At 60.3% G+C, this 57,671-nt stretch carries 57 protein-coding genes (2 of these 57 running past the window's edge); 48 read left to right on the top strand and 9 right to left on the bottom strand.

Translation table 11 applies throughout. The features are described 5' to 3' along the window. The 3 genes from VLL26_RS04060 to ypfJ all read right to left on the bottom strand — a co-directional run. Positions 1-374, bottom strand: the 5' portion of a protein-coding gene (locus VLL26_RS04060; protein WP_342319838.1) for a CE1759 family FMN reductase. 268 nt of this gene lie to the left of the window's left edge; the window shows 374 of its 642 coding nt (coding positions 1-374); the start codon lies at positions 372-374; the stop codon falls past the left edge of the window. A gap of 2 nt (positions 375-376) precedes the next feature. Next, positions 377-1,501: a CE1758 family FMN-dependent luciferase-like monooxygenase gene (locus VLL26_RS04055; RefSeq protein WP_342319837.1), complete on the bottom strand. Its 1,125-nt coding sequence runs from the start codon at positions 1,499-1,501 to the stop codon at positions 377-379. A gap of 155 nt (positions 1,502-1,656) precedes the next feature. Then, a complete protein-coding gene (gene ypfJ, locus VLL26_RS04050) occupies positions 1,657-2,556 on the bottom strand; it encodes a KPN_02809 family neutral zinc metallopeptidase (RefSeq protein ID WP_342319836.1) in 900 nt (299 codons plus the stop codon). A 184-nt stretch (positions 2,557-2,740) separates the two neighbouring features. Between ypfJ and aspS the strand changes: the two genes are divergently transcribed. The 19 genes from aspS (at position 2,741) to VLL26_RS03955 (ending at position 22,608) form a co-directional block, all read left to right on the top strand. Beyond that, complete coding sequence (gene aspS, locus VLL26_RS04045) at positions 2,741-4,534, top strand: aspartate--tRNA ligase (protein ID WP_342319835.1); 1,794 nt, start codon at positions 2,741-2,743, stop codon at positions 4,532-4,534. 72 nt (positions 4,535-4,606) lie between these two features. Beyond that, positions 4,607-5,869, top strand: a complete 1,263-nt coding sequence (locus tag VLL26_RS04040) for a phosphotransferase (RefSeq protein ID WP_342319834.1) — start codon at positions 4,607-4,609, stop codon at positions 5,867-5,869. A 15-nt stretch (positions 5,870-5,884) separates the two neighbouring features. Beyond that, positions 5,885-7,231 (top strand): replication-associated recombination protein A, encoded by a 1,347-nt coding sequence (locus tag VLL26_RS04035; protein WP_342319833.1) that lies wholly within the window; start codon positions 5,885-5,887, stop codon positions 7,229-7,231. Between the two features lie 82 nt (positions 7,232-7,313). Beyond that, the gene (alaS, locus tag VLL26_RS04030) at positions 7,314-9,983 is read left to right on the top strand and encodes an alanine--tRNA ligase (protein ID WP_342319832.1); all 2,670 of its coding nucleotides are present in this window, start codon (positions 7,314-7,316) and stop codon (positions 9,981-9,983) included. 156 nt (positions 9,984-10,139) lie between these two features. Then, a complete protein-coding gene (gene ruvX / locus VLL26_RS04025) occupies positions 10,140-10,637 on the top strand; it encodes a Holliday junction resolvase RuvX (RefSeq protein ID WP_342319831.1) in 498 nt (165 codons plus the stop codon). Then, a complete protein-coding gene (mltG, locus tag VLL26_RS04020) occupies positions 10,634-11,803 on the top strand; it encodes an endolytic transglycosylase MltG (protein ID WP_342319830.1) in 1,170 nt (389 codons plus the stop codon). Before ruvX ends, mltG begins: the two co-directional genes overlap by 4 nt. Further along, on the top strand, positions 11,793-12,614 hold the full coding sequence (locus VLL26_RS04015) for a shikimate dehydrogenase (protein ID WP_342319829.1): 822 nt from the start codon (positions 11,793-11,795) through the stop codon (positions 12,612-12,614). The genes mltG and VLL26_RS04015 overlap by 11 nt, the downstream gene beginning before the upstream one ends. Positions 12,615-12,642: 28 nt before the next feature. Next, complete coding sequence (locus VLL26_RS04010) at positions 12,643-13,068, top strand: prepilin peptidase (RefSeq protein WP_342319828.1); 426 nt, start codon at positions 12,643-12,645, stop codon at positions 13,066-13,068. A gap of 30 nt (positions 13,069-13,098) precedes the next feature. After that, a complete protein-coding gene (aroC, locus tag VLL26_RS04005; protein ID WP_342319827.1) occupies positions 13,099-14,325 on the top strand; it encodes a chorismate synthase in 1,227 nt (408 codons plus the stop codon). Next, the gene (locus VLL26_RS04000) at positions 14,318-14,914 is read left to right on the top strand and encodes a shikimate kinase (protein WP_342319826.1); all 597 of its coding nucleotides are present in this window, start codon (positions 14,318-14,320) and stop codon (positions 14,912-14,914) included. The genes aroC and VLL26_RS04000 overlap by 8 nt, the downstream gene beginning before the upstream one ends. A 27-nt stretch (positions 14,915-14,941) precedes the next feature. After that, on the top strand, positions 14,942-16,000 hold the full coding sequence (aroB, locus tag VLL26_RS03995; RefSeq protein WP_342319825.1) for a 3-dehydroquinate synthase: 1,059 nt from the start codon (positions 14,942-14,944) through the stop codon (positions 15,998-16,000). Beyond that, positions 16,000-16,446, top strand: a complete 447-nt coding sequence (gene aroQ, locus VLL26_RS03990; RefSeq protein ID WP_342319824.1) for a type II 3-dehydroquinate dehydratase — start codon at positions 16,000-16,002, stop codon at positions 16,444-16,446. The genes aroB and aroQ overlap by 1 nt, the downstream gene beginning before the upstream one ends. After that, positions 16,433-17,524, top strand: a complete 1,092-nt coding sequence (locus tag VLL26_RS03985) for an aminopeptidase P family protein (protein WP_342319823.1) — start codon at positions 16,433-16,435, stop codon at positions 17,522-17,524. The genes aroQ and VLL26_RS03985 overlap by 14 nt, the downstream gene beginning before the upstream one ends. A gap of 52 nt (positions 17,525-17,576) precedes the next feature. Next, positions 17,577-18,140 (top strand): elongation factor P, encoded by a 564-nt coding sequence (gene efp, locus VLL26_RS03980; protein WP_342319822.1) that lies wholly within the window; start codon positions 17,577-17,579, stop codon positions 18,138-18,140. Continuing rightward, a complete protein-coding gene (nusB, locus tag VLL26_RS03975; RefSeq protein ID WP_342319821.1) occupies positions 18,140-18,715 on the top strand; it encodes a transcription antitermination factor NusB in 576 nt (191 codons plus the stop codon). The genes efp and nusB overlap by 1 nt, the downstream gene beginning before the upstream one ends. Positions 18,716-18,817: 102 nt before the next feature. After that, the gene (locus VLL26_RS03970; protein WP_342319820.1) at positions 18,818-19,678 is read left to right on the top strand and encodes a PPK2 family polyphosphate kinase; all 861 of its coding nucleotides are present in this window, start codon (positions 18,818-18,820) and stop codon (positions 19,676-19,678) included. 99 nt (positions 19,679-19,777) lie between these two features. Next, a complete protein-coding gene (locus tag VLL26_RS03965; protein ID WP_425292288.1) occupies positions 19,778-20,791 on the top strand; it encodes a substrate-binding domain-containing protein in 1,014 nt (337 codons plus the stop codon). Beyond that, positions 20,788-21,837, top strand: a complete 1,050-nt coding sequence (locus VLL26_RS03960; protein WP_342319818.1) for an ABC transporter permease — start codon at positions 20,788-20,790, stop codon at positions 21,835-21,837. Before VLL26_RS03965 ends, VLL26_RS03960 begins: the two co-directional genes overlap by 4 nt. A gap of 6 nt (positions 21,838-21,843) precedes the next feature. Beyond that, entirely contained in the window at positions 21,844-22,608 is a 765-nt protein-coding gene (locus VLL26_RS03955) for an ATP-binding cassette domain-containing protein (RefSeq protein ID WP_342319817.1), read from the top strand. A gap of 12 nt (positions 22,609-22,620) precedes the next feature. Here the strand turns inward: VLL26_RS03955 and VLL26_RS03950 are convergent, their stop codons facing one another. The 3 genes from VLL26_RS03950 to VLL26_RS03940 are packed head-to-tail and all read right to left on the bottom strand — an operon-like array spanning position 22,621 to position 24,740. Continuing rightward, on the bottom strand, positions 22,621-23,070 hold the full coding sequence (locus VLL26_RS03950; protein ID WP_342319816.1) for a YbjN domain-containing protein: 450 nt from the start codon (positions 23,068-23,070) through the stop codon (positions 22,621-22,623). Continuing rightward, complete coding sequence (locus VLL26_RS03945) at positions 23,060-23,530, bottom strand: YbjN domain-containing protein (RefSeq protein ID WP_342319815.1); 471 nt, start codon at positions 23,528-23,530, stop codon at positions 23,060-23,062. Before VLL26_RS03945 ends, VLL26_RS03950 begins: the two co-directional genes overlap by 11 nt. A gap of 10 nt (positions 23,531-23,540) precedes the next feature. After that, positions 23,541-24,740 (bottom strand): TIGR01777 family oxidoreductase, encoded by a 1,200-nt coding sequence (locus VLL26_RS03940; protein WP_342319814.1) that lies wholly within the window; start codon positions 24,738-24,740, stop codon positions 23,541-23,543. Positions 24,741-24,942: 202 nt separating this feature from the next. On the opposite strand from VLL26_RS03940, the gene pyrR reads away from it, so the two are divergent. From pyrR to secG, 29 genes are all read left to right on the top strand, one after another. Next, positions 24,943-25,506, top strand: coding sequence for a bifunctional pyr operon transcriptional regulator/uracil phosphoribosyltransferase PyrR (gene pyrR, locus VLL26_RS03935; protein ID WP_342319813.1), 564 nt, complete (start codon positions 24,943-24,945; stop codon positions 25,504-25,506). Next, positions 25,507-26,427 carry an aspartate carbamoyltransferase catalytic subunit gene (locus VLL26_RS03930; RefSeq protein ID WP_342319812.1) on the top strand — a complete coding sequence of 307 codons (921 nt, stop codon included), beginning with the start codon at positions 25,507-25,509 and terminating at the stop codon, positions 26,425-26,427. Beyond that, complete coding sequence (locus tag VLL26_RS03925; RefSeq protein ID WP_342319811.1) at positions 26,428-27,720, top strand: dihydroorotase; 1,293 nt, start codon at positions 26,428-26,430, stop codon at positions 27,718-27,720. 15 nt (positions 27,721-27,735) lie between these two features. After that, positions 27,736-28,881 (top strand): glutamine-hydrolyzing carbamoyl-phosphate synthase small subunit, encoded by a 1,146-nt coding sequence (carA, locus tag VLL26_RS03920; protein WP_342319810.1) that lies wholly within the window; start codon positions 27,736-27,738, stop codon positions 28,879-28,881. 21 nt (positions 28,882-28,902) lie between these two features. After that, positions 28,903-32,241, top strand: coding sequence for a carbamoyl-phosphate synthase large subunit (carB, locus tag VLL26_RS03915; RefSeq protein WP_342319809.1), 3,339 nt, complete (start codon positions 28,903-28,905; stop codon positions 32,239-32,241). Next, positions 32,242-33,048 (top strand): orotidine-5'-phosphate decarboxylase, encoded by an 807-nt coding sequence (gene pyrF, locus VLL26_RS03910; RefSeq protein WP_342319808.1) that lies wholly within the window; start codon positions 32,242-32,244, stop codon positions 33,046-33,048. A 232-nt stretch (positions 33,049-33,280) separates the two neighbouring features. After that, entirely contained in the window at positions 33,281-33,604 is a 324-nt protein-coding gene (mihF, locus tag VLL26_RS03905; RefSeq protein ID WP_342319807.1) for an integration host factor, actinobacterial type, read from the top strand. Between the two features lie 4 nt (positions 33,605-33,608). Further along, a complete protein-coding gene (gene gmk / locus VLL26_RS03900) occupies positions 33,609-34,193 on the top strand; it encodes a guanylate kinase (protein ID WP_342319806.1) in 585 nt (194 codons plus the stop codon). An 84-nt stretch (positions 34,194-34,277) separates the two neighbouring features. Continuing rightward, entirely contained in the window at positions 34,278-34,529 is a 252-nt protein-coding gene (rpoZ, locus tag VLL26_RS03895; RefSeq protein ID WP_425292299.1) for a DNA-directed RNA polymerase subunit omega, read from the top strand. Between the two features lie 90 nt (positions 34,530-34,619). Beyond that, the gene (coaBC, locus tag VLL26_RS03890; protein ID WP_342319804.1) at positions 34,620-35,849 is read left to right on the top strand and encodes a bifunctional phosphopantothenoylcysteine decarboxylase/phosphopantothenate--cysteine ligase CoaBC; all 1,230 of its coding nucleotides are present in this window, start codon (positions 34,620-34,622) and stop codon (positions 35,847-35,849) included. Positions 35,850-35,903: 54 nt separating this feature from the next. Then, positions 35,904-37,124, top strand: coding sequence for a methionine adenosyltransferase (gene metK / locus VLL26_RS03885; protein ID WP_342319803.1), 1,221 nt, complete (start codon positions 35,904-35,906; stop codon positions 37,122-37,124). A 55-nt stretch (positions 37,125-37,179) separates the two neighbouring features. Then, positions 37,180-39,204, top strand: a complete 2,025-nt coding sequence (locus VLL26_RS03880) for a primosomal protein N' (protein ID WP_342319802.1) — start codon at positions 37,180-37,182, stop codon at positions 39,202-39,204. 41 nt (positions 39,205-39,245) lie between these two features. Next, a complete protein-coding gene (gene def, locus VLL26_RS03875; RefSeq protein WP_342319801.1) occupies positions 39,246-39,746 on the top strand; it encodes a peptide deformylase in 501 nt (166 codons plus the stop codon). 3 nt (positions 39,747-39,749) lie between these two features. Further along, positions 39,750-40,682: a methionyl-tRNA formyltransferase gene (gene fmt, locus VLL26_RS03870; RefSeq protein WP_342319800.1), complete on the top strand. Its 933-nt coding sequence runs from the start codon at positions 39,750-39,752 to the stop codon at positions 40,680-40,682. Beyond that, a complete protein-coding gene (locus VLL26_RS03865; protein ID WP_342319799.1) occupies positions 40,679-42,112 on the top strand; it encodes an RsmB/NOP family class I SAM-dependent RNA methyltransferase in 1,434 nt (477 codons plus the stop codon). The genes fmt and VLL26_RS03865 overlap by 4 nt, the downstream gene beginning before the upstream one ends. A 5-nt stretch (positions 42,113-42,117) precedes the next feature. Beyond that, positions 42,118-42,786 (top strand): ribulose-phosphate 3-epimerase, encoded by a 669-nt coding sequence (rpe, locus tag VLL26_RS03860; RefSeq protein WP_342319798.1) that lies wholly within the window; start codon positions 42,118-42,120, stop codon positions 42,784-42,786. Continuing rightward, positions 42,786-43,754: a bifunctional diaminohydroxyphosphoribosylaminopyrimidine deaminase/5-amino-6-(5-phosphoribosylamino)uracil reductase RibD gene (gene ribD, locus VLL26_RS03855; protein WP_342320144.1), complete on the top strand. Its 969-nt coding sequence runs from the start codon at positions 42,786-42,788 to the stop codon at positions 43,752-43,754. Before rpe ends, ribD begins: the two co-directional genes overlap by 1 nt. Then, complete coding sequence (locus VLL26_RS03850; protein WP_342319797.1) at positions 43,755-44,342, top strand: riboflavin synthase; 588 nt, start codon at positions 43,755-43,757, stop codon at positions 44,340-44,342. Between the two features lie 11 nt (positions 44,343-44,353). Continuing rightward, complete coding sequence (locus VLL26_RS03845; RefSeq protein WP_342319796.1) at positions 44,354-45,598, top strand: bifunctional 3,4-dihydroxy-2-butanone-4-phosphate synthase/GTP cyclohydrolase II; 1,245 nt, start codon at positions 44,354-44,356, stop codon at positions 45,596-45,598. Between the two features lie 21 nt (positions 45,599-45,619). Continuing rightward, on the top strand, positions 45,620-46,105 hold the full coding sequence (gene ribH / locus VLL26_RS03840) for a 6,7-dimethyl-8-ribityllumazine synthase (protein WP_342319795.1): 486 nt from the start codon (positions 45,620-45,622) through the stop codon (positions 46,103-46,105). 58 nt (positions 46,106-46,163) lie between these two features. Continuing rightward, complete coding sequence (locus VLL26_RS03835; protein WP_342319794.1) at positions 46,164-46,721, top strand: PH domain-containing protein; 558 nt, start codon at positions 46,164-46,166, stop codon at positions 46,719-46,721. 7 nt (positions 46,722-46,728) lie between these two features. After that, positions 46,729-48,783, top strand: a complete 2,055-nt coding sequence (gene uvrC / locus VLL26_RS03830) for an excinuclease ABC subunit UvrC (RefSeq protein ID WP_342319793.1) — start codon at positions 46,729-46,731, stop codon at positions 48,781-48,783. Between the two features lie 10 nt (positions 48,784-48,793). Further along, positions 48,794-49,669 carry an RNase adapter RapZ gene (rapZ, locus tag VLL26_RS03825; RefSeq protein ID WP_425292287.1) on the top strand — a complete coding sequence of 292 codons (876 nt, stop codon included), beginning with the start codon at positions 48,794-48,796 and terminating at the stop codon, positions 49,667-49,669. A 17-nt stretch (positions 49,670-49,686) separates the two neighbouring features. Next, on the top strand, positions 49,687-50,649 hold the full coding sequence (locus VLL26_RS03820) for a gluconeogenesis factor YvcK family protein (RefSeq protein WP_342319792.1): 963 nt from the start codon (positions 49,687-49,689) through the stop codon (positions 50,647-50,649). Between the two features lie 47 nt (positions 50,650-50,696). Beyond that, positions 50,697-51,686 carry a DNA-binding protein WhiA gene (gene whiA / locus VLL26_RS03815; protein WP_342319791.1) on the top strand — a complete coding sequence of 330 codons (990 nt, stop codon included), beginning with the start codon at positions 50,697-50,699 and terminating at the stop codon, positions 51,684-51,686. A gap of 105 nt (positions 51,687-51,791) precedes the next feature. Next, positions 51,792-52,805, top strand: coding sequence for a type I glyceraldehyde-3-phosphate dehydrogenase (gene gap / locus VLL26_RS03810; protein ID WP_342319790.1), 1,014 nt, complete (start codon positions 51,792-51,794; stop codon positions 52,803-52,805). A 56-nt stretch (positions 52,806-52,861) separates the two neighbouring features. Continuing rightward, positions 52,862-54,079, top strand: a complete 1,218-nt coding sequence (locus VLL26_RS03805) for a phosphoglycerate kinase (RefSeq protein WP_342319789.1) — start codon at positions 52,862-52,864, stop codon at positions 54,077-54,079. Between the two features lie 19 nt (positions 54,080-54,098). Beyond that, positions 54,099-54,884 carry a triose-phosphate isomerase gene (gene tpiA, locus VLL26_RS03800; RefSeq protein WP_342319788.1) on the top strand — a complete coding sequence of 262 codons (786 nt, stop codon included), beginning with the start codon at positions 54,099-54,101 and terminating at the stop codon, positions 54,882-54,884. Positions 54,885-54,933: 49 nt separating this feature from the next. Further along, on the top strand, positions 54,934-55,170 hold the full coding sequence (gene secG / locus VLL26_RS03795; protein WP_342319787.1) for a preprotein translocase subunit SecG: 237 nt from the start codon (positions 54,934-54,936) through the stop codon (positions 55,168-55,170). A gap of 7 nt (positions 55,171-55,177) precedes the next feature. Here secG and pgl read toward each other — a convergent pair whose 3' ends face one another. The 3 genes in view from pgl to zwf are tightly spaced (at most 20 nt apart) and all read right to left on the bottom strand, a layout consistent with a single transcriptional unit that may run on beyond the window. After that, a complete protein-coding gene (pgl, locus tag VLL26_RS03790) occupies positions 55,178-55,903 on the bottom strand; it encodes a 6-phosphogluconolactonase (protein WP_342319786.1) in 726 nt (241 codons plus the stop codon). Positions 55,904-55,919: 16 nt separating this feature from the next. Further along, positions 55,920-56,855, bottom strand: a complete 936-nt coding sequence (locus tag VLL26_RS03785) for a glucose-6-phosphate dehydrogenase assembly protein OpcA (protein WP_342319785.1) — start codon at positions 56,853-56,855, stop codon at positions 55,920-55,922. A gap of 20 nt (positions 56,856-56,875) precedes the next feature. Next, a protein-coding gene (zwf, locus tag VLL26_RS03780) for a glucose-6-phosphate dehydrogenase (RefSeq protein WP_342319784.1) crosses the window boundary here: on the bottom strand, positions 56,876-57,671 show its 3' portion. It continues 746 nt past the right edge of the window; the window shows 796 of its 1,542 coding nt (coding positions 747-1,542); its start codon lies beyond the right edge, outside the window — the gene reads right to left on this strand; its stop codon occupies positions 56,876-56,878.

Below are 57,671 nucleotides of genomic sequence, written 5' to 3'. Positions count from 1 at the left end.
GTAATCAGGGAGTGACGTGCAGTGCCGGCAGTAGCCACCAACACGGTGGGCATACCGTTGAGCGCTTCGGTGTCGAGCAGGTCGAAAAAGAGCTTAAACAGTCCCGTGTAGCTCGCCTTAAAAACAGGGGTGGCGGCGATCAGGCCGTCGGCTAAAGATAGCTCCCGGAAGACATCGGCAAGGCGCTGCGGCACGACGCCGGTGGTGGAAGCCTGAATCAGCTCAGGGGAGTAGTCGCGGATTTCTACTGTGGTCACCTTGACCTGTTCGCGGTCGGCGGCGAGAGACTGCGCGGCCGTGGCGATGGAATCTGCTACCTGGCGGGTGGCGGAAGGCGTTGACAACCCGGCGCTGAGAACAACAAGTTGAGCCATTTTTACTGCTCCTTTCCAGGCTCGACGCTAAAGTGCGGGTGGTCCTCGCCGGCCTGCTTCGCGGCGAGCAGGGTATCGAAAGTCGGCGGGTTGGAGGGGACGTGATCGGGGCGGCGCTTTTCCATGCGCTCGCGCAGTTCCGGAACCACCTGGGTGCCGAGGATTTCGATCTGGTTGAGGACAACTTCCAAAGGCAAACCGGCGTGGTCGATGAGAAAGAGCTGGCGCTGGTAGTCGCCCACCCAGTCGGCGAACTGGAGGGTGCGCTCAATGACCATCTCCGGGGTACCGACAGTCAGTGGCGTTGTTGTGGTGAACTCCTCCAAGCTGGGGCCGTGTCCATAGACGGGGGCGTTGTCGAAGTAGGGGCGGAACTGCTTGACGGCAGCCTCCTCCGACTCGGCCATAAAGACCTGGCCGCCGAGGCCAACGATTGCTTGATCCGCGCGGCCGTGGCCGTAGGCTTCGAAGCGGCGGCGATACAGGTTGACCATCGCCGCGGTGTGTTCCTTGTTCCAAAAGATATTGTTGTGGAAGAAGCCATCCCCGTAGAAGGCGGCCTGCTCGGCGATCTGCGGTGAGCGGATGGAGCCGTGCCACACAAACGGCGGAACCTTCTCCAGCGGTGTAGGTGTGGCTGTAAACCCGTTGAGCGGGGTACGGAACTTGCCTTCCCAGTTAACTACCGGCTCACGCCACAGGCGGCGAAGAAGGTGGTAGTTCTCGACTGCAAGGGGGATGCCATCCATGATGTTTTTGCCAAACCAGGGGTAGACCGGCCCGGTGTTGCCGCGTCCGAGCATGAGGTCCATGCGACCGTCGACGAGGTTTTGTAGGAAGGAGTAATCCTCGGCAATACGCACTGGGTCGGTGGTGGTGATCAGTGTGGTCGACGTCGACAGTTGGAGGTTTTTCGTTTGCGCACCGATGTAGGCCAGGTGGGTGGTTGGGGAGGAGGGCACGAAGGGCGGGTTGTGGTGCTGGCCCGTGGCGAAGACGTCAAGGCCGACTTCCTCCGCCTTCAAGGCGATGGCGGTCATGGCGTCGATGCGCTCTTTTTCGGTCGGGGTGGTGCCGTTGGTCGGGTCCGTGGTGACGTCGCCGATGGTGAAGATGCCGAATTGCATGATCTGGTCCTTCCGGGAAGCTTTTGCTGTTTCTTTCACTCTTAACAACATTGATGATATGTCATCTATTCCAGTTGAGTCCACCCCGCCGCGCCAAAAAACACCCCCGCGCTACTCCAAAAGAGCAACACCGGGGGTGAAAGCGAGCAACCCAATCAGGAGGAATAGACACCACGGTTAAGGAAGTCGCAGGATGCCATCTTGCCCGAGGTATAACCCGCCATAAACGCCTCTTCACGCTGCTGCGAGGAGCCGTGTGTCCACGCGTCCGGGTCGACCTCTTGGCCGGACCGCTTCTGGATATTATCGTCGCCAATGGCGCGGGCTGTTTGGACAGCCTGGCTAAGCTGCTCGCGGGTGATCGGTTCGAGAGCGGCGTCTGGACCTTCGGAAGCATGCTTCGCCCAGATTCCCGCGTAGCAGTCGGCCTGCAACTCAATGGCCACCGCAGCCGAATCCTCGCCGGGGTCGTTGTAGTTGCTCAACCCAAGAGTTCCCTCCAGGTGCTGGATGTGGTGGCCCATTTCATGGGCGACCACATACTCCTGAGACAAGGGGCCATCTTCGCCACCCAACGCAGCGAGCTGGTCAAAGAAATCCACGTCCATGTACGCCGTGGTGTCCCTGGGGCAATAAAATGGGCCCGTTCGTGAGGTCGCGTTTCCGCACCCAGTGGATACGGAGCCCTTAAACAGGGTCATCCCGGGTTGCTCGTAGGCCACACCGGCCTGCTCCGCCAAAATCCGATCCCACACCTGATCAACCGAATACATGGTGTATTCCACCCGGCAGTCGCTGTACTGGTTCGCGGCTTCGGGGCCGGTGCAGTGGTCGAGGTTGTACCCGCTAGCTTGCGAGGATTGGTTCGAAGGCTGAGGTTGGCTGCCATCACCGAGGCCGCCACCGAGGAAATAGATCAAGGCGACGAGGATGATTGTGCCGATACCGCCGCCGCCCACAGCAATCGGCATACCGCCGAGGCCGCCCTTACCACCTGAGCTGGTGGAGACGCGGCCGCCGCCTCCTCCGGGCTTGAAGTCGCTTTTGAAAGTCATGATGAAAGTGTGCCAAATAAATGCTTTGGGCGAGGCAATTCGTGCCCCCAAAGAAAACTCCGCGCGCAGTCGCCACCCCAGCCCACGCGGCGCAAGCGACGGCTTTTGCGCTTGCTTGTCCGGGGGACAGGTAGACTTCCTCACGTTATCCAACAGCCCTCACGTGGAAGGACAAGGAAGTATCGTGCTGCGCACTCACCTTGCGGGAGACCTCCGCAAAGAACTCGATGGCCAGAGCGTCACCCTAACCGGTTGGGTGTCCCGCCGGCGAGATCATGGTGGCGTGATCTTCATCGATTTGCGTGACCGCTCCGGTCTCGCGCAGGTCGTGTTCCGCGAGTCCGCCGTCGCGAAGGCCGCCCACGATCTACGCAGCGAGTTTTGCATTCAAGTTACCGGCGTGGTCGAACCGCGCCCGGAAGGCTCCGCCAACCCGAACCTCGCCTCCGGCGAAATCGAAGTAAACGCCACCGAGCTGAAGGTGCTCAACAAGTCTGCGGCTTTGCCGTTCCAGGTGGAGGACTTCTCCTCCAACGAAGTCGGTGAGGAAACTCGCCTGAAATACCGCTACCTCGACCTGCGCCGTGAGCGCCAAGCGGAGGCCTTGCGTTTGCGTTCCAGGGCTAACCGCGCTGCCCGCCAGGTGCTCGACCGCCACGACTTCGTGGAGATTGAGACACCGACGCTGACTCGCTCCACTCCGGAAGGCGCCCGCGACTTCCTCGTTCCCGCGCGCCTGCGTCCGGGTTCGTGGTACGCCCTGCCGCAGTCCCCGCAACTTTTCAAGCAGTTGCTGCAGGTTGCAGGTATGGAGCGTTACTACCAAATCGCGCGGTGCTACCGCGACGAAGATTTCCGTGCGGACCGCCAACCAGAGTTTACCCAACTCGATGTCGAAGCTAGCTTCGTTGACCAAGAAGACATCATCTCACTGGCCGAGGAAATTCTCGTCGAGTTGTGGAAGCTAATCGGCTACGAAATCTCCACCCCAATTCCGCGCATCACCTACCAGGAGGCGATGGAGAAATACGGCTCTGACAAGCCAGATTTACGCTTCGGCATCGAGCTGGTGGACTGCACCGCATTTTTCAAAGACACCACGTTCCGCGTCTTCCAGAACGATTACGTCGGTGCTGTCGTCATGGAAGGGGGTGCCTCCCAGCCGCGCCGTCAGCTTGATGCGTGGCAGGACTGGGCGAAGCAGCGCGGTGCGAAGGGATTGGCCTACATTTTGGTGCAGGAAGATGGTGAACTAGCCGGCCCAGTGGCCAAAAACATCACCGACGAAGAAAAGGCGGGAATTGCCGCGCACGTCGGCGCCAAACCAGGCGACTGTATTTTCTTTGCTGCCGGGGACGCGAAAAGCTCCCGTGCATTGCTCGGCGCGGCCCGCGGGGAGATCGCGCGCAAACTCGACCTCATTAAAGAAGGTGACTGGGCGTTTACCTGGGTCGTTGACGCGCCGCTGTTCGAGCCAGCCGCCGACGCTGCCGCTTCCGGCGACGTGGCCCTGGGCAACTCCAAGTGGACCGCTGTCCACCATGCCTTTACTTCTCCCAAGCCGGAGTATCTGGACAGCTTCGATCAGGAGCCGGGTGAGGCGTTGGCCTACGCTTACGACATCGTGTGCAACGGCAACGAAATCGGTGGCGGCTCGATTCGTATTCACCAACGCGACGTGCAAGAGCGAGTTTTCGAGGTCATGGGCATTAGCGAGGATGAGGCCCAAGAAAAGTTCGGTTTTCTGCTTGAGGCGTTTTCCTTCGGTGCCCCGCCGCACGGCGGCATCGCCTTTGGTTGGGACCGCATTGTCTCCCTGCTCGGAGGTTTTGATTCGATCCGCGATGTCATTGCCTTCCCGAAGTCGGGTGGCGGTGTTGACCCGTTGACCGATGCGCCCGCGCCGATCACCAAAGCACAGCGTAAAGAAACCGGAGTCGACGCACAGCCCAAGGCTCCCGAGGCCGCCAAGGTCTAGTAGTTTCGGCCGGGCAGCCTTTCACGTCGCATCCGTGGATCCAGGGCCCACGCCCACAAGGAGTGTTTCCCAATGGAGTTCGACAACGTCCCCGAACAAGAAGTGGGGGACAGGGTCATCGCTGCGGCAGAGGAAATCCTCACCCGTCGCTACGGGGGTACGCAAAAGCTTGAGGATGCTACCCGCCTGCCCGGTTCCGGTCTCGCAAGGGTTTATCGAGCTCGTGTGGCGGCCAACCCACTACTGCAGCACCGCTCGATCGTGGTCAAGCAATCTCCACTAACAGGCGATGTCCTAGAAGACGCGGCCTTTTTGCGGGAGGTGGTGGCCTACCAGTTCACTACTTCGCTCAGCGAAGATGTTCGTCCCGGGCCGATTCTGCTGGGCTATGACACGGCACAGCGGTTGATTATTATTTCCGACTCCGGCGATGGTGACACTCTTGCAAGCCTGTTGGAGGTTTCCACAGAAGACGAGCGCGTGCAGGTCTTGCGTAGCCTTGGCACGTCCCTGGGACGTATGCATGCCGGCACCGCCGGGAAGGAAAACGACTTCAACGTCCTTTTTGCCCGCATGTTGCGCAGCCGCAAGGGGCAAAGTGAGCTGCAGGATTTGAGGGATCGGCTTTTGATGCACCGCATCCGCCTCGGCGCGACGATGTTGCAGGAATCTCACATTGAGATCCCGCAGGTCGTGGAGGAAGCCGCGGAGCGCATCCACAACCGGCTGCTGCAAGGCGGCAACCGTGCGTTTACTCCCTTCGACCTGGCCCCGGATAACATCATTTACTCGGATCAAACGCACTTCCTCGACTACGAGTGGGCGGGTTTTCGCGATGTCACCTTCGACGTCGGCTTCGTCGTCGGCGGTTTCCCGAATTACTTGTCAGCCCGCGTGATCTCGGACGATGAAGCCGAGGCCTTCATCGAAGCATGGGTGCGTGAGGTGGAATCCACCTGGCCCGCCGTCCAGCACGAAGATACGCTACATTCCATGGTCACAGAGGCATTGCTTGGCTGGGCGCTATCGTCGGTGTCCATGCTCAACACTGTTGCACTCGAGGACATCGGGGTAGAAGATGCCAAGTTGACCCAGGAGTTCAACTCTGCCGGGGCAGACCTCGAGGCCGCGGTCGCTCCCAGCGCCACGCTCGACATCACTGGGGATGTCTTTCGCACACGCGGCAGCACGCCTTTTACTGAGGACGAACTTTTGGTGCGCCGCGATCTTTTCGAAACTTTTGATGCCTTGGGGCGCTACGCCTCCTACGGACGCGGCACCGATTCGCTGGTCATCGCGGACTGGGCACGAAGTGTGGCGCATATTCTGCGCTGAGTTAAGGGGTCAACTGTGCAAGAAGGGCTTTTCGGCGCTGCCAAAGGAGGCGAGACCTTCAACCGGGGCACCGCCTTTTTCGCGGCGGATGCCTCGGCACCACTTGCGGCGCGGATGCGGCCCCGCTCACTGGAGGAGATCGCCGGCCAGCGTCATCTTCTCGATGAAGGCAAGCCGCTGCGCCGGCTTATCGAAGGCTCGGGAGCGGCTTCTGTAATTCTCTACGGGCCGCCCGGCACGGGTAAAACCACCATCGCGTCGTTGATCGCTCGGACGATGGGACAAAGCTTCATCGCTTTGTCTGCGCTGTCCTCCGGTGTCAAGGAAGTGCGCGAGGTAATCAACCAGGCTCGCCAGGACTTGGCGCGTGGCAGGCACACGGTGCTGTTTATTGACGAGGTGCATCGTTTTTCCAAAACACAGCAAGATGCGTTGCTTGCCGCCGTGGAAAACCGCACCGTGTTGCTGGTTGCAGCCACGACAGAAAACCCTTCCTTCAGTGTCGTCTCTGCGCTTTTGTCGCGCTCGCTTGTGCTTAAGCTGGAATCTTTATCCGATGAAGACATCGGTGCGGTTCTTGATCGGGCCGTTACTGATAGCCGTGGGCTCGGCGGAAAACTACGGCTCGCCCCCGATGCCCGCGAGCAGCTCATCCGGCTCGCCGGAGGTGATGCTCGACGCTGCTTGACATACCTGGAGGCCGCCGCCGAGGCTGTCGACGGCGGCGGTGTCATTACTGTGGAGGTGGTCCGCGAAAACGTCAACCGTGCGGTGGTGCGCTACGACCGCGATGGCGACCAGCATTACGACGTGATTTCCGCTTTTATCAAGTTGATCCGTGGTTCGGATGTGGATGCTGCCCTGCACTACCTGGCCCGCATGATTGAGGCGGGGGAGGACCCCCGCTTTATCGCCCGCCGTCTGATCATCCACGCCTCGGAGGACGTGGGTATGGCGGATCCAACTGCGTTGCAGGTAGCGACGGCGGCGGCGCAGGCAGTGCAACTCATCGGCATGCCCGAAGGTCGGCTGCCTTTGGCGCAGGCGACGATTCACCTGGCCACGGCCCCCAAATCCAACGCGGTGATGCAGTCGATCACCAAAGCTTTGGAGGATGTTCAAAAGGGACACACCGGGGCGGTTCCGGCGCATCTGCGTGACGGGCACTACGAGGGGGCCAAGGCAATGGGCAACGCGGTCGGCTATAAGTTCCCGCACGACGATCCGCGGGGCGTCGTCAAGCAGCGCTACATCCCGGAAGGCCTTGACGACGCGGTCTATTACGAGCCCACCGACCACGGCAACGAAAGCAGAATCCAAAGCTATCTCGGTCGGCTGCGCCGTATGGTGCGGGGCAAGTAGAAGCGCCACAGCGCGCGGGTAAAGTGGTTGCCGACAAATTTTCCTTGGTACCCATCACCTTCTATTGTGAAAGGCTCCCGCCGTGCAAACACATGAAATCCGCAAGCGCTTCACCGAGCACTTCGCGGACGCTGGACACACCGTTGTCCCGAGCGCGCCGCTGATCCTGGACGATCCGACGCTGCTATTCGTCAACGCCGGTATGGTCCCCTTCAAACCCTACTTTTTGGGCCAGCAACAACCGCCGTTCGAAAACGCGACCGCCACATCAATTCAAAAGTGCGTGCGTACCCTCGACATCGAAGAAGTCGGTATCACTACCCGCCACAACACCTTCTTCCAAATGGCGGGCAATTTTTCCTTCGGTCAGTATTTCAAAGAAGGTGCGATCACCCACGCATGGCAGCTTTTGACAGGTTCCCTTGACGAAGGTGGGCTCGGCCTCGATCCGCAGCGCCTGTGGGTCACGGTTTTTCTTGACGACGATGAAGCGGCCGCCATCTGGCGCGACACGATCGGCGTGCCGGAGGAGCGCATCCAACGCATGGGCATGGAGGACAATTTTTGGTCCATGGGTATTGCTGGCCCCTGCGGCCCATGCTCGGAGATCTACTACGACCGCGGCCCGCAATACGGCCGAGACGGTGGACCGATAGCCGACGACAACCGCTACATGGAGATCTGGAACCTCGTGTTTATGGAATCCATCCGCGGCGCAGGTGACAAGAAGGGCAATTTCGACATCGTCGGAGAGCTGCCGAAGAAAAACATCGACACGGGCATGGGTGTTGAGCGTGTTGCCTGCCTGCTACAAGGCGTGGACAATGTCTACGAAACTGACCTGTTGCGCCCAGTGATCGACGCCGCCGTCGAGCTGACAGGCACCAAGTACGATGCCGGCAACCATGAAGATGACGTTCGCTTCCGCGTCATCGCAGATCACTCGCGTACCGGCATGATGATCATTCTCGATGGTGTTTCCCCCTCCAACGAAGGCCGCGGCTACATTTTACGGCGCCTTTTGCGACGTGTGATCCGCTCCGCGCGACTGCTCGGCGCCAGCGGCAACGTCATCGAAACCTTCATGAACACCATCATGGACACGATGACGCCTTCTTTCCCCGAAATCGCAGAGAACCGGGAACGCATCTTGCGCGTCGCTCAGGCCGAGGAGCGTGCCTTCTTAAAGACCCTCGAAGCTGGCACACACCGCTTCGACGAGGCGGCGGCGGCCGTTAAGGCGTCGGGAAGCACGAAGCTTCGCGGGGAGCAAGCCTTTGAGCTGCACGACACTTACGGCTTCCCCATCGATTTGACCCTCGAAATGGCACGCGAGGCCGGCCTGGATGTGGACATGGAGGCTTTCGACTCCGAAATGCGTGCCCAACGCGAGCGCGCCAAAGCCGACAACAAGGCGAAAAAGAAGGGCAACACTGACGAAAGCCTCTACCGTCAATGGGTTGACACAGTTCCCACTGAGTTCGTCGGCTTCGACACATTGACCCACGACAGCACCGTGATCGGCCTCATCCGCGAAGGCCAAAAAGTAACGGAAGTACGCCAAGGCGAAGAAATCGAGGTCATTCTTGACGCCACCCCGATGTACGCCGAAGGCGGCGGACAGCTCGCCGACCGCGGGCGACTGGTCATGGGTGAGACGATTCTCAACGTCAATGATGTGCAAAAAATCGGCCGGAAACTGTGGGTACACAAAGCCACTGTCCAAAACGGCGGCCTCGATGTAGGCTCCACCGTCACCGCCGAAGTAGACCACGCCTGGCGCCACGGTGCGCGACAGGCCCACACGGCAACGCACCTCATCCACGCTGCTTTACGCCAGGTGCTTGGCCCCACCGCCGTCCAAGCTGGTTCGCTGAACAAACCTGGTTACTTGCGCTTCGACTTCAACTACACCGAACAACTCACCGAGGCGCAAATGGAGGAAATCGCCACAATTACCAACCAAGCGGTCGACGCCGACATGGCGGTCAACACCATTGAGACTTCCCTGGCGGAAGCTAAAGCGATGGGGGCGTTGGCCCTGTTCGGAGAGAACTACGCGGATCAGGTTCGCGTCGTGGAAATCGGTGGCCCTTTCTCGATCGAACTTTGCGGCGGCACCCACGTCGAGCATTCCAGCCAAATCGGCCCGGTGGCGGTTTTAGGGGAGTCTTCCGTCGGCTCCGGCGCCCGCCGCATTGAGGCATATTCCGGCATGGATTCTTTCCGCTATTTCTCCAAGGAAGCTGCGTTGGCTTCCGGTCTTGCAGCCGAGCTTAAGACCCCTTCCGCGGAACTGCCTGAGCGGATCGCCCAGCTCACTGAGCGCCTGCGCGCGGCGGAGAAGGAAATCCAAGCCCTGCACCAGCAACAGCTCATGAGCAAAACCGCCGAACTGGTATCCACGGCTGAGCAGGTCGGCGACTTCAAGCTCATCGCCATGGAGCTTGCGGGCGGCCTCGGCGCCGGCGATGTGCGCGCCCTCGCAACCGATCTGCGGGGCAAGCTCGGCAGCGAGAAGGCCGTTGTCGCACTCGTTTCCAACGCCGACTGCAAGGTGCCTTTCGCGGTCGCCGTGTCGAAGGCAGCCGTGGACGCGGGTGTCAAGGCGGGTGACTTGGTTTCCCTACTGGGCCGCTACGTTGATGGCCGCGGCGGCGGCAAACCCGACTTGGCGCAGGGTTCCGGTTCCACACCGGAGGGCATCGCCGCGGCGCTGAAGGCTGTCCGGGAGGAGCTCGCCACACGCTAAGCCGCAAACCTGTTGCAGGTTTGCCCTGTAAAATCACGAAACGGATATGACACGCCGGGTTGGTTGTTTGGGGTACCCAAGCAACCAGCTAGCGTATATGTCACCGTCCTAGTTTCCGCCGGAAGTTTCTCAGTTTGACAGTCAAAGGAGAGCTGTATGAAGGTGCAGCCCGACCGCCCAGGAGTCGACGACCCCGGCGCAGGACGGCGCCTCGGTGTGGACGTCGGGACGGTGCGCATCGGTGTCGCCAGCTCAGATCGAGGCGCGCTTTTGGCGACACCGGTGGAGACAATCACGCGCGTGACGGGTTTTAAGGACCGCGACGGCGCTGACATCGACCGGCTCGTGGAGCTTGTTGATCAGTACGAGGCCGTCGAGGTCGTGGTGGGTTTGCCGCGCGACCTTAAAGGCAACGGCTCTGCCAGCGTCAAGCACGCCAAGGAGATCGGCTTTCGCATTAGCCGCCGCCGCGACGTTGCGGTGCGTTTTGCGGACGAACGCTTGTCGACGGTCGCCGCCACCCACGCCCTTCGATCCTCGGGGGTCAGCGAAAAGGCTGGCCGCCAGGTTATCGACCAGGCCGCGGCGGTGGAGATACTCCAGTCGTGGCTCGACGGCCGTGCCAACTATCTCAAGGAGAATGAACCACAGTGACCTCCCCACACCCCAGCCACCGCAAAACGCGCGGAACAGCGGTACTCGTTGTCTCCATTTTGCTGATCATTGGCTTTGTCGCCTGGATCGCCATCTCCCGTTTGCCGGGAAACAGCGACTATTCCGGGACCGGCAACGGCGAAATCCAGGTGGTGGAGGTTGCCGAGGGATCCAATGTCTCCATGTTGGGCCCGAAGTTGGAAGAACTAGGCGTGGTCAAATCCAGCGGCGCGTTTCAGTCTGCGGCTTTTGCCAACAGTGATTCCGACAATATCCAGCCGGGCTTTTATCGCCTGCAAAAGCAGATGAGCGCAAGTGAAGCGGTCAAGGCGCTTTTGGATCCCGCCAACCGGATTGCCCCCTTGCAGGTGTATGGGGGTGCGACACTGCAGGACGTGGTGGTCGTCGGCGGGCAGACCCGCCTGGGCATTTTGTCTATGATCCAGCAGGTTTCCTGCGGCGACGACCCGGGCGCGGATTGCCTCACAGCAGAGGAGTTGCACAACGTCGCCGCTAATGCTGACCCCGTACAGCTCGGGGTTCCCGAGTGGGCGATTGAGGCTGTCAACATGCACGCCGGTGATCCGAAGCGTCTCGAGGGGCTCATCGCCCCGGGGGAATACGCCGTCAATCCGAACGCCAGTGCCGAGGAGGTGCTTTCGGATCTGATCACCCGCTCGGCGAAGCAGTACGAAGCCACCGATATTGTCGGCCGCGCCAGTGCTGTCGGACTTTCCCCCTATGAGTTGCTCATCAGCGCCTCCCTCGTTGAGCGTGAGGCTCCGGCCGGGGAATTCGACAAGGTTGCACGGGTAATTCTCAATCGTCTCAAAGAGCCGATGCGTCTCGAGTTCGACTCCACAGTCAATTACGGGCTTCCTTCCGTTGAGGTTGCCACTACCGACGAGGACCGCCAGCGCCCGACCCCATGGAACACCTACGCGAAAGATGGCCTGCCGGAAACCCCAATTGCTTCGCCGTCGATGGAGGCCATCGGGGCCATGGAAAACCCGGCCGAAGGAGAATGGCTATTCTTCGTCACCATCGACAGTGACGGCACCACGGTGTTTAACAACACCTTTGAGGAACACTTGGACGACGTTCGTCAGGCCATCGAATCCGGGGTTCTTGATTCCAAGCGGGAGGAGCCGACTGATGGACAGTAGCTGCAAAGCTGCAGTCCTTGGCTCACCGATCGCACATTCGCTCTCTCCGGTCCTACACCGAGCCGGTTATGAGGCTGCGGGCTTGGAAGGCTGGGAATACGAACGCATTGAATGTACGGCGGAGGACCTACCGCGCATCGTTGGCCAGTCGGACCCGAGCTATCGGGGTTTTTCGGTAACTATGCCTGCAAAGTTCGCTGCCGTGGAGTTCGCGGACGTGGTTACTGAGCGTGCCCGCGCGATTGGATCCGCGAACACTTTGGTCAGGACGGACGAAGGGTGGCGGGCGGATAACACGGACACTGAAGGTATTGCTGGGGCGCTTGACGAGCTGTTGGGTGCGACCGTGCCGTCGTGCGTGTTGGTGATTGGGGCGGGTGGAACTGCCCGGCCGACGCTGTGGACGCTTGCGCAGCGTGGAGTGGAGCGGATAGTGGTGCTCAATCGTTCGGATCGGCGCAGCGAAGTCCAGCACCTTGTTGGGGAGTCGGAGCTTCGTTTCGTCGGCTTCGAAGAAGATATTGCGCACCTGGCCATGAACGCTGAGGCGATTGTGTCCACTGTTCCCGCGGACGCGCTGGAAGGGAAGGTGGACGCTGTCGCCCACGCGCCTGTCCTAGACGTCATTTACAACCCGTGGCCAACTCCATTGGCGGCAGGGGTCGCAGCGAATGGCCACAAAGTCGTCGGGGGGTTATCCATGTTAGCGGCCCAGTCCTACTCTCAGTTTGAACAATTCACTGGAGTGGCAGCGCCGCGCGAGGAAATGCGGACGGCCCTGGCCGCTCATGTCGAGTCCCTGCGGCGGTGAGCTACATTCCGGCCTAGGATTATCCCGCATGGGGGGTGGGGGATTGTTTGTACTGGTTGTTTGCGCAGCCGTGTGGAGCGTCGCGTTGGCGTACTGGGATCTGCGCTGGGGCCGCCTCCCGGATTTTCTGACGCTTCCGGCAGGGGCGCTGGCGCTAGGCAGCATCTGGTTGTGGCCCGCAGCAGTGTGGGCATTGGTGTGGCCAGCTTTCTATCTACTTGGGGGGCGCGGCATCGGCGGAGGTGACATTAAGTTGGCACTTCCGCTGGGGGCGGCGGTTGCTGTCAGCGCCAACCACTTCGCGCTTGTGTGGGTCTTGGGGGCAATTGGTATCTCAGGTCTTTTCACGCTGCTCATTGCGTGTGGCGCAGGCAGGCGCGAAGTCGCGCACGGCCCTTCGATGCTGCTGGCTGCCTGGTTGACAACTACAGGCGCGCATTTATGGCTGTCCTAATGGCGCTAGGGCCAAATGTGTTGTGACACAATGAGCGCCATGCTTCGTTGGACAACAGCCGGTGAATCGCACGGTCAAGCGTTAGTAGCCCTCGTTGAGAACATGCCTGCCGGAGTTCCGGTGCAGGCGGAGGAAATCTCCCGACAGTTGGCCCGCCGCCGACTTGGCTACGGTCGCGGTGCCCGCATGAAGTTCGAGCAGGACCAGCTCACTTTGCTTACCGGCATCGTCCACGGGGAGACAATCGGCAGCCCTATCGCTATCCAAATCGGCAATACCGAATGGCCGAAATGGACCACGGTGATGTCTCCGGAGCCTGTGAACTTGGATGATCCAGAGGTGGCCAAAGCGATGTCTTCGGGCAGAGGTGCCACGCTAACCAGACCGCGTCCGGGCCACGCGGATTTCGCCGGAATGGTCAAGTACGGTTTCGAGGACGCCCGTAAGGTGTTGGAGCGCTCTTCGGCGCGAGAGACCGCGGCGCGTGTGGCTGCCGCCACGGTGGCGCGCAGCTTTTTGCGTGAAGCCCTTGGTGTGGAGGTTTTCTCGCACGTGATTTCCATTGGCGAGTCGGCGCCGTACGAAGGTGCCTCCCCGTCGTTTGAAGATATAGATGCTATCGACGCCTCCCCAGTGCGCGCTTTCGATAAAGCGAGCGAAAACGACATGGTCGGCCGCATTGAGGCGGCGAAGAAGGACGGCGACACGCTTGGTGGCATCGTCGAGGTAATCGTAGATGGTTTGCCCATCGGCTTGGGTTCTCACATTTCGGGGGAGCACCGCCTTGATGCGCAACTGGCTGCGGCTTTGATGGGGATTCAATCTGTTAAAGGTGTCGAAGTCGGTGACGGTTTTGAGGAGGCGCGTCGACGCGGTTCTCAGGCCCATGATGAAATCGTGCGCGATGACATGGGGGTTCACCGTTTGAGCAATCGCGCTGGTGGGCTTGAGGGCGGCATGACCAACGGTGAGCAATTGCGGGTGCGTGCTGCGATGAAGCCGATTTCGACCGTGCCGCGGGCGCTGCGAACGGTGGATATGGCCAGCGGTGCCGCTGCCACGGGCATCCACCAGCGCTCAGATGTGTGCGCTGTTCCGGCGGGGGGTGTAGTTGCAGAAGCGATGGTTGCGCTCGTGTTGGCCCGTGCTGTGACGGAGAAATTCGGCGGCGACAGTTTGGCCGAGGTCAAACGCAATATTGATTCGTATAATGGGTATGTCTCTCAGCGGTTGTCTTTCGGAGGGAAGAATGATTGATCCCACCCTGCGTGACGGCGCCGAAGGAACTGGCCCGGACGAGCAGGACCAAAGTTTCGGTGCAGCGAGTGCTGTAGTCCATTCGCGTCCCCGCGTGGTGTTAGTTGGTCCCCCGGGGGCCGGCAAGTCGACGATTGGGCGTCGTTTGGCATCTTCGCTTAACCTTCCCCTGGTCGATTCCGATGTCTTGATCGAACAGGACGAAGGAAGAACATGCGGCGAGATTTACGCTGAGCTTGGCGAGGACGGCTTTCGCGCGATGGAAGCCGGTTACGTCGCCCGGGCTTTGTCCACGGGCGGGATCGTGAGCTTGGGCGGGGGAGCGGTGTTAAACGAGACGACCCGGAGATTGCTGCAGCCTCACAAGGTGGCGTGGATTGATGTAGGTGTCGACGAGGGTGTGCGCCGTACTGCCGGAAACTCCTTGCGCCCAGTGCTCGCCGCCGCCGATCCCTATCAGCGCTACAGTGAGCTGCTGGAGCAAAGGGCCCCGCTGTATCGGGAGGTTGCGGATTTTCGCGTGCGCACTGACGGGCGCCCTCCGCAAAGCATCGTCGCGGAGGTTCTCGGATTAATCGATTCCCAATAGGATAATCCCAAGAGGAAAGAGGAAAGTATGGCTGTCGTGCGTGTTGAGGGGCCTTCGCCCTACTCCGTCCTTATCGGCCGCAACCTTCATGAAACAATTGCAAAGCGTGTGCGTGAGATCGGGGCGCGCAATGTGGCGATCGTCCACCAAGGTCCTTTGGGGCAGGTGGCGCAGGATGTAGCGGCCGCTGTGGGCGAGGTGGCGCACGTAGTGCTTTTGCCGATTCCCGACGCGGAAGCCGGCAAAACTAGCGAGGTTTTGGGTGGTTTGTGGGATGCGCTCGGAGAGGCCGGTTTCGGCCGTCAAGATGCGGTGATCGGGCTCGGTGGGGGAGCCGTGACGGATGTGGCTGGTTTCGCTGCGGCGACGTGGATGCGAGGCATCAGTGTCATTCAGGTGCCCACGACGCTTCTGGCGATGGTAGATGCCGCAGTCGGCGGTAAAACTGGCATTAACACGGTTTACGGCAAGAACTTGGTGGGTGCTTTCCATGAGCCGGATTCGGTGTTTATTGATCTTGAGCGTTTGGACACCCTCGATTCCGGGGAGCTTATTGCCGGGTCGGCGGAGTTGATTAAGACGGGTTTTATCGCAGATCCGCGCATTTTAGAGCTGTTTCGAGAAGGTGCCGACGAGCACTGGGAGGAGTTGATCCGGCGTTCGGTTCAGGTGAAGGCAAGTGTGGTGAGCCAGGACTTAAAAGAGTCCGGCCTGCGTGAGATTCTCAACTACGGTCACACCTTCGGTCATGCGATTGAACGTCGCGAGAATTACACGTGGCGCCACGGGGATGCGGTGGCGGTCGGCATGATGTTTGTTGCGCACCTTGCGCATGGCCGCGGGCTTATCGACGACTCCCTGCTGGCCCTTCATCACGAGATTCTGAGCCTGGTGGGTCTTCCCACCTCGTACCAGGCTGGCGTGTTTGATGAGCTTTACGAGGCGATGACGATGGATAAGAAAAACCGCGATGGCGAGATTCGCTTTGTGGTGCTGGATAGTTTGGGGCACTGTACCCGCCTTGAGGATGCGAGCGTCGCGGAGCTTCGCGCGGCTTATGAAGTTATCTCCGGGGGTGTCATCTAATGAAGGTATTAGTGCTCAACGGGCCGAATCTGAACAGGTTGGGAAAGCGTGAGCCTGCTGTGTACGGCTCGGAGACGCTAGCTGACGTCGAAAAGCGCTGTGCAGATCGCGGCGCGCACCACGGGTTCGAAGTAGAGTGCCGCCAGTCAAATAGTGAAGGTGAACTCATCGGATGGGTCCATGAAGCTGCGGACATGGGGTGGCCTATCGTCATTAACCCTGCTGGCCTGACGCACACTTCAGTGGCGCTTCGTGACGCGCTCGCAGAAGTTGCAAGTGGTGCCGGATTTGTCGAAGTCCACATTTCAAACGTCCACGCCCGTGAACCTTTCCGCCATCATTCCTATCTTTCGCCGATTGCGGCAGGAGTAATTGCTGGCCTCGGAACCTTCGGTTACGAAGCCGCACTTGACTATTTAATAAGGAGAAACCATGCCAATGGCTGATACCCGTTTCGACGATCGCCGTCGCAGGCTTGCCAGTGAGCTTGCGGGGCGGCGCATCGACGACATGCTCGTCACCAACTTGACCCACGTGCGCTACTTATCCGGCTTTTCCGGCTCTAACGGCTCACTGTTGGTGTCGAAAGACCGGACGGCATCAATTGCCACCGATGGTCGATACATTTCTCAGATTGCCCGTGAGGTGCCGGATATCGCTGCGATCATTGAGCGCAACACACCTCCCGCACTGTTGCGTGGTGTGGCCGAAGGCCGCCGCGTTGGCTACGAGGCGGATTACGTGTCGGTAGCGATGTTGGAAAGCCTGGAGAAGAATCTGCCAGAAGGAGTCAGTCTCGTTCCGGTCACCGGTGTCATCGAAGATCTTCGTCTGGTGAAGGACTCACTTGAGCTGACAAAACTCACCGAGGTTGCTGCGTTGGGCGTCCAAGCGCTCGATGAGCTGATTCAGGCCGGTGAACTACGCGCCGGCCGCACGGAGCGCGAGGTTGCGGCTGATCTTGAATTCCGCATGCGGCGGCTCGGGTCGGAGCATGTCAGTTTCGACACCATCGTGGCCTCCGGCCCGAATGCTGCGTTACCGCACTACGCCGCGGGCGACCGCACGATCACCGAGGGTGATTTGGTCACTATTGATTTCGGTGCGCATCGCCACGGCTACAACTCGGATATGACCCGAACCTTCGCCATCGGGCAGCTTGACCCGCAACTTAAAGAGATCTACGAGGTCGTGCTGGCCGCTCAGCTTGCAGGAGTAAAGGCGGCGACTCCCGGAACGGAACTCGTGGACGTCGATAAGGCGTGCCGCGAAATCATCGAGGACGCAGGCTACGGTGATTTCTTCGTTCACTCCACGGGTCACGGCATTGGACTTGAGGTTCACGAGCGTCCCTCAGCAGCCCAAAACGCCCAGGGTAGCTTGGCAGAAAACATGACCGTGACTGTTGAGCCGGGCATTTACCTGCCAGATAAGGGGGGCGTGCGGATTGAGGACACTTTGATCATCACTTCGGGTGCACCACGAATCATTACGAACTGGGCGAAGGAACTTATCTACCTGTGATGTAGGATTGTCCTGTTTTTACATGCTCGTCTACCTATAAGGAAGGTATACAGTGGCAACTACCGCTGATTTCAAGAACGGCCTCGTGCTGCAGGTCGATGGCAAGCTCCAGCAGATTGTGGAGTTTCAGCACGTCAAGCCGGGCAAGGGGCCAGCGTTCGTGCGCACCAAGCTCAAGGATGTTCTCACCGGCAAAACCGTGGACAAAACCTGGAACGCTGGTGTGAAGGTGGAAACCGCCACCGTTGACCGCCGCGACATGACCTACCTCTACAACGACGGCACGAACTACGTTGTCATGGACGATAAAACCTATGAGCAGTTCGAGCTTTCGGTCGACAAGTTCGGCGACGCGGCCCGTTTCTTGCTGGAGAACATGCGCGTGCAGGTGTCCTTCCACGAAGGTGAGGCGTTGTTTGTGGAGTTGCCGAACTCCGTCGACCTGAAGATTGATCACACGGAGCCGGGGCTGCAGGGTGATCGTTCTACCGGAGGCACTAAACCCGCCAGGCTCGAAACCGGTGCCGAAATCCAGGTTCCGTTGTTTTTGGAGACGGGCAACGTGGTCAAGGTTGACACCCGCACAGGTGAGTACCTCTCTCGCGTCAACAACTAATGCCTGACAAGAAACGACAGCACGGTGCCCGCTACCGCGCCCGCCGGCGCGCGGTGGACATCCTGTTTGAAGCTGAGACACGAGACATCGACCCGGTAGAAATCCTCGAGGACCGCGCGGAGCTGTCCCAGGACCCGCGCAATGCGGTCGCTCCGGTGGCGGACTACACCCTTGAGATCATTCGGGGCACGGCGGAAAAACTCGATGACATTGATGACAATATCGAGCGCTTCCTTGCGCAAGATTGGCAGTTGGAACGCCTGCCCGCCGTCGATCGCCAGATCCTGCGTGTCGCCGCGTGGGAGATCATGTTCAACGATGATGTGGGTGCGGCTATCATCATTGCGAATGCTTTGGAGATGGCCGGGGAGTACTCGGGGCATACGGCCCCGCCGTATATCCATGCGGTGCTCGACGACATTATCCAGGCGCACGCTGACAACGCTCCGGCGCTGACTGTAGAACTGGCCGCGGAGCCTACCGCCGCGCAGGACGCGCCGCCTGCCCAGGAGGACGAGGTTTTCTACCCCGCTGGCAGCGCTGGGCCTTTTGGTGCGAAGCAATTAGAGGACTAAAAAAGTGCCCCCTAGCAAGGAGGGCACTTTTTCTTCTTGTCTGCTGGCCGCCCCAAGCGGTGTCGGCACCTTTTTCGGATTCACACATCTAAGGAGAGTCACGTGTCCAAAATTTCCTTCCTGGAAGCCGAACAGTTTAGGGTGGGTCCCCATTTCCGCATCGGAGATGTTGATCCCGCCGCCACCCCGGGTGTCAAAAGTGGGCGCAGTGCTTCGCTGCTCGACAATGCGTTTACGCACTACGACAACGACATCCGGGACCTACAAGAGATGCTTTTTGCCAACGGGCGCAGCAATGAGCAATTCTCGGGTTCGATTCTTCTCATCCTCCAAGGCATGGACACCTCAGGCAAGGGCGGTATCATCGCTCATTCGATCAGCTCTGTGATGGACGCTCAAGGAGTGCATATCGCGGCGTTCGGGCGGCCGACGGAAGAAGAAGCCAAACACGACTTTTTGTGGCGCTTCAACAAACATTTACCGCAGCCCGGTCAGGTCGCGGTTTTTGACCGCTCCTACTACGAGGACGTGTTGGTGCAGCGTGTCAAGCAGATGGCCGCACCGGAGGAGATTGAGCGCCGCTACGGCGCCATCGTCGACTTTGAGAAGGAATTGACGGAGAAAGGCACGCGCGTTGTCAAAGTGATGCCGCATATTTCCCGGGAGTTCCAGGCGATGAATCTGCGCGAGCGCATCGAAAACCCGAAGAAGTTCTGGAAATACGATCCGCGCGACATTGATGATCGGAAACTATGGGAGGAGTACATGCGGGCCTACGAGATCGCTTTTGAGCGCACGTCGACAGATGCCGCACCTTGGTACTGCATTCCCTCCGACAACAAGAAGTATTGCCGCACGGTGGTCAAGACCCTCATCTATGCCGCCTTGAGGTCACTCGACCTGCGGTGGCCCGAGCGCCACTTCGATCCGGACGTTGAGCTTGAGCGTTTAGCGCAATCCTAGAAAGACGGTGCGGGTGTAAGCCTTCGGTGGTGGTCCCCGCTGTAAGAGGACACTGTATCGGTCAAGTTCCTTGCACGGCTTTTGACCCAGGGAAAGCTGATGGAGGAAGATCGCAGCGTGAAAAAAGTAGCCAAGTCCATCAAAGCTGCGGCGGTTGTGGCCGCTGTGTCCTTAATTGCGTCGTGTTCCTCCACGGGCGGGGCACCTCGTCAAGACGAAGAATCCGATTCTGCGGGTGGGGGAGTAGATACCCCGGCCTATACGGTCGCCATGGTTACCCATGGCGCGCCCGGCGACACCTATTGGGATCTCGTGCGCAAAGGGGCGCAGGATGCGGCGAAGAAAAGCAATATCGAGCTGCGCTACTCCTCTGATCCGCAAGCGCCGAACCAGGCGAACCTGGTGCGCTCGGCTGTTGATGCCGGGGTAGACGGTATTGCGGTTACTCTGCCGAACCCGGAGGCGATTGGCCCGGCGGCGCAAAACGCGGTGGATAAAGGCATTGCCACGGTCGGACTAAACGCCGGCATGAAGCAATACACGACCTATGGTTTGAGTGGCTTTTTCGGCCAGGACGAGATGATCGCCGGCACTATGGCGGGTGAGCGTTTGCAAGCTGAGGGGGCGCGGCGGGTGCTGTGCGTGATCCACGAGCAAGGAAATTCCTCGCAGGAGGAGCGCTGCGCCGGCGTCGGAGAGGGACTCGGCGGCGAGGTCGTATTGCTCTATGTCAACGGACAGGACCTGACTTCAGTACAGGCCACGATTAAGTCTAAGTTGTCGCAGGACACTGGTTTTGACACCGTTTTTGCCTTGCAAGCACCTGTTGCTTTGCGCGCCGCTGAATCAGTCGAACAGGCGGGTTCCCAGGCTCGTGTGGTCACTTTCGATACTGACGCTGAGCTTGTCGACGCCATCGCTGAGGGCCGCGTCGCTTGGGCTGTTGACCAGCAGCCCTACCTGCAGGGCTATTTGGCGGTGGATTCTTTGTGGTTGGCCAAGCGCAACGGGGCAACTATTGGCGGGGGTGGGCCGGTGTTGACTGGGCCGAGTTTTGTGGATAAGGACAACGTGGACACGGTGACTGAAGCGGCGAAGGCAGGACTGCGATGAGCAGCGGCGACCCCGCTTTATTGCCCGCAGCACAAGCAGACCGATTGCGCCCACGCACTGGTTTTAGCGCTGTGGTGCGGCGCCCTGAGCTCGCAAGCCTGTTGGGTTTCGTTCTGATTCTCGCTTTGTTTTTGGTGCTCGCCCCAGCGTTTCGCTCCCTGAGCGCGATGGCGACGATTCTTTACGCCAGTTCCACCTTGGGCATTGTTGCCTTGGCTGTGGGCATGCTCATGATCGGCGGCGAGTTCGATTTGTCTTCGGGTGTGGCGGTGACTTCCGCGGCGCTGGCTGCGTCGATGCTCAACTACAACTTGCATTTAAATGTGTGGGTGGGCGCGTTGCTCGCCTTGTTGATTTCTGTGTCAATTGGTGCCCTGAACGGGTTTTTGGTGACTCGCACTGGCATCGCCAGCTTCCTCATCACCCTGGCGGCATTTTTGATGCTGCAAGGTTTAAACCTCGCAGTGACCAAGCTCGTGACCGGCCAGGTGGCCACCCCTGGGATCAGCAACATGGAGGGTTTTGCATCGGCGCGTGCCGTCTTCGCCGGCACCTTCCAGGTGGGGGGCGTGACCCTAAACGTCACCGTCCTGTGGTGGGTAGCTTTCGTCGCGCTTGCGTCCTTTGTGCTTTTTCGTACTCAGTTCGGCAACTGGATTTTCGCTGTCGGCGGTAACGAGGACGCGGCGCGGGCGGTGGGAGTGCCGGTTCGCCGGGTTAAGGTGTCGTTGTTCATGCTCGTCGGTTTCGCCGCGTGGTTTGTCGGAATGCACACGCTGATGGCTTTTGATTCGATTCAGGCAGGCCAGGGCGTGGGCAATGAGTTTCTCTACATCATCGCGTCTGTTATTGGCGGTTGTGTGCTCACTGGCGGGCGGGGCACGGCTGTGGGTACCGCCATTGGTGCGTTGATCTTCGGCATGACGAATCAAGGCATCGTTTATGCTGGGTGGAACCCGGACTGGTTCAAGTTCTTCCTCGGCGCGATGTTGCTGTTCGCCGTTTTTACAAATACGTCTTTTGCTGCGTATACGAAAAGGAAGTAGGTCACGGTGTCTGCCATCATCGAGCTGCGTGATATTTCCAAGTCTTATGGGGGCTTTGCTGCGCTTCGCGGGATAAACCTGAGGATTCGCGAAGGTGAAGTAACCTGCGTGTTGGGCGACAACGGCGCCGGCAAGTCAACCTTGATTAAAATTTTGGCTGGGGTGCACCCGCCGTCGAGCGGCGAGATGCTTGTCAACGACACCCCCGTCGCCTTCGCTTCACCGCGTGAGGCGCTTGAGCGTGGTATTGCCACTGTCCACCAGGATTTGGCGGTCATTGACGATATGAGTGTGTGGCGCAATTTCTTTCTTGGCCAGGAGTTGACTGGTTTCGCCGGAAGTCTGCGCGAAGCAGAGATGCGTCAGGTGTGCGCGGCTGAGCTTTCAAAGATGGGCGTTGACATCCCGGACGTTAATGTAGCCGCTGGTGATCTTTCCGGAGGTCAGCGGCAGGTGCTTTCCATTGCGCGGGCCATGTTTTTCGGCGCCCGTGTCATCGTGCTTGATGAGCCGACCGCGGCGCTTGGTGTGAAGCAGTCCGGTGTTGTGCTGCGTTTCATTGCACAAGCCCGCGACGCAGGGGTGGCGGTGGTGCTTGTGACGCACAATCCGCACCACGCCTACCTCGTCGGGGACCACTTCACCATTGTGAAACTGGGCAGGCAGGAGATCGACGAACTTCGTTCCAACATCACTTTGGACGAGCTAACCAGCTATATGGCTGGCGGGGCGGAGCTTGAGGCGCTGAGCCACGAACTCAAGCGGGCTTAAACCCACGGGGGTTTAGGCTTTGTCGGCCTCGCGCTGCGTCGCCATGGATTCACTCAGCGCCTTCATCGCGTCCTGCGCCTGAATGACTGCGTCCACGGCGTTTTTGCAGGCTCGGGAAAGCTGCTTATCGCTCAGGCCGGCAGCGACGAGGACTTCTGATTCGGTGCGAATCACGAGGTTTTTCGTCTTATTGACCACGATGGCGCGACCGGAAATCATGGATGCGTTAATTTGATTAGCGCTGAGGTACAACGTCGCGTCTGGGGTATCCCCGGCGATGTCTGTGTGCGTGTCAGCGCGGACAATCAAAACTGTGTCCAGCAGGACGAATAACACGTGCAAACCGTTGAGATTGCAGCGTGCGACACGGCCAGAAGGGTCGTCGGATAGCTCAACGCCGTGCTCGGACATGGCGGCAATGACACGGTCGATGGTGACCTGTGAGACGAAATTAGTGCTCATTGTGTGGCTCCTCCCAGGTGACGAGGGTGGGAAACGAAGCGGCGAGGAAATCAAAGGCCTGAAGCGTGGCCTCGATCGAGCTGACAAGGAAGGAACCCAACTGGTTGAAGCTGGCGCCGTGTGTGATGTCGAGGGTGCGCACTGCGCTGACCGCTAGGTGCTCCTGGCCCTTTTCGAAAAACCGCAGGGTCGGCGCGAAATGGGTTTGGTTGTGCTCATTGCAGGCAAAAAGTACGTGCGAGGCCAAGTCGAGCGGGAAGTCGCCGCGCCACGCGGCCTCGAAAACAAGTAAGTTCTCGTCGATGGTGAGGATGATCGCGGCGTTGACGAAACCGCTGCGAATCAAGCTGCCCTCAATGCGGTATTCGAGGTTTTCAGCCTCAAAGATCGCCGCCACCGCCTCCAGGTCGACGGGTGCAACCTGGTTGCTTTCTTCTTCCGGCTGGTTATGTTCACTCACCAGGCTGATTCTACCGGCCTTCCAAACCAAGCTCATGGGCCAAGGCCGACTCAAGCGTGGGGTAGCGAAAATGCGTGATCTTTCCCGGCGCAACTTTCTGGTCCGCCAGCGCCAATTCGCGTGCCCCTTCTGCACCCAGCAACAATTTCGGGCCGAACGGGGGGATGGGGAAAGGCGCCGGGCGGCGCAAAACCCTCGCTAATGTCCGCGACATTTCGGCGTTGGTCACCGGGTTGGGGGCAGTGGCGTTGACGGGGCCGTTGAGGGTGGTGTCGAGTAGCGCTCGTGTGTAAATGTCGGTCAAGTCATCGACCGCGATCCACGACATCCAAAAGTTGCCCTCACCGAAGCGCGCGCCTAAACCTGCGGAAACTGAGGCACGCAGGACGGGAAGCAACCCGCCAGCGCCGGACAGGGCAAGCCCGGTGCGGATGGTGACCACCCGCATCCCTTCGACGTGGGCCGCCTCCTCCCAGTCGGCACACACTTCGGCGAGAAAGCCTGTGCCTGCGCCGTCGTTTTCCAGGTGGGCGCGGCCGCCGGCATCGGTTCCGTAGTAGCCGACGGCGGAGGCAGAAACGAAGGTGCCTACTCCGCATCGTTGGGCTAAATGGGCCAACTTGCGGGTAGGTTCGACGCGCGAGTCGCGGATTTTTTGCTTCTTGTCCGCGCTAAAGCGCCCGAAGATCGGTTCGCCCGCCAGGTGGGCAACAGCGTCAACTCCTTCTAACAGGTCGGGGGCGGGGTTATGTGGATCCCACTGTCTTTCGCCCGGGCCCGCATCACCTCGCACAAGTCGCACCACGGTGTGTCCCGCCGTGCCGAGTTGAGCGCATAACGCGGTGCCGACCATGCCGTGCGATCCGGTCACCGCAATGGTCAAAGGTGAGGTGCGTGGCAGCGTCGCAAGGAAAGCAAGGTCCTGTTTCAGCTGATTTTGCCGGTAGGTTAGCGCCGGAATTAAGACTTTGCGCGGCACACGGGCGTCGATAGTGTCGCGGATCACCGTGTCCTGACCTTTTGCCTCGAAGCGGTGAGTGTGACGCCACCTTGTGGCTGCGGCGAAGGGCTGGTTAATCACCTCATCAGTGAATTGACGTCCCTCGACGTAGCCGGCGAGCTGGTGTTTTGCTACCCATTTTTGGCCGGCAGGAAGGGAAAAGACGGTAACGCCCTGGTCCAGGGACGCTGCTTGTGCGGCGACTTTCATCGGCAAAAAGTTTGGGGTGAGACGCACTACCGCCCCAGGTCGGGTGTGCCATTGCCAAGTTTCGGCTAGTGGTGCAGGCACGGTGTGTGTGGAGGTAATTCCCATGGGCTCATCCCTATCTCGTTGAGGTGCTAGTCTCGGTAATTGTCCCAACACTAGACATCCTTTAAATTCCGCACAGAGAGGCGGGGAAGGAGGTTCGATGAGTGAGGAGATACGCGCGACGGTTGAGCTTTTAACAGCCCAAGACGTCGGGCGAACTGTCGCACGCATCGCGCATCAGATCATTGAGAAGACTGCGTTGGATTCACCGGCGGCCCCGCGGGTGATTTTGCTTGGTGTTCCCTCCGGCGGGGTTCCGCTGGCTCAGCGTATTGCCGCCGCCATTTCCGAGTTTTCCGGGGTGGAGGTACCTGTCGGCAGCCTCGATATCACGCTGTATCGCGACGATTTGCGCGATAAGCCGCACCGCGCGCTGCGCCCCACCCATATCCCGGAAAGCGTCGACGATGCGATCGTCATCCTCGTCGACGATGTGTTGTTTTCTGGCCGCACCATTCGTGCCGCTTTGGATTCTTTGCGCGATATCGGCCGCCCCCGCGCAATCCAACTGGCGGTGCTCATTGACCGGGGCCACCGTGAACTGCCGATTCGGGCGGATTATGTGGGCAAAAACATTCCGACGTCGAAAGGCGAGGACGTCAACGTTACCCTCAGCCCGCTCGACGAGCGGGACGCAGCGACCCTGACCAGGGAGGTGGAGTAGATGAAAAACCTCATCGATATCAAGGATCTCACTCGCGCGGACATTGAGGGGATTCTCGACGAGGCTGAGCGTTTCCGCGAAGCCCTTGAGGGCCGTGAAATTAAGAAGCTGCCCACGCTACGCGGACGCACCATCTTTACCTTGTTTTATGAAAACTCCACCCGCACCCGCGCCTCTTTTGAAACTGCAGGTAAGTGGATGAGCGCGGATGTGATCAACATTTCCGCCTCGTCGTCATCGGTCAAGAAAGGTGAATCGCTCAAGGACACGGCCGCGACCCTCGAAGCGATCGGCGCGGACGCTGTGGTCATGCGCCACCCCTCATCGGGCGCGGCGAAGCTTTTGACCACGTGGCTGCCGGGGACCTCCATCATCAACGCGGGCGATGGGCAGCATCAGCACCCGACGCAGGCGCTTCTCGACGCCCTCACGATGCGCCAACACATCGGCGATATTGCGGGCCGCAAGGTACTTATCGTCGGCGATGTTTTGCACTCGCGTGTGGCCCGCTCCAACGTCGACCTCCTCCACGCCCTCGGAGCCGACGTTGTTTTGGTGGCCCCACCTACTTTGCTGCCGCGGGGCGTGGAGCACTGGCCGGCGCGCCACACCAGCAATTTTGATGCAGAGCTTGGTGATGCGGACGTGGTCATGATGCTGCGCGTGCAAGCAGAGCGCATGAACGGCGGTTTCTTTCCCTCGCACCGCGAATACGCCACCTTGTTCGGTCTGAGCAAGCAGCGCGCTGCGGCTCTTAAAGACAACGCCGTCATCATGCACCCCGGACCCATGCTGCGCGGCATGGAAATCAACTTTGACGTCGCCGATGTAGCCAATTCCGTTGTGCTGGAGCAGGTGTCCAACGGTGTATATACGCGCATGGCGGTTTTGTTCACCCTTCTGGCAGGAGAGGAAAAGTAAATGGCGGCAACGCTTCTCACTAACGTCCGCCCTTATGGCGAAGACCAGGTTGATGTTTTGGTCGAAGAGGGCGTGATTTCGCGGATCGGTCACAACCTTTCCGCGGAGATAGATTCGCAACACGTCGACGCAACCATCGACGCAGGCGGCTGCGTGCTGCTGCCCGGTTTCGTGGATGTTCACGTTCACCTGCGTGAGCCCGGCCGTGAGGACACCGAGACTATCGCCTCGGGCTCCGAAGCTGCCGCCCGTGGAGGTTTCACCGCGGTGTTTACCATGGCCAACACCAGCCCCGTCATTGACCAACCTTTTTTGGCCGAAGCGGTCTGGGAAAAGGGCCAGGCTTACGGCAAGTGCGACGTCTACCCGGTCGGTTCAATTACTCAGGGACTTCAAGGCACCTCACTTACCGAGATCGGCTTGATGAGCGCTTCGCACGTGCGCATGTTTTCTGATGACGGCAAGTGCGTCAACGACCCGCAGCTAATGCGCCGTGCCATTGAGTACGCGAAAGCCTACGACGTGATGCTTGCCCAACATGCCGAAGATCACCGCATGACCGAGGGAGCCTGCGCCCACGAAGGTGAGGTAGCTTCCCGTCTCGGGCTGCGCGGCTGGCCGCGCGTGGCAGAGGAGTCGATCGTGGCCCGCGACATCATCATGACCCGCGACTACGGTGGGCGTTTGCACATCTGCCATGCCTCAACCCAGGGCACCGTCGAACTGCTTAAGTGGGCAAAGGCCCAAGGCATCGAGGTCACCGCCGAAGTCACCCCGCACCACTTGATCCTCACCGATGAAATGTTGGAAACCTTCGACGGCACCTACCGCGTCAACCCGCCGCTTCGGGAGGCGCGCGATGCCGCAGCTTTGCGCGATGCGCTTCTCGACGGCACCATCGACGTCGTTGCCACCGATCACGCCCCGCACGGCTCCGAGGACAAGTGCGTGGAGTTTGAGCACGCCAAACCTGGCATGCTTGGCCTTGAGACTTCCCTGGCTATCATTTCCCGCATCTTTGTCGAAAGTGGGCTGGCCGACTGGCGTTTCGTGGCAAAGGTTATGAGCGAGCGCCCAGCGGAGATCCTGCACCTGGCTGACCAGGGCCGACCCATCCGGGAGGGCGAACCTGCCAATCTGACGCTGATCAACCCGGACTCTACCTGGATTGCCGCCGGTGCGGACATGGCGTCCAAGGCGTCGAACACTCCCTACGAAGGCATGAAATTTTCTGCCCGCGTGGTGCTGACCATGCTGCGCGGAAACATCACCCACACCACAATTAAGTATTAAGTAAGGACCTCGATAGTGAGCAACACCAAGATTCCCGCCGTCCTCGTCTTTGGCGACGGCAAAGTCTTTCCCGGCTACTCCTTCGGCGCGCAGGGTGAGGTTTTCGGTGAGGCAGTCTTCACCACCGCCATGACGGGATACCAAGAAACAATGACCGACCCCTCCTACCACCGGCAGATCGTGGTGATGACCGCACCGCAGATCGGCAACACCGGCTGGAACGACGAGGACAACGAATCCCACGACAACCGCATCTGGGTCGCCGGCCTTGTCATTCGCGACCTGTCCAAACGGGTCTCCAACTGGCGAGCCAAGCGCAGCCTGGAAGATGAGATGAAAACCCAGGACATCACCGGCATCCTCGGGGTTGACACCCGCAGTGTTGTGCGTCATTTACGCAACCACGGCTCGATCCCAGCGGGTATCTTCACCGGCGATGCGGCACGGGGAGACGTCGACAAGCTTGTTGCCAAAGTCAACGAGCAACAATCCATGGCCGGCGCCAATCTCGCCGCCGAGGTCAGCACCCTCGAGCCTTACATTATCGAGGCCGTGGGTGAAAAGAAGTACACCGTTGTTGCCTACGACATGGGCATCAAAACCGCCACACCGAAGCATTTCGCCCGCCGCGGCATCGAAACCATCGTCGTGCCCGCCAACACCGCCTTCGAGAAAATCGCAGCATACAACCCCGATGGTGTGTTTATCTCCAACGGGCCGGGCGATCCCGCCACCGCCGATGAGATGGTTGCCATTACCCGCCAGATCATCGCCGCGAAAGTGCCGTTGTTCGGGATCTGCTTCGGCAACCAAATCCTCGGTCGTGCTTTCGGCATGCAGACTTATAAATTGAAGTTCGGCCACCGCGGCGTGAACGTGCCGGTGAAAAATCACCTCACCGGAAAGATCGACATCACTAGCCAAAACCACGGTTTCGCTCTGCGTGCTAAGGCGAATGAGCGCTTCGACACCGACTTCGGCCCCGCCCTAGTCACCCACACCTGCCTCAATGACGACGTCGTCGAGGGCGTCGCTTTGGAAAATGGCATGGCCTACTCGGTGCAGTACCACCCCGAGTCCGCGGCTGGGCCCCACGACGCAAACCCGCTTTTCGACCAGTTCATCGACCTGATGGACAACCACAGCCCGAACAAGAAGTAGCCAGGAAAGACGAGACACCCCATGAAACGAGAAGACATCAACCACGTCCTGGTTATCGGCTCCGGGCCGATCGTCATCGGCCAGGCTTGCGAGTTCGACTACTCGGGCACCCAGGCGTGCCGGGTTCTCAAGGAGGAGGGCCTGCGTGTGACGCTGGTCAACTCCAACCCGGCGACCATCATGACCGACCCGGAATTTGCCGACCACACCTACGTCGAACCGATCGAGCCGGAATACATCGACGCTATCCTCGCCCGCGAAGCGGATATGGGCCACCCAGTTGACGCAATCCTGGCCACCTTGGGTGGTCAGACCGCTCTCAACGCCGCGATTCAGCTCGACCGCATGGGGATTTTGGATAAGCACGGCGTTGAACTCATCGGCGCCAATATCGCCGCCATTGAGCGCGGCGAGGACCGGCAGAAGTTTAAGGACATCGTGGAGAAAATCGGCGGCGAATCCGCCCGCTCCCGCGTGTGCCACACCATGGATGAGGTTCACGAAACCGTGGCCGAGCTCGGCTTGCCTGTCGTCGTGCGGCCCTCCTTTACCATGGGCGGGTTGGGATCCGGTTTGGCTTTCACCATGCAAGACCTTGAGCGTATCGCCGGGGGCGGGCTTGAGGCCTCGCCGGAGGCGAATGTTCTCATTGAGGAATCCATCCTTGGTTGGAAGGAGTTCGAGCTTGAGCTTATGCGCGATGGAGACGATAACGTCGTGGTCATAGCCTCGATCGAAAACGTTGATGCGCTGGGTGTTCACACTGGAGACTCCGTTACTGTGGCGCCTGCCCTGACGTTGACTGATCGGGAGTTTCAAACCATGCGTGATCAGGGCATCGCGATCATCCGCGAGGTGGGCGTGGCAACCGGCGGCTGCAATATCCAGTTTGCGGTCAATCCGGATGACGGCCGCATTATCACCATCGAGATGAATCCACGCGTGTCGCGTTCTTCGGCGCTGGCCTCGAAGGCGACCGGGTTTCCAATTGCGAAAATTGCCTCGAAGTTGGCTATTGGCTACACCCTCGACGAGATCACCAACGACATCACCGGAGTGACTCCGGCGGCTTTCGAGCCGACATTGGACTACGTCATTGTGAAAATGCCGCGGTTCGCCTTTGAGAAGTTCCCTGGCTCCGATGAAACCCTGGGCACCTCCATGAAGGCCGTCGGGGAGGCGATGGGCATTGGCCGCAACTACATTCAGGGCTTAAACAAGGTGATGCGCTCGATGGAGGATAAGCCGAACGGCTTTTGGACCCGGCCCGATGAGTATTTCGCCGGTGATCGCGCCACTGACCTTTCCGCCGTGCTGGAGGATTTGCGGACTCCGACCGACAAGCGGCTCTACGATGTGGAGCTTGCCTTGCGCCTCGGCGCATCGATCGAGCAGCTCTATGAGGCGTCTTCGATCGACCCGTGGTTTCTTGCGGAACTTGCCGCGCTCGTCGAGTTCCGCACGACGCTTATTGACGCCCCCGTGCTTGGAGCCGAACTTTTGCGCGAGGCGAAGTGTTTCGGACTTTCCGACGCCCAGATTGCGGCTTTGCGTCCCGAGCTGGCCGGCGAGGAAGGTGTTCGCACCCTGCGGTGGTCCTTGGGCATCCACCCTGTGTTCAAGACGGTAGATACTTGTGCCGGCGAGTTTGAGGCGCGCACCCCGTACCACTATTCGGCTTATGAGCTTGACCCGAGGGCAGAAAACGAGGTTGCGCACACCGGTAAGGACAAGGTCATTATTTTGGGCTCCGGCCCGAACCGCATCGGTCAGGGCATTGAGTTCGATTATTCCTGCGTCCACGCCGCTTTGGAGCTGTCGCGTGTGGGATACGAGACTGTGATGGTCAATTGCAACCCGGAGACGGTCTCGACCGATTATGACACAGCCGATCGCCTGTACTTCGAGCCGCTGACGTTCGAGGACGTCATGGAGATTTACCGCGCCGAGTCCGCCTCCGGCAACGTCGCCGGCGTGATCGTTCAACTTGGTGGGCAGACCCCGCTGGGCTTGGCACAAAAGCTTGCCGACGCCGGCGTCCCCGTCGTGGGCACCTCACCCGAGGCCATCGACCTGGCGGAGGACCGCGGTGAGTTTGGCAAGGTACTGGCTAAAGCTAACCTGCCCGCCCCGGCTTTCGGCACTGCTACCTCCTTTATGGAGGCCCGTGAAGTCGCTCGGCGCATCGGCTACCCGGTGCTGGTGCGGCCTTCGTATGTACTGGGGGGTCGCGGTATGGAGATCGTCTATGACGAGGCCAGCTTGGAAAACTACATTGACCGAGCCACCGAACTTAGCCCGGATCACCCGGTGCTGGTGGACCGCTTCTTGGATTCCGCTATTGAGATCGACGTCGACGTGTTGTGTGATGGCACGGATGTTTACTTGGGCGGCGTGATGGAGCATATCGAAGAAGCCGGGATTCACTCCGGCGACTCCTCTTGCGCCTTGCCCCCGATGACGATCGGCCCGGAAGACATTGACAAGGTACGCCGCAGCGCGGAGGCACTGGCCCACGGCATTGGTGTCAAGGGTCTGATGAACGTGCAGTTCGCCTTGAAAGACGACATCCTCTACGTCATTGAGGCTAACCCGCGTGCCTCGCGCACAGTGCCCTTCGTGTCAAAGGCGACGGGAGTTCACCTGGCCAAGGCCGCCTCACGGATCATGATGGGCTCGACTATTGCGAAGCTTCAGGAGGAAGGGATGATCCCCGCCGCATACGACGGCGGTTCACTTCCGCTTGAGCACCCCATCGCGGTCAAGGAGGCGGTTTTGCCGTTTACTCGTTTCCGCACGAAAGAAGGTGCGGTTCTCGACACGATCCTTGGCCCGGAGATGAAATCCACCGGCGAGGTGATGGGTCTCGCCGACTCCTTTGGTGAGGCTTATGCCAAGGCGGAAGCCGCGGCCTTCGGGGAGTTGCCGATGGAAGGGACCGTGTTTGTCTCGGTGGCCAACCGCGACAAGCGCTCGCTGATCTTTCCCATCCAGCGTCTCTACACGATGGGCTTCGATATCGTCGCCACGAAGGGCACCGCTTCTATGCTGCGCCGCAACGGCATTGAGTGTGAGATCGCCCTGAAGGCCTCGGAGGTCCGCGACGGAGCTGAGGGCGCCTCGATCGTCGAGCGCATCACCGACGGAGAAATCGACCTAATTCTCAACACCCCGGCCGGATCCTCCGGTGCCCGCCATGACGGCTACGACATCCGCGCCGCAGCCGCCGCGTCCGGCGTGCCTTTGATCACTACGGTTCAGGGGGTCACCGCCGCTGTCCAAGGCATTGAGGACAGCCGCGACAACGGCATCAACGTGGTGAGTCTGCAGGAGATCAACCACGCCGGTGGGGGAGAGTAAATGGGATTCGGTGAGCGCCTCGTTGAGGCGGGCAGGGCCCACGGCCGGCTTTGCGTTGGCATCGACCCGCACTCGGCGCTTCTGAGCGCTTGGGGCCTTGGTGAGACTGTTGAGGGGCTGCGCGAGTTTTCTGAGATTTGTGTCGAGGCCTTCGCTGGACACGTCGCCTTAATCAAACCGCAGGTCGCGTTCTACGAGCGTTTCGGCTCGGCTGGGTTCGCAGTGTTGGAGCAAACCCTCAAGGCCCTGCGCGAGGCCGGTAGCATCGTCGTCGCCGACGCGAAGCGAGGCGACATCGGCTCTACTATGCAAGGCTACGCCTCAGCTTGGTTGGAGCCTGGCGGCGCCTTGGAAGCGGACGCGTTAACCTTAACTCCTTTCCTCGGTGTCGGTTCCCTTGCGCCCGCCATTGAGATGGCGCAGCGCGCCGGCAAAGGCGTGTTTGTCATGGCGGCGAATTCGAACCCGGAGGCGCAAAGCTTCCAGGCCCAAGAGTGCGAAGGCATGAGTATTTCCCAGCAAATGGTGGATGCGTGCGCGAAGTTCAACACCGGCGAAGATGTCGGCGCTGTGGGAGTCGTGGTGGGCGCAACCGTTGTTAAGCCTCCTCGTCTCGACCACCTTAACGGGCCCGTTCTTCTGCCCGGTGTGGGCGCGCAAGGTGGCACGCTCGAAAGGGTTCTTGCCATCGCCGGGGATGGGGCGCACCTGTTTTTCCCCAATGTTTCGCGGAGTGTACTAAGCGCAGGACCCGATGTGAACGAGTTGCGAAAATGCGCGTTTGAACTGGGGAAACGCCTAAAGTAGCTGGCAATGTTGGGGTAGAGATAAAACCCCTGGTAATTTATTGGCGGCAACGCGGTGACGTGCTCAAACACGGCACCGGAGTACCCTAACTACAACTGTCCAGTGCTACACTTGGCCGGAGTTGGCAAGTTTCAACAATGGGATTCACCTCCGCGTGAATCCCGGTGCAAATTGCAAAAACTCCGGCCGGGTCTCTGGCCGCTGAACTTAACTACTACCCAATGGAGGAATCGTGGCCCTTCCACAGCTGACCGATGAGCAACGCAAGGAAGCACTTGCAAAGGCAGCAGAGGCTCGCAAGCAGCGTGCCGAGCTGAAGGCTTCCCTCAAGCGTGGGGACACCACCTTGAAGGACGTTCTCGACAAGGCCGAGTCCGACGAGATCATCGGCAAGACCAAGGTTTCCGCTCTCCTCGAAGCGATGCCGAAGGTGGGCAAGGTCAAGGCCCGCGAGATCATGGATGAGCTGGAGATCGCCCAGACCCGCCGTCTGCGTGGCCTCGGTGAGCGTCAGCGCCGCGCCTTGCTGGAGCGCTTCGGTTTCAACGAGGACTAATCCGGTGGCAGAGGTGACGTCGCGGGGGAGGCTGGTTGTTCTTGCTGGCCCTTCCGCTGTCGGTAAATCGACTATCGTCCACCGTCTGTGCAATGACGTCCCCGACCTCTACTTCTCCGTGTCGATGACTACCCGTCAGCCGCGGCCCGGGGAAGTGGATGGCCAGGACTACTTCTTCGTCACCCCGGAAGCCTTTCAAGAGCGTATTGACGCGGGGGAGATGCTTGAATGGGCCGACATTCACGGCGGCCTGCAACGCTCCGGTACGCCGGCGCAACCGGTGCGGGAGGCGATGGACGCCGGCCGTCCCGTTTTAGTAGAGGTCGATTTGGTGGGTGCCCGCAACATTAAGGCGCTCATGCCAGAGGCTTTGACGGTTTTTCTTGCTCCCCCTTCGTGGGAGGTGCTGGTTGGCCGGTTAACTGGTAGGGGCACTGAGCCTGAGGAAGTAATCCAGCGGAGGCTGGAGACAGCTCGGGCGGAGCTGGCAGCCCAGCACGAATTCGACGACGTTGTGATCAATGAGGACGTTGATGAAACCGTCGCAACCATTGCCGGTATTCTGTTAAACGCAGACGCCGAGAATTAGCCCTTTGAAAACAAGCCGCAGAAACAGTAGGTGCAAGTGAGCAACGTATCCAACGACCTGTCGAACGAACAGGCCACCGACGAGATGGTCTACGACACGCCCGAAGGCATTACTGCTCCGCCGATCGACGAACTTCTCACCAAGGTGTCTTCGAAGTACGCCTTGGTGATCTTCGCGGCGAAGCGGGCCCGTCAGATCAACAGCTTCTACCAGGAGCATGACGAGGGCGTCTTCGAGTTCATCGGACCTTTGGTCACGCCGGAGGTGGGCGAAAAACCGTTGTCCATCGCTTTGCGTGAGATTCAGGCGGGCCTTCTCGAGCACGAGGAAGGCTAGGGCCTCGATATTTTTCGCTGCAGGCGCGCCGCCCCATGTGGGTTGGCGCGCCTTCGGCGTTGAGAAGCTTCGTAGATAGACTAGGCAGACATGAACGAAGCCAGGAAAGTTGTCGTCGGTGTCGCTGGCGGTATCGCCGCCTACAAGGCATGCCATCTTGTTCGTGACTTCAAGGAGCGCGGCGATGATGTCAGGGTAGTGCCGACGGAAAATGCGTTGAACTTCGTTGGCGCGGCCACGTTCGAGGCCCTGTCTGGCCATCCGGTAGATACTGGGGTTTTCACCCGCGTCGACGAAGTGCAGCATGTGCGGGTGGGGCAGGAGGCTGAGTTAATAGTCATCGCCCCGGCCACCGCCGACCTGATTGCCCGTATTGCTGCCGGGCGTGCAGATGATTTGCTGACCTCATCCATTCTCGTGGCGACGTGTCCGATCGTGATAGCACCGGCGATGCACACCGAGATGTGGCTCAATTCCGCCACTCGCGCCAACGTGGCTACTTTGCGCAAGCGTGGCATGACGGTGCTCGAACCGGCGCACGGTCGTTTAACGGGTGTTGATACTGGTCCCGGCCGGTTGCTTGAACCGGGTGCGATCGCGGAGCTGGCGCGCACGGTGGCGCAGACCGGGCCTATCGAGCGCACGCTTGAGGGCAAGCGGGTTCTCATCAGTGCGGGAGGAACCCAAGAAAACATCGACCCAGTGCGCTACATTGGCAACCGCTCCTCCGGCCGGCAGGGATTTGCCTTGGCGGATATCGCTGCACACAAAGGGGCGACGGTTACTGTGGTGGCAGCGAATACTGAGTCGTTGGACACCCCGGCCGGGGTGGAGGTGGTGCGTGTGCGCTCGACACGCGAACTCGAAGCGGAGATGCTTACGCGAGCTGTCGGGGCTGATGTGGTCATCATGGCCGCGGCGGTGGCTGATTTTCGCCCCGCGGCAGAGGCAAGCTCGAAGTTGAAGAAGGGGGAGGCGGACGGCGCTTTGTCTACCATCCATTTGACGGAGAACCCGGATGTTTTGCGCCTCTTGGTTGACAGGCGCGAGGCGGGGGAGATTGACGCGCTGATTGTGGGTTTCGCGGCGGAGACTGACAACGCGCTCGAGTATGGCAAGGCGAAGTTGGCGCGCAAGGGTGCGGATATGTTGATGGTTAATGACGTTGCGGGCGGGAAGGTATTCGGTGAGGAGCGTAACCGGGGGTGGTTGGTGGCTAGCGACGGTTCCGTCAACGAGATCGCGGATGGCACGAAGCATGTCATCGCGGTGCAGATGTGGGAGGCAATGGAGAAGTGGACTGAACGGTTTGCAAATTAGACCGCTTGGTCTATTGTTGTGTTGATACTTGCTGCCCGTCCATAAGGAAAACTCTTGACAACCTCGAACTACCACCGTTTGTTTACAAGCGAATCCGTCACCGAGGGACACCCGGACAAGATTTGCGACGCCATCTCCGACGCGATCCTTGATGACATTCTCCGCCAGGACAAGCATGCTCGCGTCGCGGTGGAAACACTCGTGACCACCGGCCAGGTCCACGTCGTCGGAGAAGTCTCCACCACCGCGTACTCCAACATTTCTGCGATCGTGCGCAACAAACTTCTCGATATCGGTTTTACCTCCTCCTTTGTCGGATTCGACGGCCGCTCCTGCGGAGTCAACGTCGCGATAGGCGAACAATCGGAGGAAATTGCGAAAGGCGTCGACGTCTCCCAAGAGCACCGCGAGGACGGCTCCACCGAGGAAAACGACTTGGCGGGCGCGGGCGACCAGGGTCTGATGTTCGGTTATGCCACCAACGAAACCCCCGAGTACATGCCGTTGCCGATTGCTACCGCGCACCGCCTCGCGCGCCGTTTGACTCAGGTTCGCAAGGAGGAGATTTTGCCGCAGTTGCGTCCCGACGGCAAAACCCAGGTCACCTTCGCCTACGAGGGTGATGTCCCAGTGCGCATCGACACTATCGTCATCTCTACGCAGCACGTGGAGGAGTTCACGGGGCGGGAGCTAGAAGATGCCATCAGGAAGCATGTGGTGGACTGGGTCATCGAGAACGCAGATCTGGGCCGCTACTGCGACGCAGAGACGAAGCTTTTGGTCAACCCCTCCGGTTCTTTTACTGTTGGTGGCCCGATGGGGGATGCCGGACTGACGGGCCGCAAGATCATCGTGGACACGTACGGTGGCATGGCCCGCCATGGCGGTGGCGCTTTTTCGGGCAAGGATCCATCGAAGGTGGACCGCTCCGGCGCCTACGCAATGCGGTGGGTGGCGAAAAACGTCGTGGCCGCCGGGTTGGCGCAGCGGGTGGAAATTCAGGTTGCCTATGCAATCGGGCGCGCCACACCGGTCGGGTTGTATGTGGAGACGTTCGGCACCGCAGCCGAGGGACTTTCCGATGAGGCGATTCAGCAGGCGGTAGAAAAGGTCTTTGATTTGCGTCCAGCCGCGATCATCGACGAGCTTGACTTGCTGCGACCGATCTACGGGCCCACTGCTGCTTATGGTCACTTTGGCCGCACCGACCTTGATTTGCCCTGGGAGAGGCTTGATCGCGTAGACAAGCTGCGCGAGGCCGCCGGTTTGGCATAGGCCCTAGCGTCGTGGTCGGGTTCGGCAGATGACCGTGGGGATACAATGTGGTGCCATGTCGAGTTCGTCTGGGGCGGAGCCTGCGGCTGAGCTGCCCGTCGCGCGCCTGCTTCCCCTTTTGGGCCTCGCTCACCTTGACCGTGAGTTCGACTATCTGGTCACGCAGAAGGATTCTGAGGCAGCGCAGCCGGGGGTCAGGGTACGCATCCGCTTTGGTGGTCGGCTCGTTGACGCCATCGTTACTTCCCGCGAGTCGACCTCCGAGCACGAGGGCACGCTGCGCTTCATTGAGCGTGTGATTAGTCCGGCCGTCGTGGCGCCGGAGAATGTGCGTTCGCTTGTCGACGCCCTCGCTCAGCGCTACGCCGGTATCCGCAGCGACATCTACCGCAGCGCGATCCCGGCGCGTCACGTGAAGGCGGAGGAAACGGATCGTTCGAGCCCGTGGGAGAGTTTAGGGCAGGCAACAGAGCCTGATTTGTCTGCGTGGACGGGCTACGAGTTCGGGCAGTCCTTTGTTGATGCTGTGGTGGCTGGGAAGTTGGCTCGCGCCGCGTGGCAGATCGCCCCGGGGGAAAGGTGGGCAGGTGCGGTGGCGGCTTTAGCGGCGAAGGTCGCTATCGATGGTGGCGGCGCTTTAATAGTTGTGCCAGATCAACGTGACGTGGACGCCTGCGAGCAGGCACTGCGTGAGGTGGTGGGCCCACGCCAAATTACGGTCCTGACTTCCGCGCAGGGTCCGCAGGCGCGTTATTCTCGCTACCTGTCAATTCTGTGTGGGCAGGGACGACTTGTCGTTGGCACACGCTCAGCGGCTTTCGCGCCGGTGCAGAATTTAAAGTTGATGGTGTTGCTTCACGACGGCGACGATAACCTCGTCGACCCCCGTGCCCCTTATGTTCATGCGCGCGAAGTGATGACTACTCGTTGCGCGTTGGAAAAGGTTTCACTTCTCATTGGCGCTCACTCGCGCACCGCGGAGGTGCAGCTCCTGGTGGAATCCGGGTGGATGCACGAACTCGTGGCGCCGCGGGAGGTGTTACGTGTTCGGGGGCCGTTGATTCGCGCCGCCGGAGATTCCGCTTTCGCGTTGGAACGCGACCCGCGGGCAGGTCAGGCGCGTTTGCCTTCGGTGGCTTTTCAGGTGGCCACTCAAGCTCTCAGGCGGGGTGCCCCGGTGCTGTTCCAGGTCCCGCGAACTGGGTATGTGCGTTCGCTTGCCTGCGGGCAGTGCCGCACCCCTGCCCGCTGCCGCTGGTGCAACGGTCCGTTGAGTCTTCCTCACGGCGGCGAGGCAGCCGCACCTTCGTGCGGCTGGTGCGGGCGTGTCGATCCCGCGCACGTGTGCCCGGTGTGCGGTTCGCGCCGGCTGCGCGCCGTGGTGCTCGGCACTGAACGCACCGCAGAGGAGCTGGGGCGCGCCTTTCCACGTACGAAGGTGCGCACCTCGTGGGGAGAGCGCATCCTCGACTCTGTGCCGCGCGAGGCGATGATCGTTGTGGCAACTCCGGGTGCGGAGCCTCGGGTGGCTGAGGGCGGCTACGGTGCGGCCGTGTTGTTGGACACGTGGGCGCTGCTTGCGCGGCCTGATTTGCGGGCGGTAGAAGATGCCTTTGAAAAGTGGTGTGCGGCGGCGACTCTCGTGGAAAAACGCGGCGACGGCGGTGAAGTCATTGTGGTTGCTGACCCGGCTCTTGCCCCGGTGCAGCATTTGATTCGGTGGGATGTGGTGGGGCACGCTGCCCTTGAGTTGGAGCAGCGCCGCGAGGCCCGCTTTCCGCCGGCGGTACACGTCGCGGTCGTTGATGGGCCCCGCGCCGCGCTGGAGGATTTCTTCGCCCACACACAGTTGCCCGAACACGCCGAGAAACTTGGGCCCGTGGACATGCCGGCCGGTGTTGATGTGCCGGGGGAGTGGGACAGGCCCACCTATGGTCACGCGCAGCGGATGCTGGTGCGAAGCCCCTTGGCACGGCGTGCGGAGTTGGGTCGTGCGTTGCGGATCGGCATGGTCAACCGGGCGACGCGCAAACAGGACTTGCCGCTTCGTATTCAGGTGGATCCCGTCGACATTGGATAGCGCCCGCTGCGGGCTTGGGCGGGCAAGTAGACTTCATACCCATGGCAGTGCGCGAAGTGAAAATGTTCGGCGACCCGGTTCTTTCTACCGCGGCAAGCCCTGTCAAGGACTTTGGTAAGTCGCTGCAGCGCCTCGTCGACGACATGCTGGACACGATGGATGAAGCTGGCGGCGTCGGCCTGGCAGCTAACCAGATCGGGTTTGCGTTGCGCGTCTTCGTCTTTGATTGCCACAACCTTCGGGGACATGTGATCAACCCGGTGTGGCATGCTCGTGGGGAGCAGCTGCAGACAGGGATCGAAGGGTGTCTGTCGGTGCCTGGTGTGAGGGGCCCGGTGACCCGCCACAACGACGTAGTGTGTACGGGTTGGGATGCATTGGGCAGGCCGCTTGCCATCCGCGGAAGCGGCTTGTTGGCCCGCTGTATCCAACATGAGGTCGACCATCTGGACGGAATCATGTTTATGCGCCGGATGGAATCGGATGTGCGCAAGGAAGCAATGGCGAAGATTCGCGCCGCTGATTGGTGGAAGGAAAAATAAGTTATGCGCCTGGTGTTTGCCGGAACCCCTGAACCAGCGGTGGTGGCTTTGCAAAAATTGATTGACTCGGAGCATGAGGTCGTCGCGGTGCTGACACGACCCGATGCGCGCCGCGGCCGGGGTCGCAGCCTGCACGCCTCGCCGGTCAAAGCCTTGGCGCGTGAGCAGGGGATTGAGGTGCTCACGCCGGAAACTCTGCGCGACAACGAAGCGATCCGGGCAAGGCTTACCCAGCTCGCCCCAGATGCGATCCCCGTTGTTGCCTACGGCAACCTGATTCCGCAAGACATGCTGGATATCGCCCCGCACGGCTGGGTCAATTTGCACTTTTCAAAGCTGCCCGCCTGGCGCGGAGCGGCCCCGGTCCAAGCAGCGATCCGCAATGGTGACGAAAAAACCGGCGTGACAGTCTTTCGCATCAACGAAGGACTCGATACCGGTGACATTTTGGCGATAAAGGAGGAGGAGATTCGGCGAAGCGACACCGCCGACGATCTACTCACTCGCCTCGCCTACCGCGGAGCGGATTTGCTGGTGGAGACTATGACCGCGTTGGATAACGGCACGGCCGTTGCGACTCCGCAGCCGGAAAAAGGCACCTACGCCCCGAAGCTTGCCACCGCAGATGCGCGAGTGGACTGGGCTAAACCCGCAAAGGAGGTCGACCGGCTCATCCGTGCCTACACTCCCGGACCTGGGGCATGGACAACATGGCAAGACGCACGTATCAAGGTCGGCCCCGTAACCACCACCGACACTAAGCAGTTGCAACCGGGACACGTACAGGTTGGCAGAAGCTCGGTGGTTGTGGGCACAGGGTCTTTCGATGTCGTGCTCGGATTGATCCAGCCGCCGGGAAAGAAGATGATGGAGGCCAACGCATGGGTGCGAGGTTTGGCCGCAGATGTAGTGGATGAGGGAGTGGTCTTTGAATGAGTGGTGGATTCCGGTCGCGGTCGACAGGGCGTCGTCAAGCAAAGGCGAACCCCCGCACCGAAAAGGGGGCCAAACCGCGCCAAGATCATAAGATCGCGCCGGTCAGTATCGGTGACCCGGCGCGCGAGGCAGCTTGGGAGGTAGTGCTGCGCGTCGCTGTCGACGGCGCCTACGCGAACTTGACGCTGCCGAGGCTTTTGCGCGACAGGAAGATCACCGGCCGCGACGCCGCCTTCGCCACCGAGTTGACTTACGGGGCGTTGCGCGCACTTGGGGTAATTGACGCGGTCATCTCCGAGTCCTCCTCGCGCCCACTAGATGACATCTCCCCTGAGGTCTTGGCGGCGCTGCGCGTGGGCGCCTACCAGTTGCTTTACACACGAGTGGAACCGCACGCGGCGGTCGATACGTCCGTGCGTCTCGTCGAGGCAGCCGGGCAGGGGCAGGCGAAAGGCTTCGCCAACGCCATTTTGCGCACAATCTCGCGCACCCCCACTAAACAGTGGATTGACAAGCTTGCCCCGGAAGGAGAGTTGGCCAGGCGCGCTTTTACCACCGCGCATCCCGAATGGATTGCGCGTTCCTTTGCAGCCACGCTCGGAAGCGAGGAGTTGGACTTGGCCCTAGCGGCGGATAGCCAACGCCCGATCGTGCATCTTGTGGCGCGGCCCGGGGAGATGACAGCAGCGGAGCTCGCTGCCGTCACCGGCGGCGAGGAGGGCACCTTTTCGCCGTACGCTGTGTACCTGCCCGAGGGCGATCCGGGCGAGTTGGAGCCGGTGCGCGAGGGTCTTGCGGCGGTGCAGGACGAGGGCTCCCAGCTCATCGCGTGGGCACTCGCTGAGGTTGAGGTTGAAGGTGATCGTGGCCGCTGGTTGGATCTGTGCGCCGGACCCGGCGGCAAGGCCGCGCTTTTGGGTGCTTTGGCCGGCATTGATGGCGCGCATGTGGACGCCGTTGAGATCAGCGATCACCGCGCTGAGTTGGTTCGCAAAGCAGTCAACGGTCTGCCGGTGACTGTGCACACCGCCGACGGCCGCAACCCGGGCCTTGACGAAGGCTTTGATCGCGTGCTTGTCGACGCCCCCTGTTCCGGCCTCGGTGCTTTGCGCCGTCGCCCGGAGGCACGCTGGACCAAATCGGAATCCGACATCGCGCAGCTCAACGACTTGCAAGAGGAGTTGCTTGCTTCCGCCATCAAGCTCACCCGCCCGGGTGGTGTGGTGGTTTACTCGACGTGTTCGCCGGATCTGCGGGAAACGCGCGGGATTGTCGACAAGGCGCTTGCCGCCGGTGAGGTCGCAGAGCTCGACGCACGTGGCCTCGTGGGAGAAATGGACAATGTGGGTGAAGGTCCGAGCGTGCAGATGTGGCCGCATCGCCACGGAACCGACGCGATGTTTTTCGCGGTGCTGAGAAAGCTAGGGTAGAGAACATGATCTACATCGCCCCTTCCATCCTCGCGGCTGACTACGCCAACTTGGGCAACGACGTGCGCAAAGTGGCCAACGCTGACCTGATTCATGTGGACATCATGGATGGTCACTTCGTTCCCAACCTCTCCTTCGGCCCGGATGTGACCAAGGCCGTCAAAGGTGTCTCCGGGCAGTTTTTCGACATGCATTTGATGATTGAGGAACCTGAGCGCTGGTTTGAAACCTACATTCGCGCCGGCGGCGACCGTCTCATCTTCCACGTCGAGGCCGTCAAAGACCACGTCGCGGCGGCGCAGCAGGTCAAACAGCTTGGCGCCCAAACCGGCTTCGCCATCAAACCTGGCACACCCATCGAGCCTTACCTAGACAACCTCGATCTATTCGACCAGGTGATGATTATGAGCGTCGAACCCGGCTTCGGCGGGCAAAAGTTCATGCCTGAGGTGCTTGGCAAAGTGATGACGCTGCGTGACCACATCGCCGAGCGCGGACTCAACACAATCATTGGTATTGACGGCGGCATCGGCAACGAGACCATTGCCCAGGCCGCAGAGGCAGGCGTCGACGCCTTCGTCGCCGGTTCCGCGGTTTTCGGGGCGGATAACCCAGCGGAAGCTGTCGATAAGCTGCGCCGACTCGCCGCAGCAGCCCAGGCCAGCGAAACGTGATGAAGGGCCTTCAAGAAGCGCTTGCCGCAGGCGAAAAAGTGCGCGGCACGACCTCACCGAACCCGCCGGTCGGCTGCGCCATTGTCTCCGCTGACGGAAACGTCATTGCGGTGGCAGGTACCTCCCCGGTCGGCGGCGCCCACGCCGAAATCAACGCACTGCGCCAAGCAGGCGACAAAGCTCGCCACGCCACAGCCGTCGTCACCCTCGAGCCGTGCAATCACACCGGCCGCACCGGACCCTGCTCGCATGCGCTTGCCGCCGCGGGAATCGCACGGGTGGTCTACCTCACCGCCGACCCCAACCCCGCCGCGTCCGGCGGAGCCGATTACTTGCGTGGCCGCGGAGTGGAGGTCATCCATGTGCCCACCGAGGTTTGCGCCTTACAGCCCTGGCTGACCAGCCTGCGCCACGCAAGGGTCTCGGTTACGGCCAAATTCGCCGCCACCGTTGACGGTTTCACCGCCGCTCCTGACGGCACGAGCCAATGGATCACCGGGCCGACGGCCCGCGAACACGTACACGCCGACCGCGAAAAGCGCGATGCAATCATTATCGGCACAGGTACAGCAATCTCAGACAACCCTTCATTGACCGCGCGTAACACGGACGGGACGCTCCGGGCCCGGCAGCCGAGGCGGGTGGTCGTCGGCAAGCGGCGCGTGCCGGAAGGAAACCTCACGCGACTAGGCTTCGAGCAATACGAAACGCCCGAAGAAGCGATGCGCGCACTGTGGGAAACCGGGGCAAGAGACGTCCTCGTCGAAGGTGGCGCGAGTCTTCTAGGGAGCTTTTTCAAACTAAATGTGGTAGACCGCGTGCAGGCCTACCTCGCCCCGATGATTCTGGGTGGGGGACGCGCGGTAGTCGAACAGGCGCTGACGCCAACGTTGGCTGACGCCACCCGCTTCCGGACGTCACAAGTCACCCAACTGGGCAACGACATACTTATAGAAATGGAGCGATAGATGTTTACAGGATTGGTCGAAGAAATCGGCCGCGTCGAGTCGCTGGAAAAACTCGACCAAGCAGTCCGCATCGCCGTACATGCACCGAAGGTCACCGCCGATGCCACGGCGGGAGACTCCATCTCGGTCGACGGGGTGTGCCTGACGGTGGTGGATATTGCAAACGACGTGTTTACCGCCGACGTCATGCAAGAGACTCTTAACCGCTCGGGCATCGGCAACTACGAGGTGGGCACGCGCGTCAACCTTGAGCGCGCCCTCGCTGTTGGCTCCCGCTTCGGTGGCCACATCGTCCAAGGCCACGTCGACGGAGTCTCCCAGCTTGTCAGCCGGACCAGTTCCGCGCACTGGGATGTGCTGCGCTTTAGCCTGCCCGCCGCCATCGCCAAGTACGTAGTGGAGAAAGGCTCCATTACCGTCAACGGCACGTCGTTGACTGTCTCGGCGGTTGGGCAGGACTATTTTGAAGTCTCTGTCATCCCGACGACCTTAGATGCCACGACCGCAGGTGAGCTTCACCAGGGCGCCCAGGTCAACCTTGAGGTCGACATCGTGGCCAAATACGTTGAGAAAATGCTCGGGGACTAAGGTCTAGATCCATGACAGAGCCGATTTCCCTGGACCCGGTAGAAGATGCAATCGCGGCGGTAGCACGCGGCGAAGCCGTCGTTGTTGTCGACAGCGAAAACCGGGAAAACGAGGGCGATCTGATTTTCGCCGCGGAGCTGGCGACACCACAACTTGTTGCCTTCATGGTGCGCTACACCTCCGGCTACATTTGCGTGTCGATGGAAGACGAGCGCGCCGACGAGTTGAATCTTCCTCGCATGGTGGCGCAGAACCAAGACGCCCGCCAAACCGCCTACACCGTCACTGTTGATGCGGCTGATGGAACCACCGGCATCTCGGCGCGCTCACGCAGCGAGACGATCACGAGGCTTGCTGATTCCTCCCGTGGCCCCGAAGACTTCACCCGCCCGGGCCACATTGTGCCGCTGCGCGCCCGCAAAGGCGGAGTGCTCACCCGCGACGGACACACGGAAGCCGCTGTCGACCTCAGCCGTCTGGCTGGCCTGCAACCAGTGGGTGTGCTTTGTGAGATTGTCTCTGAGGACAATCCCACCGACATGGCTCGCGGGCCGGAACTGCGCCGCTTTGCTAACACCCACGGGCTCAAGATGATCTCGATTGAACAGCTCATTTCCTATCGCCGCCACACTGAGCACTTCGTAGAACGCACCACGATCGCGCGTATGCCCACCGAGTTCGGCGACTTCGATGCCTACGGCTACCGCAACCACGTCGACGGCACCGAACATATTGCCTTAGTCTGCGGCGACATCGCGGACGGTGAGGACGTGTTGGTCAGGGTTCACTCCGAGTGCCTCACCGGCGATGTTTTCGGCTCGCTGCGCTGCGATTGCGGCCCCCAACTGCACGAGTCGATGCGCCGCGTCCAAGCCGCCGGCCGCGGCGTAATCATCTACGTCCGTGGGCATGAAGGCCGCGGCATCGGTTTGCTGGCCAAACTCGAGGCCTATCACCTGCAAGACGGTGGGCTCGACACTGTCGACGCCAACTTGGAGCAGGGCTTGCCTGTCGACGCCCGCGAGTATTCAGTTGCCGGCCAGATCATCGCCGATTTAGGTTTGGAATCCCTCCAACTTCTGTCCAACAATCCGACTAAGGTCCAAGCGCTGCGCGGTTACGGCCCTGAGGTCAAAGGCAGGGTGCGCATTGAGATGGCACCCTCGCACCACAACATCCGCTACCTGCGCACCAAGCGGGACCGCATGGGACACGACCTGCCATCTGTGGAACACTGGCGGGAAAACCAAGCCTAAACGCGAAAAGGAGCCACAGCCATGGCCACCACCGGCGCCCCCGAAGATTACCGTTTCAAAGCTGAGGGGATGACCGTCGCGGTCGTCTCCACCCGCTGGAACGAAAAGATCGTCTCACGGCTGCATCAGCGCGCCATGGAGAAGGCCCGCATGCTGGGGGCCAAGGCCGACGAGTTCTTCGTCGCGGGTGCTCTTGAACTTCCTGTCGTTGTTCAAGCTTGCGCTTCGCGCTACGACGCGGTGGTCGCACTCGGCTGCGTCATCCGCGGGGAGACCGCGCACTTCGACTACGTTTGCGACTCCGTCACCGCAGGTTTGACCCGCGTCGCACTCGACGAGCGCACACCCGTGGGAAACGGCGTGCTTACCGTCGATGATGAGGATCAAGCACTCGAACGTTCCGGAGGTGAAGGCGCCAAGGAGGACAAAGGCGCAGAGGCGGTCGAGGCGGCACTGGGGGCGGCTGCGGAATTGCAGAAGGTTGCCGTGCACCCGCCGCGCGGATGATTGCCTTCTTGCCACGATTGTGCCCCGACCGGGATACGGGGTTACTATCATCCGAAAGATGGCACCGGATTGGCGCGGAGGAAGTAGGGAAGACGTGACAAAGGGAAAGAGGCTAAGCGACAGGGAGCTAGCGGACCTCAACGCCGCCGACCCGCACGCGGTTGTCTCCACCAAACCCTGGGAGCTGGTCGTTACATCACGTTTTCTGAGCCGCGTTGCGCTCATCTGGGTACTCGTGGTCATGGCAGTGCACATTTTTATGGCGGCGGTGCTCGACGTGAGCTTTACCGGTCTGGCGATCACCACCTTGGATAAGTTCGCCTTCCCCGGTGTGGGGCTGATCATCAGCATCTTGTCGTGGATCGCCCTAACGCGCCCCCGCGTGCGCGCCAACGAGGACGGGGTGGAAGTGCGCAACATCATCGGCACCCGGTTTTACCCCTGGCTTGTCATTTACGGCCTGTCCTTCCCGCGTGGCTCGCGCATGGCCCGCCTGGAGTTGCCGGACTTCGAGTACGTACCCTTGTGGGCGATTCAATCCGGCGACAAGGAACGCGCCGTGAAAGCCGTCGAGGACTTCCGCGTCCTTGAGGCCCGCTACATGCCGCAGGACTAGGATCAACGTGGCAGATCCCCAAAGTTACCGGCCGGCGGCGGGAACGATCCCGACCGAGCCGGGGGTGTATAAGTTTCGTGACCCAAGTGGGCGAGTGCTCTACGTTGGTAAAGCGAAAAATTTGCGTGCCCGCTTGGCAAACTATTTCCAGCCGCCTGCGCAGCTTCACCCACGCACACGCCAAATGGTTCACACCGCTTCCTCGGTGGAGTGGACAGTGGTTGCCTCCGAGGTCGAAGCGCTGCAGCTTGAGTACACGTGGATCAAGCGTTTCGACCCTTGGTTCAACGTCATGTACCGAGACGACAAGACATACCCCATGCTTGCTGTCAGCGTTCGCGAGAGCTTCCCGCGCGCTTTCTTCTACCGTGGACCCCGACGCAAAGGGGTACGCTACTTCGGGCCATTTTCGCACGCTTGGGCTGTGCGGGAGACACTTGACCTTCTCACCCGTGTGTTCCCGGTGCGCACCTGCTCAAATGGTGTCTTTAACCGTCACGAAGCGCTGGGTCGGCCCTGTTTGCTCGGCTACATCGACAAGTGCTCTGCGCCGTGTGTCGGCCGCGTCAGCGAAGCCGACTACGACGAGATTGTCCAGGGGTTTTTGGCCTTCATGTCGGGGCGGACCGACATGGTGGTCAAGGAATTGACGTCGCGGATGAACGAGGCCGCAGAAAACCTTGAGTTCGAGCGCGCGGCGCGGCTTCGCGACGACCTCGTCGCCCTCGATAAAGTCATGGAACGCCAAACTGTGGTGCTAGCCGCCGACACGGACACGGATGTCATTGGCTTTTATACAGACGAATTAGAAGCAGCCGTGCAAATTTTCACTATCCGCGACGGCCGCATCCGTGCCCAGCGTGGCTGGGTTGTGGAAAAGTCGGGCGATGAGCCGGGCAGTATGGAACGGCTCGACGAAGGTACCGAAGATCCTGCGCGCCCCACCCTGATGCAGGATTTCCTCATCCAGTACTACTCCGACGCCGTGGAGCGAGTGCGTCAGGAGGCAGACGAAGATCGTCAGCTTTTCGACAAGAAGATCCGCAGACGCGGTGTGGATCAGCAATCTCGTCAAGCAGCGACACCGCCGATGCCGGTGCCGCGCGAGATCCTCGTCGACACCCTGCCCGAGGAGCTTGACCAGGTCACTGAGCTGCTTAGCGAGTTGCGTGGCGGGCCGGTGAGCCTGCGTGTGCCGCAGCGCGGAGATAAAGCGGCCTTGATGGAGACGGTGCGCCGAAACGCAAAAGACGCTTTGCACCAGCATAAACTCAAGCGCGTCGGCGATCTTACCGCCCGTTCTCAGGCTCTTCAGGACATTCAGGACGCGTTGGGACTTGAGGAAGCACCGTTGCGTATCGAGTGCACGGACATTTCGCACATTCAGGGCACGGACGTGGTGGCTTCTCTGGTTGTTTTTGAAGACGGGTTGCCAAAAAACAGCGACTATCGGCGCTACCGGATCAAGGAGGCGGCCGGCGACGGGCGATCTGACGACGTTGGCTCCATCGCGGAGGTCACTCGCCGCCGTTTTCGGCGCTACAACGAGGACAAGCTGTCTACCCCGGAAGAAGACGTCTTCGACGACGACCCAGACGTGGAAACCACAGGCGCACGGCGTTTCGCCTACCCACCGCAGTTGTTTATCGTCGACGGTGGCAAGCCGCAAGTCAACGCGGCGCAGGCAGTGTTTGACGAGCTAGGTATCGTCGATGTGGCGCTCATCGGTTTGGCCAAACGCCTGGAGGAGGTGTGGGTGGCGCACGATGACGAGCCGCTGATTTTGCCCCGCAACTCCGAGGGTATGTATCTGCTCCAGCAGGTGCGCGATGAGGCGCATCGCTTCGCTATTAACTACCACCGCCAGCAACGTTCGAAAAGGATGCGCGCCTCAGCTCTCGATGGCGTGCCGGGGCTCGGAGCGGTGCGGCGCACGGACTTGGTCAAACACTTCGGCAGCGTGGCGAAGATCCGCGAGGCCAGCATCGAAGAAATCCAGCAGGTCAACGGAATTGGCCCGAAACTCGCCGAGACGATCCACGAGCACCTGCGGCGTGGGTAGGATGGGCGCCATGTCGCGCGATTCCATCATCCGTCCCGTCATTATCACAGGCATGTCAGGGGGAGGGCTGTCCACCGCCGCGAAAGTTTTTGAGGACAAAGGTTACTTCGTTTCCCAAAACCTGCCCCCGCAGCTCATCCTCGAACTGATCGCTCTGGCAGCACAGGACGGCTCCCCGGTAGACAACCTCGCTATCGTCTCTGATGTGCGCGCCCGCATGTTCAACGGCTCACTGTTGGGAACGGTCAAACAGATCCGCGACATGGGCCACGAGCCTTTCGTGCTGTTTTTGGAAGCGCGCGATGATGTGTTGATCCGCCGCTTCGACAGTGTCCGCCGCACCCACCCCTTGCAAGACGGCGACACGTTGAGCCTGGGTATTCAACGCGAGCGGGAGGAACTCGAAGGCATCCGCGCCGCCGCCGATGTCATCATTGATACCTCCAACTTGTCAGTGCATGATCTGCGCCGCGCGGTGGAAGTCTCGGTGGGGCAACTACCTGTGGACAAACAGCACGTCACCGTGCAATCTTTCGGTTTCAAACACGGCTCTCCGCATGACGCAGACATCATCTTGGACGTGCGTTTTCTGCCGAACCCCTACTGGATTCCGGAGCTGAGGAACTTCCGGGGCGTCGACAAGCCAGTCGCCGATTACGTACTTTCTCAGCCCGGTGCAACGGAGTTCGTTGACAAAGTGGTTGACCTGTTCGGCTCCATGCTGGGCGGCTACCGCCACGAGGGCAAGGACTTCATCACTGTGGGCATCGGGTGCACGGGTGGCCACCACCGCTCCGTCGCAGTGTCAGAAGCTCTTGCCGCCCGGTTGCGCGAGGACGAATCAATTGACGTTCGGGTGCTGCACAGGGATTTGGAGCGCGACTAGCAGGTCTGGACTATCCGATGAATTCTTTGATCTTTTCGAGCTTGGGCGGTGGCCACGGGCTGTACCAGACGTTGCGGGCAACCCGTTTCGCGGGTGCGACCCACACCAACGCCGTTGTCACCGTCGCCGACGATGGCGGTTCCTCCGGTCGCCTGCGTCGAGAAATGGACATCATTCCACCGGGGGATCTGCGCATGGCGTTATCGGCGCTTGCCAGCGACGACGAGGACGGTCAATTGTGGCGCACTGCCTTGCAGCACCGCTTCGGAGGCAACGGCGCGATGGCTGGGCATGCGCTGGGCAACTTCCTCATCGTCGGCCTGACGAAGGAATGTGGTGATATACAAAGCGCCCTAGATATCATTTCGAAGTGGACACGCTCATCCGGGCGGGTTCTTCCAGTGTGCAACCAGCCGCTCGACATTGAGGCGGATGTCGCCGGGCTTGACGACGATCCGCGGGTGCTGCGCTCGGTGCGCGGCCAGGTCGCGGTTGCTACCACCCCAGGCACGGTGCGTCGTGTGCGCCTGCTCCCTGAGAACCCGCCAGTTAATCCTTTGGTGATCGACGCTATCCACAATGCGGATGTGGTGACCATCGGGCCAGGTTCTTGGTTTTCCTCGGTGATTCCGCACTTGTGTGTGCGAGATGTTGTGAAAGCCCTCAACGAGACTGACGCGATGGTGGTCGTTTTGCTCAATCTGTCGCCGGAGGCGGGGGAGACGCAAGGGTTTACCACCGAGCGTCACATCCATGTGCTGTCCCAGCACGCACCAGAGTTGAAAGTGGATTACTTCTTAGCTGATAACCACATCAGTCCGACGGAGGGCGAGAGGCGACATTTGCGGCGCGCCGCGGAGTCCATCGGTGCGAGAATTTCGTACCAGGACGTGCATGCTGAGCCCGTGGATGGTGTGGTGAACAGGCACGATCCGGAAAAGCTCGCGGCTGCCCTCCTTGAGCTTTACCGCGCCCGCTAGACTATCGATTCGCTGCACATGAAGTATCGGAAACGGGAGGTAGAGCGGTGACGCTGACCGCGAAGGTCAAAGAGGAGCTTTTGAGCGTGACGCCCTCCTCCCAGAATGCCCGCATCGCTGAGGCTGCGGCGTTGATCCGTTTCGGGGCCACTTTCGAGGACACGGCGCACGGCCCGGCCATTATCGCGAGTTTTGCTGAGTATCCGGTGGCGCAGCGCCTAGTTTCTACGCTTGCCGAGCTGTTTTCCACCTCACCGCAGATCACCACCTTGACACCGGGTTCGGCGACTCGGGAGACGACTTACCAGGTTCACATCGTTGATGACGTGGCTAGTTTGGTGCGTCGTTTGCACCTCGTGACCGCTTCTGGCCATGCCGTGGTGGGCCTGCCGCGGCAGATTGTCTCCGGCACCATCGTGGAGGTGGAGGCGGCGTGGCGAGGGGCGTTTCTCGCTCGCGGGACTCTCAGTGAGCCGGGGCGCAGCTTCGCTCTCGAGGTGGCCAGCCCCTGCTCGGAAGCCGCCCTTGCGCTCGTTGGGCTGGCCCGCCGCTTGTCGGTGTCGGCAAAGACGAAAGAGACACGCGGCGTCGAAAGTGTGAATCTGCGCGATGGGGAAGCTATCGGAGTCTTGCTCAGCCGCATGGGCGCGCCGCGGGCCCGGCTTGAATGGGATGAGAAGCGGCGGACGAAGCAGATCCGCACCAGGACTGGCCAGCGTTTGGCTACTTTCGACGACGCAAATACGCGCCGTTCCGCGCAGGCTGCGGCGGCTGCGGCGGCCCGGGTGGAGCGAGCAATGGATATCCTGGGCGACGATGTTCCCGAGCACCTTGCTGAGGCTGGCATGCTGCGGGTGGAATACCGCCATGCTTCCCTAGAGGAGCTTGGTCGCCTTGCGGACCCGCCGATGACGAAGGACGCAGTTGCGGGTCGTATTCGTCGACTTTTGTCTTTGGCCGATAAGCGTGCCGCTGAGCTGGGGGTGCCGGACACGCATGATTGCTTAGGCGAGGCGACCGACCAACGCGACTCCTGATGGAATTTCTGCCCTGCAGCCCACCGCGTGCATGGCTAGACTGGATCCGGGTATTTAACGCGTTGCCCACCGTGGGCGGCGAGACTCGTAATTGAGGAGGATTCTATGGCAACTCGTATCGGCATCAATGGTTTCGGACGGATCGGGCGCACCAGCCTGCGTGTCATGCTGGAGAAGTATGAGGGCGAACTCGAAGTAGTCAAGATCAACGACCTGACCGACAATGCAACCTTGGCCCACTTGATCAAGTACGACACCGCTTTCGGCAGACTCGGCCGCGATGTCGAGTTCGACGAAAGCTCGATCACCATCGACGGCAAGCGCATTGAGGTCACCGCTGAGAAAAACCCGGCAAACCTGGCATGGGGTGAAGCTGGCGTAGATATCGTTCTTGAGTGCACCGGCATTTTCCGCTCCGGCGAAGACGCGAAGGCCCACATTGATGCCGGGGCGAAGAAGGTCATCATCTCCGCCCCTGGTAAAAATGTCGACGGAACCTACGTGTGGGGCGTCAACGACGAGGCATACACCGACGAGCAGACCATCATTTCTGCAGCCTCTTGCACCACGAACTCCCTCGCGCCTGTGGCGAAGGTGCTCAACGATAACTTCGGCATCAAGCAGGGTCTGATGACCACAATCCACGCCTACACCGGTGACCAGCGCCTTCAGGATTCACCCCACAAGGATTTGCGTCGCGCTCGCGCTGCCGCGCAAAACATTGTGCCCACCACAACCGGCGCCGCCAAGGCTGTTGGCCTGGTCCTACCTGAACTCGACGGCAAGCTGGACGGCTTTGCCATGCGCGTTCCGACCATTACCGGCTCCGCGACCGACTTGACCGTCTTGGTGGAAAAGGAAACCACCGCCGAGGAGGTTAACGCGGCGCTGAAGAAGGCTGCCTCCGATCCGAAGTTGGGTCAGGCCATGCGTTACACCGAGGAGCCAATTGTGTCCTCGGACATCATCGGTGCGCACGAGGGTGCCATCTTCGATGCGGGCATGACCAAGGTTATCCAAGGCAACATGGTCAAGGTGATCTCCTGGTACGACAACGAGTGGAGCTACACCGAGCAGTTCATCCGCATGACTAAGACGGTCGCGGACAAACTGTCCTAATAACCTGCGCCAGCCCTTCACCCCTTCGACAACCCCACCCACCATAGGAGTTAATCATGGCTCTCAAAACCCTCCGGCAGCTTCTCGACGAAGGCGTCGACGGACGGCACGTCCTCGTTCGTTCGGATTTCAACGTCCCCCTCGATGAGGAAGGAAATATCACGGACGCCGGGCGTATTGATGCTTCGCTGCCCACGTTGAAGGCGCTGCTGGAGGGCGGTGCCAAGGTTATTGTCATGGCGCACCTTGGCCGCCCCAAGGGTGAGGTAAAACCAGAGTTTTCTTTGCGTCCCGTCGCAGAGGCACTGTCTGAGCGTCTGGGACAATTCGTCGCGCTTGCCAGTGACGTCAGCGGTGAGGATGCGCATGAGCGTGCCAACGGACTGACCGAAGGTGAGATCATGCTTGTTGAAAACGTCCGCTTTGACAAGCGCGAAACGTCGAAGGATGACACTGAGCGTGCCGCTTTCGCTGAGGAACTGGCCGGTTTGGCCGCTGATGAAGGCGCTTTCGTCTCCGACGGCTTCGGCGTAGTACACCGCAAGCAGGCTTCTGTTTACGATGTCGCCTCAAAGTTGCCTGCTTACGCTGGAGCTTTGGTGGAAAAGGAAGTTGATACGCTAAACCGCATTAAGGAAACCCCGGAGAGCCCTTATGTGGTTGTGTTGGGGGGGTCGAAAGTCTCCGACAAGCTCGGTGTGATCGAGGCACTGGCCGAAAAGGCCGATAAGGTCATCATCGGTGGCGGAATGTGCTACACCTTCCTCACCGCCAAAGGCCACAATGTGCAGAAATCCCTGTTGCAAGAGGACATGGTGGAGACGTGCCGCGAACTTCTGGAGCGCTACGGCAACAAACTTGTGTTACCGGTCGACCTCGCTGTGGCGCCGGAGTTTTCCAAAGACGCCGAGAAGAAGATCGTTGATCTGGACGGTATTCCTGAAGGTTGGCTTTCTTTGGATATTGGACCTAAGTCTGCTGCGCTTTACGCCGAGGCCATCAAAGATTCCAAGACCGTGTTTTGGAACGGCCCAATGGGGGTTTTCGAGTTCCCTAACTTCGCGGACGGCACCAAGGCTGTTGCTGAGGCAATGATTGACGCTACCCGCGACAACGGCTCTTTCACCGTCGTCGGCGGCGGCGATTCCGCAGCTTCGGTTCGCACCCTCGGCCTAGACGAGAACGGTTTTTCCCACATTTCCACCGGCGGCGGAGCCTCTCTCGAACTTATCGAGGGCAAGGATTTGCCCGGTGTTGAAGCCGTCAGCAACTAAGGAAAGGGGAGTATCCACCATGGCACGCACGCCACTGATTGCCGGCAACTGGAAGATGAACCACGACCACCTTGAGGCGATCTCTACTACGCAACGCTTCGCCTTTGCCTTCCCGAAGGAAGGCTACGAGCGCGTCGACGTCGCTTTGATCGTCCCGTTTACGGATATTCGTTCCGTGCAAACCCTGGTCGAAGGTGACAAGTTGGATCTCACTTTCGGGGCGCAAGACGTCTCCGCACATGACAACGGTGCCTACACAGGTGAGATCTCCGCGGCGATGTTACAAAAGCTTGGTTGCACATGGGTTGTGGTGGGGCATTCGGAGCGCCGCGAGTACCACGGTGAGGATGACGAGTTGGTGGCCAAGAAGGCCGCGAAGGCTCTCGAATACGGCCTGAAGCCAATTGTGTGCGTCGGTGAACCGCTCGACGTGCGTGACAAGGGTGAGCACGTCGAGTATGTGGTCGAGCAGACGAAGCATTCGCTTGCGGCTTTGAGCACCGAACAACTACATCGCACTGTTGTTGCCTATGAGCCGGTGTGGGCCATCGGCACCGGCAAAGTGGCTTCCGCGGCGGACGCGCAAGAGGTCTGTCACGCGATTCGGCAGACTGTCGGCCAGCTTGCCGACGCCACCACAGCGCAGAACATCCGAATCCTCTACGGTGGTTCCGTCAAAACGGAAACGATTGGGGAGATCGTCGCCCAGCCGGACATTGATGGTGGTTTGGTCGGTGGCGCCTCCCTCGACGGTCAGGAGTTTGCCCGCCTGGCGGCCGCTGCCGCCAACGCCGCCACAGTGTAGTAAAGTAGTGCAGGTTAACTTCCAGATAGAAAGCTGAGGAACGTCCCTTATGGTGCTGGCCCTCGAAATCGTCCTTGTGATCTCCGCAATTCTCATGTCCGTTTTCGTGCTTTTGCACAAGGGCAAGGGCGGCGGTTTGTCGAGCCTGTTCGGCGGCGGCGTGCAGTCCAACCTTTCCGGTTCCACGATCGTGGAGAAAAACTTGGACCGCTATACGATCGTCATCGGCTTGATCTGGATTACCTGCATCGTTGGACTGAACCTTGCTCAGTCCTTCACTGCGTAGCTCCCAGTTAGGAAATTTCTGCCGCTGCGTCCTCGGTGACAAAAAGCACCGATGCGCGGCGGCCCACGGCGCCGACAGCAGGCCAATCCTGCACGTCGGCGCCTTTGCTGAGTTGCGCTGCGGCCTCGGCCTTTTCCGCCCCGGACACAAGAAGCCACACCTCGTCTGCGCGGGTGACGGCGGGCAGGGTTAACGTCGCACGTTCGGCAGGGGGCTTGGGGGAGTCCTTCACTGCCACGACGAGCTTTTGTTTTTCCGCCAGTGCGGCAGAGTGGGGAAACAGCGAATTGATGTGGCCTTCCCCACCCATACCCAGCAAGTGGATATCGAAACCGTGCGGGGCAATGGTCTTTACCGCTTCCTCGTAGTCTGCGATGTGGGATTGCATATCGCCCCCGTCGAGGCCATACCCGTGGATGTTGGCTTCTGGGATGTCGATGCGCCCTAGCAGCGCTTGGCGTGCCTGGCCCTCGTTTGAATCGGGGTGGTTGACGGCGACGTTGCGTTCGTCGCCGAAAAACACATGGACGCGCTTCCAGTCGATGTCGCGGTCGGCTAGTGCCGAGACAACAGCGATACCGGCGCTTCCGCCGGTGAACACGACGTGGGCAATGCCATTGCCGCCCGCTCCTCCGTGGGGGTCGCTGTGGATGCTGCGCATGTAGTTGGTAAAGCGGGTGGCGGCGGCGTCGACAAGCGATGCGAGATCGGGATGTCTGGAAACAGTGACCACTGTTAAAACCTTCCTGCTAATTGTGCTCGCTGACGCGCGTTAAGCCGCCGAGGGCACGGGCGTATGGGATGTCGGGATCGAGGTGGCGCAGCTCCTCAGCGAGGCAATCGGCGTCGGAACGTGCCGTCATAGCCACGTAGGAGTCCGGCAGACCCGGAGAGCTCACGCGGACAGTGCGCTCGTCGACGACGGAAACGGCAATGGAACCATCGGCCCTGTTAATCACTAGCGATGTAATCGGAACATTGTGAATAATCGCACTCGTGCCTTCTGCCGGAAGGCGGGTGACTTCGACGTCGAGGCAACTTGCCAGCCAACCTCCAGCAATGTCGACACTAGGGTTGTCAACCGGGCCCGTAATCGAAATCGATTCAATATGTTGCTCCGGGTTGCGGTCAAGAGTCGAAGCCACAATGCCGCGCCACAAGGTAATGCGCGACCACATCATGTCAGAATCGCCCTCCGCGTAGCCGCTGCTCAACCGCAGCAAAGCATTGCCGGTGGTGGTGCGGCGCGTATTGGTAATGCGCCTGTGGGCAAGCCGACCAAGAGGCGCTTCCGCAGGCCGTTTAGGTGTGGCCGTCGGCCACCAAGCGACAATCGGGGTGTCAGGCAAAAGCAGCGGGATAACCACGGAGTCCATGTGTTCGACAAGCTCGCCGTAGAGCTTCATCACCACCAGCTCACTGGCGCCAGCTTCAGCCGTTAGCATAATCTCTGCGTCGAGGGCGCTGTCAGCGCCCTTATCGCCGGCGACAACAACGAGCACGCGAGCCGGGTGTTGTCGCGTGGCGGTGCGCACGGTGTCGAGAATTGAATCCATATCGTCGCGTTCGGAGGCGGCGACCAGCAGCGTGAGAACCCGGCCCGTGGCCAAGGAGTACAACTCCTCACCGTGCAGCAGCGAATTGGCGATTTCCTCCGTGGAGGTATTGGTCAATATCAGATTCAACGGGATAACTCTCCTTCACGTCAGGGTCGGCGCCACACGCGGCCGGACCGGCTCATCATCTCGTCCGCTGAGGGCGGACCCCACGTGCCGGCGGCGTAGTCCTCGGGGCGACCTGAGGACTCCCAATGCTTCAAAATGGGATCAAGGATCTGCCAACTACGCTCCACCTCGTCGTTGGTGGGAAAGAGGCTTTGCTCGTCCAACAGCGCATCCAAGATGAGGCGCTCGTATGCTTCCGGGGACTGCTCAGTAAAAGCCTCCGAGTAGCTGAAGTTCATGTTCACGTCGCGGACCTCCAATGCCGAACCCGGCACTTTGGAACCGAAACGCATAAGTACACCCTCATCGGGTTGGATACGCAACACGACAGCGTTGTTAGTCAACGACTCAGTCTGTCCAGGAAGGAAAGGCTGGTAGGGGGGTCGTTTGAGCACGACAGCGATCTCGGTAACACGCCGACCGAGACGCTTGCCGGTCCGCAGGAAGAAAGGCACTCCCGCCCAACGCCGCGAATTGATGCTTAACGTGCAGGCGGCGAAAGTTTCGGTGGTCGAAGACGGGTCGAAACCTTCCTCGTCGCGCAGACCGACAACTCTTTCAGATCCTTGCCACCCCGCGGTGTACTGCCCGCGGGCCGTTGTCTCGTCGAAAGGCCCCACCGCAGAGGTGGCCCGCAGCACCTTGAGCTTTTCAGCTTTGAGTTGGCGGGGAGAAAAAGAAGCTGGTTCTTCCATGGCCACCAGCGCCACAAGCTGAATGAGGTGGTTTTGGATGACGTCGCGTGCCGCCCCGATACCGTCGTAGTAGCCGGCGCGT

The sequence above is a fragment of the Corynebacterium sp. BD556 genome (assembly GCF_038452275.1).
GTDB lineage: Bacteria > Actinomycetota > Actinomycetes > Mycobacteriales > Mycobacteriaceae > Corynebacterium > Corynebacterium mayonis.
The sequence above is the reverse complement of the archived record's forward strand: the minus strand, read 5'-3'. Positions and strand labels throughout refer to the sequence as shown.

Bases quoted from the DNA above. Each gene is read 5' to 3' on its own strand.
- nusB (WP_342319821.1), top strand. From the start codon at position 18,140: ATGCCTGACAAGAAACGACAGCACGGTGCCCGCTACCGCGCCCGCCGG.
- ribD (WP_342320144.1), top strand. From the start codon at position 42,786: ATGAAGGGCCTTCAAGAAGCGCTTGCCGCAGGCGAAAAAGTGCGCGGC.
- tpiA (WP_342319788.1), top strand. From the start codon at position 54,099: ATGGCACGCACGCCACTGATTGCCGGCAACTGGAAGATGAACCACGAC.
- VLL26_RS03850 (WP_342319797.1), top strand. From the start codon at position 43,755: ATGTTTACAGGATTGGTCGAAGAAATCGGCCGCGTCGAGTCGCTGGAA.
- gap (WP_342319790.1), top strand. From the start codon at position 51,792: ATGGCAACTCGTATCGGCATCAATGGTTTCGGACGGATCGGGCGCACC.
- rpe (WP_342319798.1), top strand. From the start codon at position 42,118: ATGATCTACATCGCCCCTTCCATCCTCGCGGCTGACTACGCCAACTTG.
- VLL26_RS03820 (WP_342319792.1), top strand. From the start codon at position 49,687: ATGAATTCTTTGATCTTTTCGAGCTTGGGCGGTGGCCACGGGCTGTAC.
- VLL26_RS04040 (WP_342319834.1), top strand. From the start codon at position 4,607: ATGGAGTTCGACAACGTCCCCGAACAAGAAGTGGGGGACAGGGTCATC.
- rpoZ (WP_425292299.1), top strand. From the start codon at position 34,278: ATGGTCTACGACACGCCCGAAGGCATTACTGCTCCGCCGATCGACGAA.
- VLL26_RS03925 (WP_342319811.1), top strand. From the start codon at position 26,428: ATGGCGGCAACGCTTCTCACTAACGTCCGCCCTTATGGCGAAGACCAG.
- VLL26_RS03940 (WP_342319814.1), bottom strand. From the start codon at position 24,740: ATGAAAGTCGCCGCACAAGCAGCGTCCCTGGACCAGGGCGTTACCGTC.
- aroB (WP_342319825.1), top strand. From the start codon at position 14,942: ATGGCTGTCGTGCGTGTTGAGGGGCCTTCGCCCTACTCCGTCCTTATC.
- VLL26_RS03985 (WP_342319823.1), top strand. From the start codon at position 16,433: ATGCCAATGGCTGATACCCGTTTCGACGATCGCCGTCGCAGGCTTGCC.
- VLL26_RS03930 (WP_342319812.1), top strand. From the start codon at position 25,507: ATGAAAAACCTCATCGATATCAAGGATCTCACTCGCGCGGACATTGAG.
- VLL26_RS04055 (WP_342319837.1), bottom strand. From the start codon at position 1,501: ATGCAATTCGGCATCTTCACCATCGGCGACGTCACCACGGACCCGACC.
- VLL26_RS03880 (WP_342319802.1), top strand. From the start codon at position 37,180: ATGTCGAGTTCGTCTGGGGCGGAGCCTGCGGCTGAGCTGCCCGTCGCG.
- VLL26_RS03835 (WP_342319794.1), top strand. From the start codon at position 46,164: ATGGCACCGGATTGGCGCGGAGGAAGTAGGGAAGACGTGACAAAGGGA.
- VLL26_RS04000 (WP_342319826.1), top strand. From the start codon at position 14,318: ATGATTGATCCCACCCTGCGTGACGGCGCCGAAGGAACTGGCCCGGAC.
- carB (WP_342319809.1), top strand. From the start codon at position 28,903: ATGAAACGAGAAGACATCAACCACGTCCTGGTTATCGGCTCCGGGCCG.
- def (WP_342319801.1), top strand. From the start codon at position 39,246: ATGGCAGTGCGCGAAGTGAAAATGTTCGGCGACCCGGTTCTTTCTACC.
- VLL26_RS04015 (WP_342319829.1), top strand. From the start codon at position 11,793: ATGGACAGTAGCTGCAAAGCTGCAGTCCTTGGCTCACCGATCGCACAT.
- VLL26_RS04010 (WP_342319828.1), top strand. From the start codon at position 12,643: ATGGGGGGTGGGGGATTGTTTGTACTGGTTGTTTGCGCAGCCGTGTGG.
- VLL26_RS03865 (WP_342319799.1), top strand. From the start codon at position 40,679: ATGAGTGGTGGATTCCGGTCGCGGTCGACAGGGCGTCGTCAAGCAAAG.
- aroC (WP_342319827.1), top strand. From the start codon at position 13,099: ATGAGCGCCATGCTTCGTTGGACAACAGCCGGTGAATCGCACGGTCAA.
- VLL26_RS03960 (WP_342319818.1), top strand. From the start codon at position 20,788: ATGAGCAGCGGCGACCCCGCTTTATTGCCCGCAGCACAAGCAGACCGA.
- rapZ (WP_425292287.1), top strand. From the start codon at position 48,794: ATGTCGCGCGATTCCATCATCCGTCCCGTCATTATCACAGGCATGTCA.
- secG (WP_342319787.1), top strand. From the start codon at position 54,934: ATGGTGCTGGCCCTCGAAATCGTCCTTGTGATCTCCGCAATTCTCATG.
- ribH (WP_342319795.1), top strand. From the start codon at position 45,620: ATGGCCACCACCGGCGCCCCCGAAGATTACCGTTTCAAAGCTGAGGGG.
- aroQ (WP_342319824.1), top strand. From the start codon at position 16,000: ATGAAGGTATTAGTGCTCAACGGGCCGAATCTGAACAGGTTGGGAAAG.
- fmt (WP_342319800.1), top strand. From the start codon at position 39,750: ATGCGCCTGGTGTTTGCCGGAACCCCTGAACCAGCGGTGGTGGCTTTG.
- VLL26_RS03950 (WP_342319816.1), bottom strand. From the start codon at position 23,070: ATGAGCACTAATTTCGTCTCACAGGTCACCATCGACCGTGTCATTGCC.
- coaBC (WP_342319804.1), top strand. From the start codon at position 34,620: ATGAACGAAGCCAGGAAAGTTGTCGTCGGTGTCGCTGGCGGTATCGCC.
- ruvX (WP_342319831.1), top strand. From the start codon at position 10,140: ATGAAGGTGCAGCCCGACCGCCCAGGAGTCGACGACCCCGGCGCAGGA.
- VLL26_RS03845 (WP_342319796.1), top strand. From the start codon at position 44,354: ATGACAGAGCCGATTTCCCTGGACCCGGTAGAAGATGCAATCGCGGCG.
- pyrF (WP_342319808.1), top strand. From the start codon at position 32,242: ATGGGATTCGGTGAGCGCCTCGTTGAGGCGGGCAGGGCCCACGGCCGG.
- VLL26_RS03965 (WP_425292288.1), top strand. From the start codon at position 19,778: ATGGAGGAAGATCGCAGCGTGAAAAAAGTAGCCAAGTCCATCAAAGCT.
- ypfJ (WP_342319836.1), bottom strand. From the start codon at position 2,556: ATGACTTTCAAAAGCGACTTCAAGCCCGGAGGAGGCGGCGGCCGCGTC.
- VLL26_RS03805 (WP_342319789.1), top strand. From the start codon at position 52,862: ATGGCTCTCAAAACCCTCCGGCAGCTTCTCGACGAAGGCGTCGACGGA.
- pyrR (WP_342319813.1), top strand. From the start codon at position 24,943: ATGAGTGAGGAGATACGCGCGACGGTTGAGCTTTTAACAGCCCAAGAC.